The sequence below is a fragment of the Lysobacter oryzae DSM 21044 genome (assembly GCF_059568595.1).
The window spans coordinates 5,001-62,671 of sequence record NZ_JCANTQ010000013.1; the positions used below are offsets into that span (position 1 = coordinate 5,001).

Here is a 57,671-nt window from a genome sequence, read left to right on the forward strand (position 1 = left end):
ACCGCAACAAGGCTGCCAGCGATGCCCTGCGTGCCGAGCAGGCGCTGGCGCTGCAGCCGCTATGCCAGTCCCTGGGCGTCCCGTTGGTCATCAATGACGACTGGGCGCTTGCGGCCGCGGTGGGAGCCGCCGGCGCGCATCTGGGCGAAGACGACGGCGAAATCGCATTGGCCCGGCATGAACTGGGGCCGGATGCGATCGTCGGCGCCTCCTGCTACGACCAGGCGCGACTGGCTCGCCAGGCCGTGTTCGCCGGCGCCAGCTACGTAGCGTTCGGCGCCTTCTTCCCCTCGCCCACCAAGCCCAATGCGCGCCGCGCCGGACCCGCCTTGCTGCAGGAAACCGCGGCCCTGGGCGTACCGCGGGTGGCTATCGGCGGCATCACCCCGGACAATGCGCGACCACTGGTGGCGGCCGGTGCCGACCTGGTCGCCGTGATCAGCGGCGTTTTCGACGCGCCCGATCCCGCTGCAGCCACCCGCGCCTATCTTTCCTGCTTCGAAGAGCCTCGATGAAGAACGACACGTCCCACGCCCTTTTCACCCGCGCGAAGGCGCTCATTCCCGGCGGCGTCAATTCGCCGGTGCGCGCGTTCAAGTCGGTGGGCGGCGAGCCGTTCTTCGCGCATCGCGCGGAAGGCGCCTATCTCTTCGATGTCGACGGCAACCGCTATGTCGACTACGTGGGGTCGTGGGGACCGATGATCGCCGGCCATGCGCACCCGCAGGTGCTGGCAGCGGTCGAGCGCACGATGCGCGACGGCCTCAGTTTCGGCGTGCCCAACGCGCTGGAAGTCACCATGTCCGAAGCGATCACGCAGATCGTGCCGAGCTGCGAAATGGTGCGGATGGTCAACTCGGGCACCGAAGCCACGCTGTCGGCGATCCGCGTGGCGCGCGGAGCGACCGGACGCTCGCGCATCGTCAAGTTCGAAGGCTGCTACCACGGCCACGGCGACAGCTTCCTGGTCAAGGCCGGCAGCGGCGTGATGACGCTGGGCCTGCCCAACTCGCCGGGCGTTCCGGCGGCGCTCGCCGACCTCACCCTGACCCTCCCCTACAACGATTTCGAAGCGGCGACGAAGCTGTTCGAGGAAGCCGGCAGCGACATCGCCGGCCTGATCATCGAGCCCATCGTCGGCAACGCCAACTGCATCCTGCCGCGTGCCGGCTACCTGCAGCACTTGCGCGAGCTTTGCACGCAACACGGCGCGCTGCTGATCTTCGACGAAGTCATGACCGGGTTCCGCGTCGCACTCGGGGGTGCGCAGCAGCTGTACGGCATCACCCCCGACCTGAGCACGTTCGGCAAGATCATCGGCGGCGGCATGCCGGTGGGCGCCTACGGCGGTCGTCGCGACCTGATGGCGCAGGTCGCGCCCAGCGGACCGATCTACCAGGCGGGCACGCTCAGCGGCAATCCGGTGGCCATGGCGGCCGGGCTGGCGACGCTCGACCTGATCCGGACGCCGGGCTTCCACGCCGCGCTCGAACGCGGCACGCACGCGCTGTGCGATGGACTCGAAGCGGCCGCGCGCGAAGCGGGCGTGCCCTTCACCACGACCCGCGCCCCGGGCATGTTCGGCCTGTATTTCCGCGAAGGACCGGTGGAAACGTTCGAGGACGCGAAGGCGTCGGACACGGCGCGCTTCAACCGCTTCTTCCACGCCATGCTCGAGCGCGGCGTCTACCTGGCGCCGTCGGCGTTCGAGGCCGGCTTCATGTCGAGCGCGCACGGAGCGCCGGAGATCGCCCTGACGTTGGCCGCGGCGCGCGAGGCGTTCGCGGCCGTGCGCACCTGATCGCGCGGATGATCGCAAAAAGGCCCGGGAATTCCCGGGCTTTTTCTTGCCTGCATCAGGACTTGGCGAAGTCCGCGATCGCCGCCCGCAATCGCCCCAGCCCTTCCGCCACGTCCGCGTCGCCGATGTTGAGCGCCGGCACGAAGCGCAGCACGTCCGGGCCGGCCTGCAGGGTGAGCAGCCCGTGCTCGACGCAGCGATCGAGGATCTCGCCCGCCTTGCCCGCATGGGCGTCGCGCAACTGGGCGCCGAGCATCAGGCCGCGGCCGCGGATCTGCGAGAACACGTTGAACTCCGCATCGATCGCGGCCAGGCCGTCGCGCAGTGCCTGCGCCTGCCTCGCCACGTTGTCGAGCAACGCCGGCGAAGACAGTTCGCGCAGCGCCGCGCGCGCCACTGCCGCGGCCAGCGGGTTGCCGCCGAACGTCGTGCCGTGCGCACCGAACTGCATCGCCTCGGCGGCCTTGTCGCCGACCAGCATCGCGCCGATCGGGAAGCCGCTGCCCAGCGCCTTGGCCAGGGTGACGATATCGGGCGTGACGCCATAGGCATGCGCGGCGAACAGATGGCCGGTGCGGCCCATGCCGCACTGGATTTCGTCGAGGACGAGCAGCGCCGCGTGGCGGTCGCACAGCGCGCGCAGGCCGTGCAGGAATTCCGGTGTCGCCGGGGTGACGCCGCCCTCGCCCTGCACCGGCTCGACCAACACCGCGCAGACATCGCCTGCCGCCATCGCCGCCTCGGCGCCGGCGAGGTCGTTGAAATCGCCGTAGCGGAAACCCGGCGGCAGCGGTTCGTAGCCCTCGTGGTACTTGGGCTGCGCGGTCGCGGTCACCGCGGCCAGCGTGCGGCCGTGGAAGCTGCCGCGGAAGGTGAGGATCACGCGGCGTTCCGGCGGCCGCCCCTGCGCCGTGGCCCACTTGCGCACCAGCTTGATCGCGCCTTCGTTCGCCTCGGCGCCGGAATTGCAGAAGAACACGCGCTGGGCGAAGCGCGAGGCCTCGACCAGTTCCGCCGCCAGGCGCAGCGGCGGTTCACTGACGAAGACGTTGCTGGTGTGCCAGAGCTTGCCGGCCTGCTCGGTCAGCGCCGCGAGCAGGCCCGGATGCGCGTGGCCGAGCGCGTTGACCGCGATGCCCGCGCCGAAGTCGACGTATTCGCGGCCCTCGCGGTCCCAGATGCGCGACCCCTTGCCGTGATCGAGCACGATCCGGCGCGGACGGTAGACGGGCAGGTAGTAGCGCTCGGACAGCGCGAAGAGTTCGGCGGACGTGCTCATGGGATCGCAGGCGGCGGAAAGCCGTTATTTTGCCGCTTTTTCCGCCGCCCCGCGCTTACCAGACGCCGGTGTTCGGCATCGATGCCCACGGCTCCTGCGGCGGCAGGTGGCCCTGCTGCAGCAGTTCGATCGAGATCAGGTCGGGCGAGCGCACGAAGGCCATGTGGCCGTCGCGCGGCGGACGGTTGATCGTGTAGCCCATCGCCTGCAGGCGCGCGCACGTGGCGTAGATGTCGTCGACGCGGAAGGCGAGGTGGCCGAAGTTGCGGGCGGAGCCGTAGTCCTCGCCGGGGGAGCCATCAGCGGGCGGCCAGTTGTAGGTCAGCTCGATCTCGGCCTCGGGCGTCCCGGGCGCGGCCAGGAAGATCAGCGTGTACTTGCCGTCCGGGTAGTCGTTGCGGCGCTTCTGCACCAGTCCGAGGCCTTCGCAGAAGAAGCGCAGCGAGGCGTCGATGTCGCGGATGCGGACCATGGTGTGGAGGTATTTCATGGCGGAGCCCGGGAACCGGTTCAGTCGAGGAAGAGATCGGGGAACAGCGGCTGCGAAGGATCCACCGCATAGCCGGAAAGATCGGTGATGCCGGCCTCGGCGAGCACTTCGTCATCGATCAGGAAGTGGCCGCTGAAGCCGGCGGCCTCGCGGGTCAGGATCGCATGCGCGGCCTCGCCCATGATCGCGGGGGAACGGCCATTGCCCGCGCCCACCCCGGGAATCATGTTGAGCGCATCGGTGGCGATCAGCGTGCGCGGCCACAGCGCGTTCACCGCCACGCCCTGCGGCCCGAACTCGCCCGCCAGTCCGAGCGTGACGAAGCTCATGCCCATCTTCGCCAGCGTGTAACCGGTGTGCGGCGCCCACCACTTCGGATCGAGCGAGGGTGGCGGGCACAAGGTCAGGATGTGTGGGTTGGGCGCCTGCAGCAGGTGCGGCAGGCATGCCTGCGCGCACAGGAAGCTGCCACGCGCGTTGACCTGCTGCATCAGGTCGAAGCGCTTCATCGGCGTGTCGAGCGTGCCGCGCAGCCAGATCGCGCTGGCGTTGTTGACGAGGATGTCGATGCCGCCGAACGCGTCGAGCGTGGCAGCGACCGCGGCCCTCACCTCGTCTTCCTCGCGGATGTCGCATTTCAGCGCCAGGCCGTGCCCGCCGGCGGCATTCACCGCCTCGGCGGCGGTGTGGATCGTGCCTGGCAGCTTCGGATTGGCCACCGCCGACTTCGCCACGACGGCGATGTTGGCGCGGTCGCGCGCCGCGCGCAGGGCGATCGCCAGGCCGATGCCGCGCGAAGCGCCGGTAATGAACAGCGTCTTGCCTGCGAGCGTGCTCATGGTTTGGGTCCCTGCCCTTCGTTGTCTTCCCACTTCAGGAGTCTGCGGGTGATGAAACGGTATGCGGGCTTGCCGGTGGCGAACCACGCCGCGCGCACCCACGAGTGCCGCTTGAGCACGCGCCGTTCCGTGGGCGTGAGCGCCTGCGGGCAGTAGGTGCGCTTGTGCTTGAGCAGGTGGCGCAGGTCCTCGCGCGCCAGCAGTCGCATCCAGCGCGAGCGCGGCTGCCCGCGCGTGGCCAGCTGGAAGTCGATGATCCCGGGCGAGCCGTCGGCGAGCACCAGCCAGTTCGCCTCCTTCGCCAGATCGTTGTGGGCGAGGCCGCGCCGGTGCAGTTGCTGAAGCAGCCGGTGCGCGTTGCGGAAGTAGGCGGCATCGCCGCGCGGCGGGCGCTGGTACATCGCGGCGCCGTCGAGGTAGCTGCGGTCCAGTCGCCGCCCATCCCAGCGCAGCAGTCGCGGCATCGCCGGCAGGCCATCCACGCGCTGCAGCGCCCGGGCCTCGCGCCGCGCCAGCCACCAGGCGGGCAGGCGTAGCCACAGCGGCACCGCGGCCAGGTCACGGCGTACGAACAGGCCGCGCTCGTCGCGCATGAGTGCGATGCGGCCGAAACTGTCGGCCTTGAGGGCGGCGACTTCGTGCGAAGCGGAAGGCATGCCGCCAGTGTAAGGAATCGTGCGCAGTGCGGGCATGCGGCCGGCAGGACCGATGACGAAGTCGCGGCGCCGGCTGCCATAATCGGCCGATGGAGCCGACCTGGATCGAAGCCGCCAGCGCGTGGATCAGCGCGCACCCCTTCGCTGCGGGGGCGGTTACTTTCCTGATCGCGTTCTGCGATGCGCTGGTGATCCTGGGCTTCTTCGTGCCCGCGTTGCCGCTGCTGTTCGCGGTCGGCGCGATGATCGGCCTGGGCCACGTCAATGGTCCGTACGCGCTGGCCTGCGCGGCGCTCGGCGCGTTCTGCGGCGACGGCCTGAGCTTCTGGATCGGGCGCCGCTGGGGCACGCAGTTGCGCCAGCGCTGGCCGTTCTCGCGCTATCCGCAGTGGCTGGATCGCGGCGAGGCCCTGTTCCGCCGCAAGGGCGTGCAGAGCATCTTCATCGCGCGATTCATCGGTGCGGTGCGTCCGTTCGTGCCGGCAATCGCAGGGATGATGCACATGCCGGTGCGGCGCTACGCGCTGCCCAGCTTCGCCGCCTGCCTGCTGTGGTCGGGGCTGTTCCTTGCGCCGGGCTGGGTGCTGGGCGCCTCGTACGACGCGGTGGCCGCCGTCGCCGACCGGCTTGCGCTGGTGCTGGGCGGGCTGCTCGTCGCGGTCGCGCTGGTATGGGCCTGCGTGCTTTACACGTGGCGCTGGTTCGCCGGCCACGCCGATAACCTGTTGGCGCGTGGATTGAAGTGGACCCGACAGCATCCCCACCTGGGACGCTACGCCGCTGCGCTGATGGATCCCAACCGCCCCGAATCGCCGTCGCTGCTGGTGCTCGCGGTGATGCTGCTGGCGATCAGCTGGGCGTGGTTCACCCTGCTCGCGTCGCTGCTCGCCAGCGGCGGGCCACTCGCGCTCGACCACAGCGTCCACGAGTTCATGTGGAACCTGCGCAACCCGCTCGCCGATCGCCTGATGGCGGCACTGGCCAGCCTGGGCGACGCGCAGGTGCTGGGACCGGCGGCCTTCGTCGCCTTGGCTTACCTGCTTTGGCGCAAGCGCTGGATGGCCGCCGCGCACTGGATCGCCGCGATCGTGTTCGGCCTGGCCTTCACCAGCCTGCTGGAAGCGGCGATCACCATGCCGCGTCCACCCACCGCGCCGGAAGGATTCGGCTTTCCGTCGGTCGCGGTCACGATGACCACGATCGTGTTCGGCTTCTTCGCGGTGCTGATCGCGCGCGAACTGCCTGGCCGCAACCGGGTCTGGCCGTACCTGCTCGCCGGCGTCGTCACCACGGTGATCGCTTTCGCACGCCTGTACCTGGGCGCGCATTGGCCGAGCGACCTGGTCGGCGGCACGTTGTTCGGCATCCTCTGGCTGTTGGTGCTGGGCCTGGCCTATCGCCGCCATGTCGCGCGGTCGTTCTGGATGCGACCGCTGGCGTGGGCGTTCTATTCCGCATTCGCCGCCGCGGCGCTCTGGCACGCGCCACGCCATGCCGACCGCCTGCTGGCCAAGTTCGCCGCCGCGGCGCCGACGACGACGCTGGCTGCGCAGGCATGGTGGCAACGCGACTGGGCCACGCTCCCGGCGCAGCGCAACGAGCGCGACGTGCGCCGGCGCTGGGCGCTCGACGTGCAGGTGGCGGGTCCGCTGCAGCCCGTGCAGCAGGCATTGGTGGGGCGTGGCTGGCACGCGCAGCCGCAGGCGGACTGGGTGGCGACCGTCGGCCTGCTCGACGACGACAAGCCCGCGCGCGAGCAGGTGGTGCTGCCGGCAACGCTCGACGCGCGCCCGGAACAGTTGCTGCTGTTGCATGCCGGCCGCGACGCCGGCGAACAGATCGCGTTGCGCCTGTGGCCGGCGCCGGCCACGCTCAGTGACGGGACGCCGCTGTGGGTAGGCACCGCGCAGACCCTGCGCTACCAGAAGCCGCTGCGCGCGGCCTCGCTGTGGTTGCCGATCGCCGATAACGGCTTCGCGCATGCGCAGGTGCGCGAGGCACTACGCGAATTCGCACCGGTGGAAGCGCCGCACCCGCAAGGCGGCGGCCTGGTGTTGCGCCTGCGCACGCGCTAGCTGCTGCGCCGCGCCAGCAGTCGCGCTCAGACGAGCCCGAGCAGCCGATCCAGGCGTGCGTGCGGGTCGTGCATCTGCAGCAGCTCCTGGCGCTGCGAGTCGTGCAGGGGCAGCAGCTCCGCGAGGCGCCAGCCCACCCAGGCCGCGTCGTCCAGCAGCGCGCGTTCGGCACGGGCGTGTTCCCCGCCCGTTTTCTCGATGATCGAGTCGAGCAGCACCGGAAGCAGCCCGTGCTCGGGCTGCACCGGCTGGTGGGCGTCGGCATCGCACCAGCGCACGTCCGCCACCTGCAGGCCGTTGTCGCGCACGCGCGCGCGCTCGACGTGGAAGCGTCGCGCGCCGCGCACGCGCAGGATGAGCATGCCGTCGTTCCCCTGGCCGAAATCCTCGATCACCGCCTCGGTGCCGAACGCAGCCGCCGAAGCCGGCGCGCCGGCCTCCTCGCCCTTGAGGATCATGCACACGCCGAAGCCGCGGCCGTGGCGGCCGCAGTCGCGGATCAGGTCGAGGTAACGCGCTTCGAACACGCGCAGGCCCAGCGCGGCACCGGGCAGCAGCACCGTGTGCAGCGGAAACAGGGCCAGGGATTCGGTCGGCATGGTGGCAGTCTACTGCGCCCGCCAGGACCGACGCGGAACCGGACGCGACGCCGCTAGGCGTCGCGCAGCGCGGCCAGGAACCGGCGCGGCGCGCCGTCGAAACCACCATTCGACATGAACACCACGTGGTCGCCCGCACGCACGCGTTCGCGCAGCACGGCGATCAGCCTGTCGGCGTCGGGCACGGCCACGCCCTCACCGCGCAGGCCGGCGACGACTTTGCCCGCGTCCCACGCCAATTCGGGGCGGTGCAGGAACACCACCGCATCGGCGATGTCCAGCGACGGCGCCAGTGCGTCGGCGTGCGCGCCCAGGCGCATCGAATTGCTGCGCGGCTCCATCGCCACCACGATCCGGGCGTCGCCGACTTTCGCACGCAGGCCGGCAAGCGTGGTCGCGATTGCGGTGGGATGGTGGGCGAAATCGTCGTAGACGGTCACGCCCTGCGCTTCGCCGACCACTTCGAGGCGGCGCTTGACGCTGCGGAACTCGGCCAGCGCCGGCAGCACCGTTGTCACGTCGACGCCGACGGCGTTGGCCGCGGCGAGCGACGCCAGGGCATTCATGACGTTGTGGCGGCCCAGCAGGGGCCAGCGCACTTCGCCGATGTCCTGGCCGTTGTGGATCACGGCGAAGGCGCTGCCGTCCTCGTTGATCATGCGCGCGGTCCAGTGGAATCCCGCGCGCGCGGCGGCGCCTTCGTCGGCGCGATCGCCGTGCGCCTGCGGCTGTGCCGCCTGCGCGATCAGGCTGGCGTCGAGGCCGAAGGTTTCCACCGGCGTCCAGCAGCCCATCGCCAGCACCTCGGCCAGGTAGCGGTCCTCGCCATTGACGATCAGGCGGCCGCGGCGCGGCACGGTGCGGACCAGGTGGTGGAACTGGCGCTGGATCGCGGCCACGTCCGGGAAGATGTCGGCGTGGTCGTACTCGAGGTTGTTGAGGATCGCGACCAGCGGCTTGTAGTGGACGAACTTGCTGCGCTTGTCGAAGAAGGCGGTGTCGTACTCGTCCGCTTCGACCACGAATTCGCGTCCCTGGCCACGGCGCGCGGACACGCCGAAATCCTCGGCCACGCCGCCGATCAGGAAGCCCGGCGCGCGGCCCGCCGCTTCCAGCAGGTAGGTGAGGATGGTGGTGGTGGTGGTCTTGCCGTGGGTGCCGGCGACGGCGAGCGTGTCGCGGCCGGGCAGCACGTTCTCGGCGAGCCACTGCGCGCCGGAGTTGTAGGTGCGGCCGTCGTCGAGCACCTGCTCCACCGCCGGATTGCCGCGCGATAGCGCATTGCCGACCACGACCTCGTCGCAGTCGGCCGAGATGTTTTCGGCGAGGTAGCCTTGGCGCAGCGCGATGCCGAGCTGCTCGAGCTGGGTGGACATCGGCGGGTAGATGTTCTGGTCGCTGCCTTCGACCTCGTGGCCGAGTTCGCGCGCCAGTGCGGCGACGCCGCCCATGAAGGTGCCGGCGATGCCGAGGATGTGGAGTTTCACGTAACGGCTCCTGATGTGATTCGTTGCCATCCATGGCGCGGCAAGGCCGGCTTCGGATCGCCTTGCCCCGCCGTCCATGGCGGGGCGTTCGCCGACGCGCGAACTGCCGATAGGGCAGTTCGCAAACGCGTCAGCTCACCCCACTTCGTGCGCCGGCACGATCGCCTCGACGATCCGCGCGAACACCTCGTCCAGCGTGCCCACTCCATTGACCACCGTGAGCTGGCCCTGCTGGCGGTAGTAGTCGATCACCGGCGCGGTCTGGTCGTTGTAGACCTGCAGGCGCTTGCGCACGGATTCGGGGCTGTCGTCCTCGCGGCCTTCGGCCTTGGCGCGGCCGGCGATGCGTTCGACCAGCAGTTCGGTCGGAACTTCCAGCTGCACCGCGTAATCCATCGGCTGGCCGATGCGGGTGAGCAGCTTGCCCATCGCGTCGGCCTGGGCGAGGTTGCGCGGGTAGCCGTCGAGGATGAAGCCGCCCTTGGTATCCGGACGCGAGAAGCGGTCCTCGAGCATGCCCAGCAGGATCGCGTCGCTGACGAGTTCGCCACGCGCCATCACTTCCTTGGCCTCCAGGCCGAGCTTGCTGCCGGCGGCCACTTCGGCACGCAGCAGGTCGCCGGTGGAGATGTGCGGCACCTGCAGGTGGTCCTTGAGCCTTGCGGCCTGGGTGCCCTTGCCGGAACCGGGGGCGCCGAGCAATACCAATCGCATCTACATCACTCCTGAAAACGACAGAAACCGTGGGGAGCCCACGAGGGCGGCGCTACACTCCAGCAGCCAGGCCGTCGGGCGTCAAAATCGGGACGGCCAGCTTACCCCATCCCGCCTGGAGCATTGATTCCCATGGCTTCTGGAACCCTGCTGTATGCGCAGTCCGGCGGGGTCACCGCCGTCATCAACGCCACCGCCTCCGCGGTGATCCAGACGGCACGGGCCCGCAAGGTCAAGGTGCTGGCCGCCCGCAACGGCATCCTCGGGGTACTGCGCGAGGAACTGGTCGACACCTCGCGCGAATCCGCGGCCGCCATCCGCGCCCTGGCCCACACCCCCGGCGGCGCGTTCGGCTCGTGCCGGGTCAAGCTGAAGTCGCTGGAGCAGGACCGCGCGCGCTACGAGCGGCTGCTCGCCGTGTTCCAGGCGCACGACGTGCGCTGGTTCCTCTACAACGGCGGCAACGATTCGGCCGATACCGCGCTCAAGGTCTCGCAGTTGGCGGCGGAGTTCGGCTACCCGCTGACCTGCGTGGGCGTGCCCAAGACCGTCGACAACGACCTCGCCGTCACCGACTGCTGCCCCGGCTTCGGCTCGGCGGCCAAGTACACCGCGGTGTCGGTGCGCGAGTGCGCGCTGGACGTGGCGGCGATGGCGGACACGTCGACCAAGGTGTTCGTGTACGAGGCGATGGGCCGCCACGCCGGCTGGCTCGCGGCCGCGGCCGGCCTTGCCGGATCCGGCATGGATGCGGCACCGCACCTGATCCTGTTTCCCGAGCGGCCCTACGACGAAGCGGAATTCTTCGCCAAGGTGAAGGCGACCGTCGAGCGCGTCGGCTACTGCGTCGTCGTCGCCAGCGAGGGCATCCAGACCGCCGACGGGCGCTTCGTCGCCGATGCCGGCGGCGGCAAGGATTCGTTCGGGCATACCCAGTTGGGCGGCGTCGCATCGCACCTGGCCGGACGGGTCAAGGACGTGCTCGGCTACAAGGTGCACTGGACTCTGCCCGATTACCTGCAGCGCTCCGCGCGCCACCTCGCCTCCAAGACCGATCTGGCGCAGGCGCAGGCCGTGGGCAAGGCGGCGGTCGAACTCGCACTGAAGGGCAGCAACGCGGTGATGCCGGTGATCGTGCGCACCGCCGATGCGCCGTACCGCTGGAAGGTCGAAGCCGCACCGCTGGCGAAGATCGCCAACCACGAGAAGAAGATGCCGGCGAACTTCATCCGCAAGGACGGCTACGGCATCACCGAGGCCGCGCGGCGCTACCTCGAACCGCTGATCCGCGGCGAAGCGCCGCCGCCCTACGGACGCGATGGCATCCCCAAGTACGTCGAACTCAAGAATGCGCTGGTGAAGGCGAAACTGCCGGCCTGGCAATAGCCTTCAACTTCAAACCTGTCGCAGCAAGCGCGGCCCGGCTCGTCCCGCATGTCCCGCTGGCGCCGCGCAAGTGGGGCGCCTTGTGCCGTTGGAGGCGCCGATCACCCGCCGCAGGCCTTGCCTTCGAGCTTCAGCTGCGCGGCGTACAGCGGCACGTTGGGCGCACCGCGCTGCGCCTGCTGCTTCGCATCGTGCAGGTAGATGCGGGCGCGCCCCTGTGCGTCGAGTTGCGGCGGCGCCACCTCGACCGGCTTGCGCCATACCCGCACCACCGCCTGTTGCGACGGGCACGCGGCACTGGGCACGCGGACCTCGTCATTGAGCTTCCAGCCCTTCGCGGCGGACGGCTGCACCTTGGCGAAATCGACGAACCGCGCGCGCGCCTGGCAATTCGCGGAGGTTTTCACCGCGGCGAAACGGTACGGCTGGGCCGCGTCGCCGGTGAACATGCCCTCCAGGCGTGCGCAGGCCTCGGGTATGGCGCGAACGGTGTGCACGGCTCCCACCGCCTGCGGCGTGCCGACGCCGCGGGTGATTTCGGGCTTGCTCCCGGCGGCGACTGCGGGGATGGCGACGGCGGCGAGCAGTGCGGGAAGGATGCGCATGTGCGGCTCCTTTCGTGGGGACCGGGGCAGGCTGGCATGCAGGCCCTGAACGCGTTTTGACACGGCGCCGGTGGCGAGCCGACTGGTCGGCGTGATGGTCATCACGCGCGGAGGCCGTGGTTTTCCCGGGAAATGTGCCATAGTCGGGTCGTTGCCCTGCGCGGCGTGATGCCTGACCGTTGCGCGGAGCCACGCTACAACCTGCGGTATTTCCCAGAAATTCCTTAAATGTCCACTCGGGGGAGGGTTCATGCTGGAGCAGTACGGTCTACCTTTGGCGCTGGTCTGCGCTGTCATCGCGATCCTGTACGGGATCGTTTCCGCGCGCTGGATCAGCGCACAACCCGCCGGCAACGAACGCATGCAGCAGATCGCCGGCGCGATCCAGGAAGGCGCGCGCGCCTACCTCAACCGCCAGTACACGACGATCGCGGTCGCCGGCGTGGTGCTGTTCGTGGTGATCGGGTTCTTCCTCAGCTGGCATACGGCGATCGGCTTCCTGATCGGCGCGGTGCTCTCGGGCGCGGCCGGCTACATCGGCATGAACGTGTCGGTGCGCGCCAACGTGCGCACCGCCGAAGCCGCGCGCAGCGGCATCAGCAAGGCGATGGACGTCGCGTTCCGCGGCGGCGCCATCACCGGCATGCTGGTGGTCGGCCTCGGCCTGCTCGGCGTCGCCGGCTACTACATGCTGCTGACCCGGCAACTGGGCGTGGAAGGCGAAGCCGCGCTGCACGCGCTGGTCGGCCTCGCGTTCGGCTCCTCGCTGATCTCGATCTTCGCCCGACTGGGCGGCGGCATCTTCACCAAGGGTGCGGACGTCGGCGCCGACCTGGTCGGCAAGGTCGAAGCGGGCATTCCCGAGGACGACCCGCGTAACCCCGCGGTGATCGCGGACAACGTCGGCGACAACGTCGGCGACTGCGCGGGCATGGCGGCCGACCTGTTCGAGACCTACGCGGTCACGGTCATCGCGACGATGCTGCTCGGCGGCCTGATGATCGCCGAGGCCGGCCACAACGCCGTGCTGTATCCGCTGGTGCTCGGCGGCGTGTCGATCATCGCCTCGATCATCGGCACGTTCTTCGTGAAGGTGAAACAGGGCGGCTCGATCATGGGCGCGCTGTACAAGGGCGTGATCGTGTCGGCGGTGCTGGCGGCGGTCGCGTTCTATCCGATCACCACGCAGCTGATGGCCGATTCGAGCTACGGCGCGATGAACCTGTACTGGTGCGCGCTGATCGGCCTGGTCCTGACCGGCGCGATCGTGTGGATCACCGAGTACTACACCGGCACCCAGTTCAAGCCGGTGCGGCACATCGCGCAGGCCTCGACCACCGGCCACGGCACCAACATCATCGCCGGCCTGGGCGTGTCGATGAAGTCGACCGCGCTGCCGGTGGTGGTGATCTGCGCCGCGATCTGGGGCGCATACGCACTCGGCGGCCTGTACGGCATCGCCATCGCCGCGACCGCGATGCTGTCGATGGCGGGCATGATCGTGGCGCTCGACGCCTACGGCCCGATCACCGACAACGCCGGCGGCATCGCCGAGATGGCGGAACTGCCGCCGGAAGTGCGCAACATCACCGACCCGCTCGACGCCGTCGGCAACACCACCAAGGCGGTGACCAAGGGCTATGCGATCGGTTCGGCCGCGCTGGCGGCACTGGTGCTGTTCGCCGACTACACGCACAACCTCAATACGGTCGGCGCAGCGAAAGCCGCGGCGACCGGCGTCGCCTACGAGGCACTGCGCTTCGACCTCAGCGACCACATGGTGATCATCGGCCTGCTGATCGGCGGCCTGATCCCCTACCTGTTCGGCGCGATGGCGATGGAAGCCGTGGGCCGTGCCGCGGGCGCGGTGGTGGAGGAAGTGCGCCGCCAGTTCCGCGACATCCCGGGGATCATGCAGGGCACGGGCAAGCCGCAGTACGACAAGGCCGTGGACATGCTGACCAAGTCGGCGATCAAGGAAATGATCGTGCCCTCGCTGCTGCCGGTCGCCGTGCCGGTCGTGGTCGGCCTGCTGCTCGGCCCGAAGGCGCTGGGCGGCGTGCTGATCGGCACGATCGTCACCGGCCTGTTCGTCGCGATCTCGATGACCACCGGCGGCGGCGCGTGGGACAACGCCAAGAAGTACATCGAGGACGGCAACTTCGGCGGCAAGGGTTCCGAAGCGCACAAGGCGGCGGTCACCGGCGACACCGTCGGCGATCCCTACAAGGACACCGCGGGCCCGGCGGTGAATCCGCTGATCAAGATCATCAACATCGTCGCGCTGCTGCTGGTGCCGCTGCTGTAACCGGCACTCGCGACCATCCGTACGACGCAACGGCGGCCGCAAGGCCGCCGTTGTTGTTTGGCAGCTCGAAACGGCGCCGACGTCTTTGCGCCGCGGGCCATCGCCGGTCGTGGAAGAACGCTCCTTTCCAGCCAATCCCTTTTCCTTAACAGGCACAAGCGCCTACTGGGCACGTACCAGTCGGCTTCAGATCCTCTGCGGAGGTAGCCATGAGCCTGCAGGGACGCGCAGTGTTGCTGGCCTGCAGCCTGGTGCTGGCACCGGTGCTCGCCAGCTGGGTTGCGGCGGCGGCCCCACCGGCGCCGAGCGCCAATGTGTTGCTGCTGGACATCAAGGGCGGCATCGGTCCGGCGACGCGCGACTACGTGCAGCGCGGCATCGCCGAGGCGCAGGCGCGTCGTGCCGCGGCGGTGATCCTGCGCATCGACACCCCGGGCGGACTGGACGCCGCCACCCGCGACATCAACCAGGCCATCCTCGCCTCGCGCGTGCCGGTGATCGGCTGGGTCGCCCCGGAAGGCGCACGCGCCGCGAGTGCCGGCACCTACATCCTCTACGCCTGCCATGTCGCGGCGATGGCGCCGGCGACTTCGCTGGGCGCCGCGACCCCGATCGCGCTCGGCGCGATGCCGTCGCCCGACACCGCCCCGCAGCCGGAACGCAGCCAGGATGGCCAGCGCGGCAAGGACGGCGACACGCCGGCGCCCGCCAGCACGATGGAACGCAAGGCGCGCAACGACTCGATCGCCTACCTGCGCACGCTCGCCGAATTGCGCGGACGCGACACCGCCTTCGCCGAAGCCGCGGTGCGCGATGCCGCGACCCTGACCGCGAACCAGGCCGTCGCCCAGCACGTCGCCGACTTCATCGCCCGCGACACGACCATGCTGCTGCGCGGCGCCGACGGTCGCCACGTCCGCGTGCTCGGTGGCGAGGCGACCCTGCACGTGGCGAACGCCGCGGTCGCGCCCTTCGCGCCGGACTGGCGCAACCGCCTGCTCGCCGTGATCACCGAACCCACGGTCGCGTACCTGTTGCTGCTGGTGGGCGTGTATGGGCTGATGTTCGAGGGCCTCAACCCTGGCGTGCTGTTCCCGGGCGTGATCGGCGGCGTGTGCCTGCTGCTGGCGCTGTATGCGCTGCAGGTGCTGCCAGTCAATTACGTCGGCGTGGCGCTGATCGTGCTCGGGGTCGGGCTGATGGCGGCGGAGTTCGCGATGCCCAGCTTCGGCTCGCTCGGCATCGGTGGCGTGGTGGCGCTCATCGCCGGCTCGCTGATGCTGTTCGATACCGAGGCGCCGGGTTTTGGCGTCTCCGGGCGGTTGATCGCCGGCGTCGCCGCGACGAGCGCGATCGCCTTCATGGGCGTGGCCTGGCTGGCGATGCGCGCGCGCCGGCAGCCGGTGGTCACCGGCGTCGACGAACTGCTCGGGCAGGCGGCCATCGCGGTCGACGACTTCCACGACGGTCGCGGCCAGGTACGGATCCGCGGCGAACTGTGGCAGGCGCAGTGCGCCGCGCCGGTGCACCGCGGCCAGTCGCTGCACGTGCGGGCGATGACCGGGCTGGTGCTGCAGGTGGCGCCGATCGAACCCTGAGTCCTGACTTCACCGTCCCGCTGGAGGCCGGCCATGAACATCCTGTTTTCGTTCCCGCTGATCCTGTTCGTCCTGCTGCTGTTCTTCGCCGCGGTGAAGATCCTGCGCGAGTACGAACGCGCGGTGGTGTTCCAGCTCGGCCGCTTCTGGAAGGTGAAGGGACCCGGGCTGTTCATCCTGATCCCGGTGGTGCAGCAGATGGTGCGCGTCGACCTGCGCACGATCGTGATGGACGTGCCTTCGCAGGACCTGATCTCGCACGACAACGTGTCGGTCAAGGTCAATGCGGTGGTGTATTTCCGCGTGGTCGATCCGCAGAAGGCGATCATCAACGTCGAGCACTTCTACGAAGCCACCAGCCAGCTTGCCCAGACCACGCTGCGCTCGGTCCTGGGCCAGCACGACCTCGACGAGATGCTGGCCGAACGCGAGAAGCTCAACCACGACATCCGCACCATCCTCGATTCGCAGACCGATGCCTGGGGCATCAAGGTCGCCAACGTCGAGATCAAGCATGTCGACATCAACGAGGTGATGGTGCGCGCGATCGCCCGCCAGGCCGAGGCCGAACGCGTGCGCCGGGCCAAGGTGATCCACGCCGAGGGCGAGCTGCAGGCCGCGGCGAAGCTGGTCGAGGCGGCGCGCCTGCTCGGCGCCGATCCGCGCGCGATCCAGCTGCGTTACCTGCAGACCCTGACCGAAATCGCCGGCGAGAAAAGCTCCACCATCGTGTTTCCCCTGCCGATCGACGTGCTGCAGACGCTGACGGGGCGCGAGCGGGCTCCCTGAGGCTCGCAGCGGACCAGATCCGGAACGGACCCGCCGGCGCGCCGGGCGGGTAAAATGCGCGCCCCGTATTTCTCCCCCGCCCTTCCCCACCCCCACCGCGGCCGCCAGGCCCGGTCAGCACGTCGGAGCACTCCCCATGGGTCTGGACCTCGTCCCCACCGGCAAGAACCCGCCGGACGAAATCAACGTCATCATCGAAATCCCCAAGGACGCCGAGCCGGTCAAGTACGAGGTCGACAAGGCTTCGGGCGCGATCTTCGTCGACCGCATCCTGTCCACGCCGATGCGCTACCCGTGCAACTACGGCTACGTCCCGCACACCCTGTGCGGCGACGGCGACCCGGCCGACGTGCTGGTGATCCTGCCGCTGCCGCTGGTGCCGGGCTCGGTGATCCGCTGCGTGCCGGTCGGCGTGCTGAAGATGACCGACGAGGCCGGCAGCGACGAGAAGCTGATCGCCGTGCCGGTGCCGAAGGTGTTCGGCGGTTACGCGCACGTCACCGACATCGCCCAGGTCTCGCAGCACTGGCTCGACCGCATCGGCCACTTCTTCGAGCACTACAAGGACCTGGAGAAGGGCAAGTGGGTCAAGCTCGACGGCTTCGGCGACGCCGCTGAAGCCAAGGCGATCCTGCTCGACGCGATGAAGCGCTACGAAGACAGCGCGGACAAGCCCAACTTCTGACCGGCGTCGGGAACGGAAAAGGGCCGCGTCGCGCGGCCCTTTCTCTTTGCGAAGGCCGCAGCGCGCGGCCCTTTCTCTTTGCGGAGGCCGCAGCGCGCGGCCCCTTCTCTTTGCGAGGGCCGCAGCGCGCGGAACTTGCACTGCAAGCTCGCTCGTGAGGGCCCTCGTCCTTCGCTCAGGCGTTGTCGCTGAGCTCGCGCTGCGTCGATGGGGCCGCTGCGCCGGTGCGCGCCACGGCGACCTTCACGATCATCGTCTGCAGCGCGCTGTACCAGCTCAGCTCGTTGTTCAATCGCAGTTTTTCCGCCAGCGGCCGGATTTCCGCCACGTAACCGGCGAGCAGGCGGCGGAAGTCTTCGTGCCCTTCGGGCCGGTCGCCGTAGCGGAACCACAGGCCTTGCCAGGCGCGCGTGAATCGCTGGGTCAGCGCGCGCAACGGCTGCACGTTGGGGTGCGGCACGATGTCGGCGAACAGCAGCGCGAAGTGGGAATTGAGTTCCCAGGGATTCATCACCGCCGGCACGTTGACGGTCTCGCAGGGGAACTGCGCGACCTGCGCCGGCACGGGCGCCACCTGGCGCGTCGGCCAGCCCGCCGATGGCGCGTTGTGCGGCCGGCCACGGCCGACCAGTTCCCAGAATCCGCCGCCGCCCACGGTATCGACGACCAGGTGCACGCGCGACAAGGTCGCGTCGTTGAGCACGCTGTGCTGGCGCCAGGTGTCGAAGATCCAGCACTCGCCCGCGGCCATGTTGATGACCTCGCCGCCGCATTCGAAACGCACGGTGGGCTGGGTCACGATCGGCACGTGCACGCGCACGCGCTCGACCCAGTAGTAGCCCTGGTCGGCGTGACGGGTGACCTCGGCCTGGCCCGCCAGGCGCATCAGGCGGCTGCGGCCGACGGTGGCGCCGAGGCTCGCGAACACCTGGCTCAGGTACGGACAGCGGCGCAGATAGTCGGTCGGCTGCATGGTGCCGGCGAACGCCTCGTTGTCCGGATCGCCGTCGACCGCCACCAGCGGCAGCATCGAATTGCCGGGAAACCCCTGCGGATGCGGACGCCAGTGCGACTCCTCGATGGCATTGATCTCGGCCGCCAGCGCGTCGGCGTCGAACAGCAATGGCAACTGGATGAACGGCACCGGCAACTTCATGGACGCACCCCGCGGAAGACCCGGTAATGCTACGCGCCCTCAGCGCTGTCCGGCACGCAGCAGCGACAGCCCGATCAGGCGCGACACCACCACGGCCACGTAGCCGACGCCGCAGAACTGCTCCAGGATCACCAGCACCCGCGCCTGCGCGCCCAGCGGCAACACGTCGCCCAGGCCGACGGCGGACAGATTGGTCACGCTGAGGAACAGCAGCTCCAGCCAGCTGCGCGGCCGTTCCGGTTCGACCGCGCCGGTGAAGCTGCCCGGGTACCAGGCCTGGCAGACGAGGAAGAGGTAGGCGAAGCCCCACGCCAGCAGGGTGAAGGTCGCGCCCGCGGCGAACAGCTCATCGCTGCTCACGCGGTGGTCGCCCATCATGTAGGCGATCAGGCTGCCCGCGGCGTACAGGTACAGCAGCGCTTCCAGCAGCGACGACCACACCAGCAGCTGGTTGTTGCCGGTCGCCACCGACAGCAGCGACAGCACGAACGCGGGCGCCGCGATGGTCCAGGCGATCCAGTTGAGCGCCGGTGTGCGGTTGACCACCCACACGGCGAGTACCAGGAACAACGCGGTGAAAGCGCCGAACACCACGCGGCCCGTGGCCGCGTCGTCCAGCAGCGGGAACAGCAGCAGGCTGAGCAGCTGCGCCGCCAGCAGGAACGCCGACGGGTGGCGCCGGATCAACGCGCGCCAACGCCGGTTGCGATAAGGGAGCGTGTCCATGGCCGGAGTGTGCCGCAGCGGCGCCGCCCCCGCATCCCGCCCCACGCAAAGAACTACGGCCCCTTGCGGGGCCGTAGCGGTGTTGCTCAGCGGATCCGGATGGATCAGAAGCGCTGCTGGTACTTCACGTAGATCGTGCGGCCGATGTCGAAACCGCCGTAGTACGGGAAGTTGCTGCTCGGCTGGGTGAACATCGTCGGGCCGAGGTGGTTGAACGCGTTGTTCGCGCCCACTGCGACCGTGGCTTCCCACGGCAGCTTCGCGGCGACCTGCACGTCATGGAACGTGTTGGAGCCGAGGCGGTTGATCGCGTCATCCACGCCGTTGGCGATGCGGTCCGGATCCGAGCACGGACGGTTCGGCACGCAGCTCTCGTAGATGCCCGAGTAGTAGCGGGCGGTCCAGTTGGCGCTCCAGATGCCGCGGGTCCAGTTCACGCCGAGGTTCGAACGCAGGCGGAACACGCCACCGGTGCCGACCTGGCCGACCATGATGTCGTTGCCGTCCTCGTCCTGCGCCAGGGTGTCGTACTTGCTGGTGTACGAGTTGTCCCAGTTGATCGTGAACTTGCCGAACGAGGTCTCGGGCAGCTTGTAGCCGACATTGAAGTCCCAGCCTTCCGTCTCGAGCTGGCCGAGGTTGGCCAGGCCGAAGAACATGCCGGTGATGTGGCCGTCGGCGGCGCGGGTGATGCCGTCGCAGCGCGATGCACTGCCCAGGACGTAGCAGTCGCTGAGGATGCTGTCGACCGAGTCCGAGATGATCGCGTTGGTCAGCTGGTAGTTGTACCAGTCGAGTTCGATGTCGAGGCCTTCAACCCACTTCGGGCTCCACACCAGGCCCGCGGTCTTGGTCTTCGCGGTTTCCGGGGTGAGGTTCGGATTCGAACCGCTCAGGAACTGGTCCGGCGTCTGGCACGGATAGCCGGTGCAGGGCACCAGGCCCTGGCCGAGCTGGACGTAGCCGAGCGGCACGCCGGCCGCGGTGCACGCCGCGTTGCCGTTGACGCTGTTGTTGGCGCCGACGCCGCACGGGTCGGTGTACGACTCGAAGCTGCCGCCGATGCCGCCATACAGGTCGCTGATCGACGGCGCGCGGAAGCCCTCGGCGTAGGTGCCGCGGAGCAGCACGCCGTCCATCGGACGCCAGCGCAGCGAGAACTTGCTGTTCACGGTGTCGCCGAAGTTCGAGTAGTCCGAATAACGGCTGGCCACGTTGAAGCTCAGTTCCTTGGCGAACGGCAGGTCGGCCAGGACCGGGATTTCAAGTTCCGCGTAGACCTCGTCCAGCGAGTACGCACCCTGCGTGGTGGTCGCCGGCAGGCCGGTGCTCAGGCCGGTCTGCGCGAACGCGTCCGGCACGAAGCGGCCGTCTTCCGAACGGTGCTCGACGCCGACCGCCAGGCCGAGGTCGCCGGCCGGCAGCGCGAACAGCGTGCCCGACAGGTTGGCGCTGTAGGTCTTCGAGTTGGTACGGCCGGTGTCGGTGTACTGCGGGAACAGGAACGCGATCAGGTCCGGGTTGCCCGAGAGCGAACCGGCCTGGGTGTCGCCGTACGGCGCCAGCGGATTCCACGGCACGCATTCGCCATTGCCGTAGTTGGTGCCGTAGGCGATCGGGCTGGCGGCGCTGCCGCACTCGACGCGGCCGGTGGCCGGGTTGAACCACGAAGCACCCAGCGCCTGCTCGGTGGCCAGCAGGCTGGCGTCACCGCGCGCGTTCTTGATGTTCTCGTTGCGGTTGATGTTGGCGCTGACGTCCCAGTCCCAGTAGTTCTCGCCGATCTGGAAGCTGCCTTCGAAGCCGGTGGCGACGCGGAAGGTCTCCAGCTTGCTTTCGGTGCGACGCGGCATTTCCCACAGGCGGCGACGGAAGGTCAGGTTGGTGCCGGGGGTCGGGGTGAAGTAGCTGTTGCCCGAGAGCGGCGTGCCGAACGCAGCCGACTGGTACGGATAGCCGGCGATCTGCTGGTCGGTGGTGCGCTTGTTGTACTGCAGGTCCGCCTTGAAGCGGATGTTGTCGGTGATGTCGATCGAACCGTTCACGAACACCGACTGGCGCTCGACGCCCGTCTGCACGTACATCTGCTCGTTCGAGTTGGCGTACTGCGCCGGGGTGATGCGGGTGTAGTTGGCGCGGTTGCGCGGATCGGTACCCGGGGTCAGCGTCCACCACACGGCGGCCGAGGACGGGCTGCACGGCTGGCAGAACGAGCCGTTCTGGCTCACCGGGCTCCAGCCCGAGAACGGATAGTCGTCCGCGTAGCCTTCACCGACGTTGCCGTAGGCGCTGAACGGACGATCCTTCGCGAACACCGGCTCTTCCTTCGCGTATTCGAAGGAGACGGTGAGGCTGGAACGCTCGCCCACGTTGCCCATGGTCAGGTCGAAGGACTTCTTGTCGCCGTCGCCCTGGCTGTACTGGCCGAGGTAGGCGTTGGCTTCGATGCCGTCGAAGTTGCTGCGGGTGATCACGTTGACCACGCCGGCGATGGCGTCGGAGCCGTACAGCGAGGAGCCGCCGTCCTTCAGCACTTCGATGCGCTCGATCGCCGAGACCGGGATCTGGCTCAGGTCCTGCAGACCGCTGGTCGAGATGCCCAGGCGCTTGCCGTTGACCAGCACCAGGGTGCGCTGCGCGCCGAGGTTGCGGATGTCGATGTAGTAACCACCGACGTCCTCGCCGGAGGCCAGGGCCTGCGAGCGCGAGATCGCCGGCGAGCCGGCCGAGGTCAGGTTCTGCAGGATGTCGGCGACCGAGGTGAAGCCCTGCTGCTGGATCTGCTGGCGGGTCACCTGGATGACCGGCTGTGCGGTCTCGACGTCGGACTGGCGAATGCGCGAGCCCGTGACCTCGATGCGATCGAGGGTGGTCGCGTTCTCGGCCGGGGCCGCTTCCTGCGCGCCGGCGAAGGCCGGGGCCAGGGCGAGCGCGATGCTGACGGGCAAAAGGCCGCGCTGCATCGCGGTGTGGCGATGGGTCATCTGTTCTCTCTCCGGATGATCGTTGGTGTTGCGATCGTTATTGGTGCGTTAGCCGCTCGTTAAGAGCGCCATCGCACGTTACGTTCCGGTCCGCGGCGAAGCTTTGCGGCGCGCGATGGGTGTTTTTGCCGGATCAGGCGGAGAGCGCGAACCACGCACCCGGTCGCAGGCCGCGGCCCCGGGCAAAAAAAAGCGCGCGCGGAAGTACCGCGCGCGCTGTTGCAACCGGACCGGAGCGGCTCAGGTACCGGTGCGCAGCTGCGCTTCGCGGACCAGTGGTGCATTGGCTGCGTCCGGCACCTGCGCACGCGCACCCTGGCGATAGCGCGACGCCGGCACGCCGAAACGGGCGCGGAACGCGCGCGCGAAGCTGCAGCAGTTGTCGAAGCCACACGCCGCGGCGACCTCGCCGATCATCATCGAGGTGCGCTCCAGCAATTCCGCGGCGCGCTCGATGCGCAGGCGCGCCGCGGCGGCCTGCGGGCTTTCGTCGTAGAGCGACAGGAACGTCTTGGAGAAGTACCAGCTGGAGAAGCTGGTGAGCTCGGCGAGCTCGCTGATGCGGACGATGCGGTCGCTGTTGCCTTCCAGGTACAGGCGCGCGCGTTGCAGGCGGCCGAACACCTGGCGCTTGCGGGTGCGCGAACGACCCGGGCAGCGCGGCACGCGCGCGGCGAGGTCGCGCTGCACGCCGATCAGGTGCAGCAGCAGGGGACGCAGCTGGCCGATGTCGGCCATGGGCATGCGCGCGACGGTGTCGCGCCACAGGCGCAGGGCGATGCGCAGGTCGTGCGCGTCCAGGCGACCGCGCCCGGCGTACAAGGTGCCGTCGGAGACGCGCCCCAGGGTGCGCAGCACATCGGCGCCCAGGCTCAGTCCGATGCACAGGCCATGGCGGTCGCTCTGCACCAGCGGCCGCGAGTCCCGCTCGAGCGCGATCCACTCGCCAGGCTGCAACTGGAAGCGGCCCTCGCGCGCCTCGACCCAGGAACTGCCACGGACCTGGACCCAGATCGAGAAGCCGCCGTTCTCCAGCTGGACGCTGCCCAGCCTGGCCACGCCGATGCATCCGGCCTGGGCCGGGTCGCCCATGTCCGGCTGCAGGATCTGCCCACGGTCGGCCCACTGCATCGCTTGCGTTGCTTCCACCGGTCCACCTCGCTTGTGCCAGAACTGGCTGGAGGATTTGCCCGATGGCCGCGCCGGCATCAGGAAAATTGGCGGAGAGTTGTGCGAAATCTGGCCGAAACGATTTCCGAAGGACTTACGAAGACACCTTTTCCCGAAGGATCAACCAGTTGCGCTATTGCGACCCGATGGGCTCGGACGCGACGGTCAGGGGCATGAAGCCGATGTCGCCGCCGTCCCAAAGTGAAAGCGTGACGTAGATCGCATCGCTGCGTGGCGCCAGGCTGAAGCCACTGGGCCCGCTGCGGCGGCTGCGGTCCACGCACAGCAGGATCTTGTCGTCGCCCAACCGGCGCAGCGCGGAGGCGCAATCGGGTTGGCGCTCGAGGTAGTAGATGTGGCCGTCGGCCGCGACCGACCAGGCGCGGTAGCGGCCGACTTCGGGCACCCGGGGGTCGATCTGGCGGATGCTGGCAGCCGACAGGGCGAGGTCGGCTTCCCACAGGCCGGGCCGCCCGGGGCGGGTGAACAGCACGCGCTTGCCGGCCGGGTCGACGCGCGCCACGGCGACGTCGGCGATGGCGGCGAGCCGCCGCCACGGACGGGTGCGGCGGTAGTACAGCATGAGCTGCAGGCGGCCCTCGTCGACCCCGGCCAGCATCAGCAGGCGGGCGTCGTCGTCCGGCAGGTACAGGGCCTGCACGACGTCTGCCAAGGGACTGGCCAGGCGCACGACCTGGCCGCTGGCCGGCGTGACCTCGTACAGGCCGAACCCGGATTCGCCATCGCCGACCACCAGCAGGCGGCGGCTGTCCCGCGACCAGTCCGGTGGGTGCCAGGATTCCGGCCGCAGCGAATCGACCAGGCGCAGCGATTCCGGGCGGCGCAGGTCGGCCCACCACAGCCCGAAATCGCCCGAGCGGTCCGAGGTGAACACGATCTGGCGGTCGTCCGGGGCGATCACCGGCAGGCGGTCGCGGCCGGAAGACGGGAACAGGCGGTCGAGCGTGGGTGGCCCGCTCAGCGCCACGCGGTGGATGCCGAAGTAGCTGCGCGATTCGGTGAAGGCGATCGCTGGGGTGCGCGCCGCGATGGTCGGCTCGATCGCGTCCTGCATGCCCATGTCCTGGACCAGCCCGCTGTCGAGGTCGAGCTGGACCAGCCGGCTCGCGCTGCCGCTCCAGCGGCTGAGCACGATGCTGCGCCCGTCGGGCATCCAGTCCCAGCCGCGGATGTCCGCGTGGATGCGGGTCAGCCGCTGCGCGGTGCCGCCGGTGCTCGGGATGCGGTACAGGTCGCCGACCGGCGAATTGCGCACGAACACGATCCAGCGGCCGTCCGGCGAGTAGCGCGGCGCGAAGTCGATGTCGGATGCGGTCGCGCCGTAATCGAGCAGGCGCCACTCGCCGCTCGCCAGGTCGAGCAGGCGCAGGCCGACGCCACCGGTCGGCGTGCCACGGCTTCCAAACACCAGGCCGCGTCCGTCGAACGTCCAGTCGAAGCTGGGCGGATTACGCGGATCGCAGGTGCCCACGCTGCGCTCAGTGCCGCCGTTGGAGGGCAACACCATCACCTTGCAGTCGTCGCCGGGCACGACACGCAGGAAGGCGATCTCACGTCCGTTCGGCGACCAGGCCGGCGCGCTGTCGGCGGCCAGGCCTTCGGGATGGCTCAACTGGCGCGGCGCGCTGGGATCGGTGGTCTGCACCATGATCGCGGTGCTGCGCTTGCCCGCGGGCGTGGCCACGTACGCCACCAGCGCGGCATCGGGAGAGAGACTGGGGCTGCTTTCGATCCCCGGCACCGAGGTGATCAGCCGGTAACCGGCCGAACTGCCAGGACGCGACGCGGACGGCAGTCGCTGTGTCGCGGGCGCGCCGGGTTCGTCGCGCCGCAGCGACCACAGCAGGACCAGCGCGAACAACAAGCCCACCATCGCCACCGCGCCCGCGATCGCCCGCCAGTCGCCACGGATGTGGACCGGGGCGGGCGCATACCGCGGCCGCGCCGAGGCGGTCGCGGCCGCCGGCGTCGCGGATGTGACTGCTTCGGCGGCGGACGGCGAGGGCGTGTCCGGCCGCGCCTGCTCCAGCCATTCCACCGGCGCGAGCAGGCGGTAGCCGTACTTGGCGATGGTCTCGATGTAGCGCGGATTGCCGCGCTCGTCGTCGAACGCCTTGCGCAACTGGGTGATGGCCTGCGTCACCACGTCGTCGGTCGGCATCGTGCCGGCCCACACCTGCGCCATCAGTGCATCACGGCTGACCACCCGATCGCCGTGTTCGATCAACGCCGCCAGCACCGCGATCGCCTTGGGCGTCACCCGGCGCGGACGGCGCGCGGACGGCGAGCGGATCTCGCGCAGCGGCATGTCCACCGTGCAGTCGCCCACGCGCAGTCGGGCGGACAGCAGCGATGGGGAGGGCAACGGAGGGGTCGACATGAATCCCGGAATGATGCGGAGGCGACTGCGCGGGTGCCAGTGCGGTCAATGGAACCGACCGATCCGGCAAACGGGGTTGCCGATGCCGGAAAGGCTTCGACACCCGGCCCATTCTAAGGTTCACCGGTTACCCGCCCGTGCGCGCGCGGGTATCGACCTGACGCCGGTCCCGCCGGCCGTCATCTCCCCCTCGGCAAGTCCTTTGCGCCGGAATCGGTCCTCCGGCGCATTTTTTTCCGTCGCCGCGCGAATCAGGCCTTGCGGTAGACCTCGGCGCCCTGGGCGAGGAACTCCTTCGACTTCTCGGCCATGCCCTCCTCCAGCGCCGCCGCTTCGTCGACGCCGTGTTCGGCCGCGTAGTCGCGCACGTCCTGGGTGATCTTCATCGAGCAGAAGTGCGGACCGCACATCGAGCAGAAGTGCGCGACCTTGTGCGCATCCTTGGGCAGGGTCTCGTCGTGGTATTCGCGGGCGCGTTCCGGGTCCAGGCCGAGGTTGAACTGGTCCTCCCAGCGGAATTCGAAGCGCGCCTTGCTCAGCGCGTTGTCGCGCGCCTGCGCGCCGGGATGGCCCTTGGCCAGGTCCGCCGCGTGCGCGGCGATCTTGTACGCCATCAGGCCCTCGCGCACGTCGTGCTTGTTGGGCAGGCCCAGGTGTTCCTTCGGGGTGACGTAGCAGAGCATCGCCGTGCCGAACCAGCCGATCATCGCCGCGCCGATCGCGCTGGTGATGTGGTCGTAGCCCGGCGCGATGTCGGTGGTCAGCGGGCCGAGCGTGTAGAACGGCGCCTCGCCGCATTCGCGCAGCTGCTTGTCCATGTTCTCCTTGATCAGCTGCATCGGCACGTGGCCGGGGCCTTCGATCATGGTCTGGACGTCGTGCTTCCACGCGACCTGGGTGAGTTCGCCCAGGGTTTCCAGTTCGCCGAACTGCGCCGCGTCGTTGGCATCGGCGATCGAGCCGGGACGCAGGCCATCGCCGAGCGAGAAGGCCACGTCGTAGGCCTTCATGATTTCGCAGATTTCCTCGAAGTGGGTGTAGAGGAAATTCTCCTTGTGGTGGGCCAGGCACCACTTGGCCAGGATCGAGCCGCCGCGCGAGACGATGCCGGTCACGCGCTTGGCGGTCAGCGGCACGTAGCGCAGCAGCACGCCGGCGTGGATGGTGAAGTAGTCCACGCCCTGCTCGGCCTGCTCGACCAGGGTGTCGCGGAAGATCTCCCAGGTGAGTTCTTCGGCGCGGCCATCGACTTTTTCCAAGGCCTGGTAGATCGGCACGGTGCCGATCGGCACCGGCGAATTGCGGATGATCCACTCGCGGGTTTCGTGGATGTGCTTGCCGGTCGACAGGTCCATCACCGTGTCGGCGCCCCAGCGGATCGCCCACACCAGCTTCTCGACTTCCTCGGCGATACCCGACGACACCGCGGAGTTGCCGATGTTGGCGTTGACCTTGGTCAGGAAGTTGCGGCCGATGATCATCGGCTCGCTCTCGGGATGGTTGATGTTGTTGGGGATGATGGCGCGGCCGCGCGCCACTTCATCGCGCACGAACTCGGGCGTGATCAGCCGCTGGATGCTGGCGCCGAAGGCTTCGCCCGGATGCTGGCGCAACAGGTGCGCTTCGCGGATCGCCTCGATGCGCTGGTTCTCGCGGATGGCGATGAATTCCATTTCCGGGGTGACGATGCCTTTCTTCGCGTAGTGCATCTGCGAGACGTTGGCGCCGGCGAGCGCACGGCGCGGCTGCGGGCGCGAGCGGAAACGCACCGCGTCGAGCCTGGGATCGTTCTCGCGGGCGCGGCCGAACTCCGAGGACAGGCCGGCGAGGAGTTCGGTGTCGCCGCGCTCGGCGATCCACTGCGCGCGCAGCGGGGCGAGGCCGCTGGCCAGGTCGATGCGCGCGGCCGGGTCGGTATACGGACCGGAGCAGTCGTAGACCGCGAACGGCGCGTTGTCCTCGCCACCGAACATGGTCGGGGTCTTCGTCAGCTCGATCTCGCGCATCGGCACGCGGATGTCGGGACGCGAGCCCGCGACATGGATCTTGTGCGAGCCGGGAATCGGGCGGGTGACGTCGGCCGAAAGCTGTTCGGCCTGCTGCAGGAGTTCGGAGGGGACCGCGTTCATTCTGTTCGTCCGGTTTCGGTGCGTGGGAACCACGATCGCGAAGGCAAACCCGGTGGCCTGTCCTCCGCGCGCGCTGCGGCGCGTTGGATGCTATGGCGGCGGATTGATCATCGCGGCGCGACGAAGCGGCGGCGCACGGACCGCGGGACGGGTCCGGCGAAGCTTCCCTACGGCGGTCTCAACCGCATCAGGTTCGAAGGGTGTGTCTCAACCGGCCACCGCCGGTACCCCCGCTTCGGGTGGTATTAGACCACAGCCCCCTCACCTACCCTGCGGCACAAACGGGGTCCCCCGGCCCCAAAGGCGTTTATAGCTATGGACGATATCGTCGTCGCTCGATTGAACCGGCCGCCCGGCCGCCGCCAGCGGCTGGCCAACGGCTTGCTGGCCCGCCTGGGCACCCGCCTCCGGGTCGCGCCGCAGCCGTACCGCTGGGGCTACGGCAACGTCGAGTCGCGAATGAACGTGTTCCACCTCGCGAGCCAGACCTGCGCCTACGGCGTGCCCGGCGACCTGGTCGAGATCGGCTGCGCGATCGGCGAGTCCTCCGTGGTGATCCAGTCCGTGCTGTCGGCCGGCGCCGACCGGAGCAAGCGCTTCCACGTCTACGACAGTTTCGAAGGGCTGCCCGCGCCCGCCGACGCCGATGCCGGGGACGGCATCTACCACAAGGGCGACATGCTCGCGCCGCTCGAGCGCTTCGAGGAGACGTTCGTGCATGCGGGCCTGGCGGCGCGCCCGGTCGTGCACCCGGGCTGGTTCGAGGACACCATCCCGTCGCAACTGCCGGGCCGCATCAGCTTCGCCATGATCGATTGCGACCTGTACACCTCGACCGTGCACGTGCTGCCGCACGTGTACGAACGGATGTCGCCTGGCGCGATCGCGATGTTCGGCGTGTATTACGACCCCGAGGTGTTCCCGCGCGAGGGCATCCGCGCCACCTACGCATCGCCGGGCGTGAAGCGCGCGACCGACGAGTTCTTCGCCGACAAGCCCGAGCGCGTCTCGGTGCTGTACGCGAACGAGTACTCCAACGGCTACTTCCGCAAGTATTGAGGCGCGGCCGCGTTGCGTACCGGCCCGGGCGGCGGAGAGCGCTCGATGCGCCTGGGAAGCCCTGCGATGAAGCCCATGGGTTGACCTGGCCGCGAGCCGCGCGGCGATCCAGGGAGCCTGCCGCGAAAGCGGGGTCTTTGGTTTCGGGGGCCGGGATTTACCGCGGAATCGCGTTGGCCGGCACGCCACGCCACGTGGCGACCGCAACGGCGCGCGCGGTGGGACTGCGCTGCCCGATTCCAGCGCGCGGTGCGCATGCGGCGCGCCATTGACCGGCGCGGCCGGGTCCTGCCGTTGCTTTCAGCAGAAAGTTCATTTGACAGCACGCGAATCCGACCGCTATCACTGGCCCATGCACGACGCCTTCGCCCTCGCCGCCAAGAATCGCCGCCTCGCGGCGCGTATCGGCGCCTGCGCGATGGCGATGGCCACCACCAACCGCACTACCACCACTACCGGTACCCGGTGGCGGATGCGGTTGGGCGTCGTGGACTGAGAATCCATCACCCCGCCCCGCATCCGGACCGGATGCGGGGCAACCCCTCCGGCCGTTGCGGGGCTTACCAGGAGCCCTTGCATGTCAGTCTCGCCACCCCCCGCACCCGCGGCTCTTGACGGACGCATGTCCGGTCAGCCGCGCGCCGCCGCGCCCGCCCTCGTCTGCCACGCGCACAAGTTCGGCGGCAGCAGCCTGGCCAGCGCCGAGCGCTTCCGCCATGTCGCCGCGTTGCTGGGCGAGCAGCCGGCGTCGCGCATCGTCGTGGTCTCGGCGATGCACGGCGTCACCGACGCGCTGACCGCACTCGCGAACGCGGCGCTGGGCAAGCAGGCCTGGGAGGACGGGTTCCGCGCCCTGCGCGCACGCCACCTGGACACTGCGGGCGAACTGGATGCGGCCGGCGCGCACGCCCTCACCGACTGGCTGGAGGGCGAGTTCCGCGCCTTGCATGACGCGCTGTCGGCGCCGTCGCGCAAGCCGGAATGGTTCGCCGCGATCCAGGGCGCCGGCGAGGTGTGGTCCTCGCGCCTGCTGCACGCGGCGCTGGGCGTGGCGGCGCGGGAATGGGCCGTGCTCGACGCCCGCGACGTGCTCGAAGTGCATGCGGGCGAACTGGGCGTGGGCGTCGACTGGGCGGGCAGCCGCGGCAGGCTCGCCGCCTGGCGCACGGCGCATCCGCAGCCCAGCATCATCGTCACCGGCTTCATCGCCCGCGATCCCAGCGGCGGCGTCACGACGCTGGGCCGCAACGGCAGCGACTACTCGGCGGCGATCTTCGCGGTGTTGTTCGACGCCAGCGAACTGACCATCTGGACCGACGTCGACGGCGTGCTCAGCGCCGACCCGCGCCTGGTCCCGGACGCGGTGTGCCTGGATTCGATGTCGTACGCCGAGGCCTGCGAGCTCGCCTATTTCGGCGCGAAGGTGCTGCATCCGCAGACCATGGCGCCGGCAATGCAGGCCGGGCTGCCGATCCGCATCCGCAACACGCTCAATCCCGATGCGCCCGGCACGTTGATCAGCGCGCAGTCCGCGCCGGCCGCGTCGCCGGTCAAGGGCCTGAGCCTGGTGTCGGACATGGCGATGCTCGAGCTCACCGGTGCCGGGCTGATTGGCGTGCCCGGCACCGCCGAGCGCATGTTCGCCGCGCTGCACACCGCCTGCGTGTCGGTGACGATGATCTCGCAGGGCTCGTCCGAGCATTCGATCTGCTGCGTGCTGCGCGCCGACCAGTCCGAGCGCGGACGCATGGCGGTGCAGGCCGCGTTCCGCGACGCGATCGCCGATGGCCAGGTCGAAGGCGTGCGCATCACGCCGGGGGTTTCGGTGCTGGCCGCGGTGGGCGACGGCATGGTCGGCACGCCCGGCGTGTCCGCGCGCCTGTTCAACGGACTCGCGCAGGCACGGGTCAACATCCGCGCGATCGCGCAGGGCGCGAGCGAGCGCAACATCTCCGTCGCCATTGCCGCCGAGGATGCTACGCGCGGACTGCGCGCCGCGCATTCGGCGTTCTGGCTGTCGCCGCAGACGCTCTCGTTGGGGATCATCGGGCCGGGCAACGTCGGCCGCGCCCTGCTCGCGCAGCTGGCGCGGGCGGCTTCGCGTTACGGCGGGATTGCGAGCACGCCCTTCGCAAGCGCCGGCCTCGACCTGCGCCTGCGCGCGATCGCCAACAGCCGGCGCATGCACCTGGCCCCGCGCAAGCTCGATCCGGCCGAGGCGGTGGAAGCGCTCGAGCTCGGCCAGCCGCTGGACTTCGACCAGTTCGCCGCGCACGTGCGTGCCGAACACCTGCCGCACGCGATGATCGTCGACTGCAGCGGCAGCGACGACGTCGCCGCGCGTTACGCCGGCTGGCTCGCGGCCGGCATCCACGTGGTCACGCCGAACAAGCAGGCCGGCGCCGGGCCGCTCGAGCGCTATCGCGCGATCCGCGCCGCGACCCGCCACGGCGGCCACTTCCGCTACGAAGCCACGGTCGGCGCCGGCCTGCCGGTGATCCAGACCCTGCGCAACCAGCTCGACACCGGCGATGAACTCACCGAGGTCGAAGGCGTGTTCTCCGGCACGCTGGCGTGGCTGTTCAACCGCTTCGACGGCAGCGTGCCGTTCTCGCAGCTGGTGCAGGAAGCGCGCGAACTCGGCTACACCGAGCCCGATCCGCGCGACGACCTCGGCGGCGTCGACGTCGCGCGCAAGCTGGTGATCCTGGCGCGCGAAGCCGGACGCGAGCTGTCGCTGGAGGACGTCGAGATCGAGAGCCTGGTGCCGCCAGCCCTGCGCGCCGTGAGCCGCGAGGAATTCCTGGCGCGGCTGCCGGAGATGGACGCGCCGCTGCTGGCGCGGCTGCAGGCGGCGCGCAGCGAGGGCCGCGCGTTGCGCTATCTCGCGCGCCTGGATCGCGACGGCCGCGCGCGCGTCGGCCTGGTCTCGCCCGACCCCAGCCACGCCAGCCTGCACAGCCAGCTCACCGACAACCTCATCCAGTTCCGCACCCGCCGCTATGCGTGCAACCCGCTGGTGGTGCAGGGACCCGGCGCGGGACCCGACGTGACGGCGGCGGGCGTGTTCGGCGATATCCTCGCCATCGCGCAGGCGCAGGGGGCCCGTCCATGAGCGTCGTCGCGCCTTCCCTTTCCCGCGATGCCGCTTCCATGACTGCCGCACAAGCCACCGCCTTCGCCCCCGCCAGCGTCGGCAACATCGGCGTCGGTTTCGACCTGCTCGGCCACAGCATCGCCGGGCCCGGCGATCGCGCGCACGTCGTGCGCATCGACGAGCCGGTGGTGCGCATCGCCGCGATCGAGGGCGACGTGGAAGGCGCGGCGCAATTGCCGCTGGAAGCAGAACTCAACACCGCCGGACGCGCCCTGATCGCGCTGCGCGAAGCGCGCGGGATCGCGCACGGCTTCGAGCTGCGCCTGCACAAGGGCATTCCGCTCGGCTCGGGCCTGGGCGGCTCGGCGGCCTCGTGCGTGGCGGCGCTGGTCGCGGCCAGCGCGATCCTCGACGCACCGCTGACGCGCGATGAGCTGTATCCGCTCGCGCTGATCGGCGAAGCCGTGGCCAGCGGCAGCACGCACGGCGACAACGTCGCGCCGATGCTGTTCGGCGGCGTGGTGCTGGCGACGGCGACGCGCGCGATTCCGTTGACCGCGCCGGAGCTGTTCTGCGCCGCGGTGCATCCGCATTTCGTGCTGGAAACGCGGCATGCGCGCGCGGCCCTGGCCGCACCGTATGCGATCGGTGACTTCGTCCGCCAGAGCGAACACCTGGCGCTGTTCCTCACCGGCCTGGCGCGCGGCGACCGCGGCCTGATCGCCGAGGGCCTGCGCGATGTGCTGGTGGAGCCGCGCCGCGCCGCGCTCATTCCCGGCTTCGCCGACGTGAAGGCGGCCGCGCTGGCGCACGGCGCGCTGGGCGCAAGCATTTCCGGTGCGGGACCGACGGTGTTCGGCTGGTTCGGCAATCGCGACGAAGCCTCCTGGGCCGCGCACGCGATGCAGGTCGCGTTCACCGGCGCCGGACTGGACAGCGATGCCTACGTGTCGCCGGTGAACGGCCCGCGCGCCGAGCTGGTGGCATGAGGTTCGTCAGCACGCGCGGCGGCGCCGATCCGACGCCGCTGGACACCGCGCTCGCCGCCGGCCTGGCGCCCGATGGCGGCCTGTACGTGCCGCAAGTAGTGCCGGCCCTGGTCATCGATCGCGCCGGTGCGACGCTGGCGCAGACCGCGCAAGCAGTGCTGGCGCCCTATTTCACGGAATCGCGGCTGCGCGACGCGTTGCCGAAGATCTGCGGCACCGCCTTCGATTTCCCGGCGCCGCTGCGGCCGCTGCGCGCGCACAACGACCATCTGCTCGAGCTGTTCCACGGCCCGACCGCGGCGTTCAAGGATTACGCCGCGCGTTTCCTGGCCGAATGCCTGTCGCGCCTGCGCGACCCGGCGTCGCCGCCGATGACCATCCTCGTCGCCACCTCCGGCGATACCGGCGCCGCGGTGGGCGCGGCGTTCCATCGGCGCCCTGGCTTCAACGTCGTGATCCTGTACCCCGAGGGCCGGGTGTCGCCGCGGCAGGCGCACGGGCTGGAATGCTTCGGCGACAACGTGCGCACGTTCCGCGTCGCCGGCACATTCGACGACTGCCAGCGGATGGTGAAGCAGGCGCTTGGCGACGAGTCGCTGCGCGCGCGGGTGGCGCTGAGCTCGGCCAACAGCATCAGCCTGGGACGCCTGCTGCCGCAGACCGCGTACTACGCGCATGCCGCGCTCGAATTCCAGGCCCGGCACGCTACGCGCCTGAACTTCATCGTCCCCACCGGCAACCTCGGCAACGCGCTGGCGTGCTGGCTGGCGCGGCGCATGGGCCTGCCGATCGGCGAGATCGTCCTGGCGAACAACGCCAACGACGTGCTGCCACGCTATTTCGCCGGCGCGGACTACGCGCCGCAGCCGAGCGTGGCCACGCTCGCCAATGCCATGGACGTGGGCGCGCCGAGCAACTTCGAGCGCCTGCGCTGGTGGCACCGCGACGACGCCGAACTGCGCGCGGCGCTGCGCGCCTTCCGCGTCGACGACGCCGCGATCCGCGAGACGATCCGGCAAGCGCCGGTGGCGCATGGCGTGGTGCCCTGTCCGCACACGGCGGTGGGCCTGCGCGTGCTCGAGCAGTTGCGCGAGGCCGGCGATGCACGACCCTGGGCCGTGGTCGCGACCGCGCATCCGGCCAAGTTCGACAGCATCGTCGAGCCGCTGGTTGGGCATGCCGTGGCGCCACCGCCGTCGCTGTCGGCGTGGCTGGCACGTCCGGCACGGGGTCGGCCGATGGCCGTGGATTACGCCGCGCTGCACGCGGAACTGCTGGCCTGAAACCAGCGCGCCGCTGCGGTGTGCAGCGGCGCAATCGTCGGCAGCGTGGAATAGGAGCGGCGGGCCACCCGAAAGTCCGGGAGGGGGAGAGAGCCTCCGGATGGCCCGCCGCGAAACCGTCAGGCCATGCCTGTTGCCGGCGCCGCCAGCGATGCGTCGGGTTCGTGCACAGCACGCGGTTCATCGCGGCGCACCCGGAACCACGCCGCGTACAGCGCGGGCAGGAACAGCAGCGTCAGCACCGTCGCCACGATCAGGCCGCCCATGATCGCCACCGCCATCGGGCCGAAGAAGGCGCTGCGCGTGAGCGGGATCATCGCCAGCACCGCGGCGAGCGCGGTCAGCACGATCGGGCGGAAGCGGCGCACCGTCGCCTCGACGATGGCCTGCCAGCGATCCAGGCCGGCGGCGATGTCGTGCTCGATCTGGTCGACCAGGATCACCGAGTTGCGCATGATCATGCCGGCCAGGGCGATCGTGCCAAGCATCGCGACGAAGCCGAACGGCACCCGGAACACCAGCAGGAACAGGGTCACGCCGATCAGCCCCAGCGGCGCGGTCAGCAGCACCAGCATCGTGCGCGCGAAGCTGCGCAGCTGCAGCATCAGCAGCGTCACCACCACCAGCAGGAACAGCGGCATGCCGGCGTTGATCGAGTTCTGCCCGCGCGCCGAATCCTCGACGGTGCCGCCGGTCTGCAGCAGGTAGCCCGCGGGCAACTGCGCGCGGATGTCCTCCAGTGTCGGCAGTATCTGCGCCACCACGGTCGGCGCGGTGAGCTTGTTGCGGATGTCGGCGCGCACAGTCACGGTCGGCAGGCGGTCGCGGTGCCAGATCACGCCGTCCTCGAACGCGTATTCGAGCTTGGCGATCTGCGCCAGCGGTACCGGGCCGTTCGCGGTCGGCACCGCGAGGCTGCCGAGCAGGTCCAGGCGCGCGCGCTCGTCGTCGGGGCCACGCATCAGCATCTCGACCAGTTCGTTGCCCTCGCGGTAGGTGCTCACGTGCAGGCCGGACAGCGAACCGGACAGGAACTTAGCCACCTCGGCCGAACTCACCCCGAGCGCACGCGCGCGATCCTGGTCGATCACCAGCTTGACCACCTTGCTCGGCTCGTCCCAGTCGAGGTTGACGTTGGCGACGTTCGGGTTTTCGCGCACCTTGGCTTCGACCTGCTTGGCCAGTGCACGCACCCGGTCGATGTGTTCGCCGGACACGCGGAACTGCACCGGATAGCCGACCGGCGGGCCATTCTCCAGGCGGGTGACGCGCAGCTGCAGTTCGGGAAATTGCGGCGCGACGTCCTTGATCAGCCAGTCGCGCAGTTCCTCGCGCGCCTCGATGTCCTGCGCCCGCACCACGAACTGCGCGAAGTTCGCCTGCGGCAGTTGCTGGTCCAGCGGCAGATAGAAGCGCGGGGAACCGGTACCGACGTAAGCGACGAAATTGTCGATGCCGGCGTGCTGCTTGAGCAGGCCTTCCAGCTTCTTCGCCTGCACCTCGGTCGACCGCAGCGACACGCCCTCGGCCAGTTCCATGTCGACCATCAGTTCGACGCGGGTCGAATCGGGGAAGAACTGCTGCGGCACGAAGCGGAACAGCAGCACCGAGGCGACGAACGCGGCGGCGGTGAGGCCGATCACCAGCCAGCGCCGGCGCAGGCTCGCTTCGAGCAGGGTGCGGAAGGTGACATAGAACTTCGACGCGTACGGGTCGTGCGCATGGTCGTGGTGCACCGGCGGCGCGAGCACGCCGGCGAAGGCCGGCCAGCGGTCGGCGGCGCGCGCGCGCAGTGCGTTCCAGCGCGCGCCCGGCGAACCGGCCTTGGGCGGCTGCGGCTTGTGCAGGTCGGGCAGCATCCTGTCGCCGAGGTAGGGAATGAACAACACCGCCGCGACCCACGACACCAGCAGCGCGATCGTCACCACCTGGAACAGCGAGCGCGTGTATTCGCCGGTGCTCGACGCCGCCGTTGCGATCGGCAGGAAGCCGGCCGCGGTGACCAGCGTGCCGGTGAGCATCGGGAACGCGGTGGTCTCGTAGGCGAAGCTCGCCGCCTTGAGGCGCGAGAAGCCCTGCTCCATCTTGATGGCCATCATCTCCACCGCGATGATCGCGTCGTCGACGAGCAGGCCCAGCGCCAGCACCAGCGCGCCGAGCGAGATCTTGTGCAGGCCGATGCCGAAGTAGTGCATCACGGCGAAGGTCATCGCCAGTACCAGCGGAATGCTGACCGCCACCACCATGCCGGTGCGGAAGCCGAGCGAGAAAAAGCTCACCAGCAGCACGATCGCCACGGCCTCGGCCAGCACGCGGACGAATTCGCCGACGGACTCGTGCACGGCGGCGGGCTGGTCGGACACCTTGCGCAGCTCCATGCCGGCGGGCAGGGAGTCCTGCAGGCGCTTGAATTCGCCTTCCAAGGTCTTGCCGAGCTTGAGGATGTCGCCGCCGTCCTTCATCGCGACAGCTATTCCGATGGCGTTCTCGCCCATGAAGCGCATCTTTGGCGCGGCCGGGTCGCTGAAGCCGCGCGTGACCGTGGCCACGTCGGCGAGGCGGATCGTGCGGCCGCCGGCGCGGATCGGGAAGTCGCGGATTTCCTCGACCGACTTGAAGCCACCGGTGATGCGCAACTGCACGCGCTCGGTCGGCGTCTCGAAGAAGCCCGCCGGAACCACCGCGTTCTGCTGCTCGAGTGCGCCCTTCACCGCCTCCAGCGGGATGCCCAGCGTGGCCAGCTTGGTGTTGCTGACCTCGATCCAGATCTTCTCGTCCTGCAGGCCGACCAGCTCGATCTTGCCGACGTCGGGCGCGCGCTGCAGCTCCAGTTCGACGCGCTCGGCGTAATCCTTGAGCACGGCGTAGTCGAAGCCCTTGCCGGTCAGCGCGTAGATGTTGCCGAAGGTGTCGCCGAATTCGTCGTTGAAGAACGGGCCGATCACGCCTTCAGGCAACGTCTGGCGGATGTCGCTGACCTTCTTGCGCGCCTGGTACCAGACGTCCGGAATCTCCTTCGACTTCAGCGAGTCGCGGGCGATGAACATCACCATCGATTCGCCCGGCCGCGAGTACGAGCGCACGAACTCGTACTTGCCGGTCTGCATCAGCTGTTTTTCGATGCGTTCGGTGACTTCGCGCGAGACCTCGTCGGCGGTCGCGCCCGGCCACAGCGTCTGCACGACCATCACCTTGAAGGTGAAGGGCGGGTCTTCCGACTGGCCGAGGTGGCGGTACGACCAGGCGCCGATCAGCGCCAGCAGCAGCATCGCGTAGACGACGAGGGTGCGGTTGTGCAGTGCCCACTCGGAAAGGTTGAAACGACGCATCGGTCAGCGCTCCGGGGCAATCAGCGGGTGGTCGCGACGGCGCGCGCGGCATCGCGCGCGGTCACCGCCACCGGACGGTTGTCGCGATCGACCGGCGCGACCGCCTGGCCTTCGCGCAGCAGGTGGCCGCCGGCGGTGACGATCCAGGCGTCGGGTCGCAGTCCGGCCAGCACTGGCGCCGTGGTCTCGCCGAACGCGCCCAGTTGCACCGGCGTCAGCCGCAGCCTGCTGGTGGCCGGATCGACCACCCACACCGCGGTCGCGTTGTTCGCGCCGCGCTGGATCGCCGACAACGGCACGCTCAGCGCGGCGCGGACCCCGGTTTCCTGCACGTAGACGCGCGCACTCTGGCCGAGGTCGACGGCCTTGGCGGCATCGCCGGTGAGGTTCACCCGTGCGGCGTAGGTGCGCGCCTGCGGATCGGCGGCGGGGGAGATTTCGCGGATCGTGCCGGGCAGGCGCCGGTCCGGTGCGCTCCACAGTTCCACCGCGACCGGCTGGCCGACGGCGAATGCACGGATGCGCGCTTCCGGCAGCGCGATGGCGACCTCGCGGCCGCCGTCGGCGGCGATCGTGAAGACGGTCTGGCCGGCGCCGACGACCTGGCCGGCCTCCGCCGCGCGGCTGGCGATCATGCCGTCGTGCGGCGCGCGCAGTTGCGTATAGGCGGCCTGGTTGCGGGCGACGTCGAGGTTGGCGCGCGCGGCGTTGACCTGCCCCTGCGCCGCGGTGGCGGCGGCGTTCTGTGCATCCAGGGTGGAGCGGCTGACCAGCTGCTGCTGGCCGAGCTTGGCGAAGCGGGCCTGGTCGGCCCGGGCGCGGGCGAGCTCGGCCTCGGCGGCGGTCAGCTGGGCCTGGGCGGCGCGGGCCTGGGCCGCCAGGTCGCCTGCATCGAGCACGGCGAGCAGGTCGCCCCTGCGCACGTGGGCGCCGACATCGACCTCGCGCCGCACCAGCTTGCCGCCGACGCGGAAGGACAGCGGGCTTTCCTCGCGCGCGCGGACCTCGCCGGCATAGGCGGTGACAGCGGCTTCGGCGCCGCCATTGGGGTGCGCGACGAGGACCGGGCGGGGAGCCTCGACCGTGCCGGCCTCGCTGTTGCAGCCTGCCAGGACGGCCGAGGCTGCTAGCAGCAGGGCCAGCGGCAGGCCGCCGGATGTCGCGTTCTGAAGGAATTTGGTACTCATGGCGACGCCTCGGACCGGGGGAAGGATTAATGAACCGGCCGGTACTGTATATTTATCGAACTGGCCAGTCTAGTATCCAATCCCATGAAATCCGCTTCTTCCCGCACCCCCGCCCCGAAGCCCGCCAGCCCGGGCCGCCCCAAGGACCTGGGCAAGCGCGCCGCGATCCTCGATGCCGCCAAGCGCATGTTCACGGCGCACGGCTTCGAGCGCGTTTCGATGGACCAGATCGCGGCCGAGGCCGGGGTGTCCAAGCTCACCGTCTACAGCCACTTCGGCGACAAGGAGACGCTGTTTTCGGCGGCGATCAGCGCCAAGTGCGAGGAGCAGCTGGCGCAGGGCTTGTTCGCGGTGGACCCGAACTCGTCGCTGCGCGAGCAGCTACTGGGCATCGGTCGCGCCTTCCTCGCCCTGATCAACAGCGAGGAGGCCCTGGCCATCCACCGCGTGGTGACCACGCAGCCGCCCCCGGCCAAGCTGGGCCAGCTGTTCTGGGACGCGGGGCCGCGCCGGGTGCAGGAGGCGTTCGAATCGTTCCTGCGCGACGAGATCGCCGCCGGCGCGCTAGACATCCCCGAGGTGCACCGCGCCGCGTCGCAGTTCCTGTGCATGCTCAAGGGCGAGGCGCACATGCTCCTGCTGTGCGGCTGCATCGACTGCATCGACGAGGCCGAGGCCGAGGCGCACGTGCAGGCCACGGTCGACATGTTCCTGCGGGCCTACCAGACCGCGCCGGCACGCCGGCGCTGAGCCGCGGCCCGGTACTTAGTCTTGGTTACTTCTGGCACTAAGGCGGAAAACGCCCGCACGGCGATCCTTTCCGCTACGCGGGCAGTTCCGCGGCGGCCGGCAAGTCCAGTCGTTAGAATTGGCGCCCCCGCCCACCCCCCTACAGATACCCCGATGAGCACGATCGATTTCGCCAAGGCCCGTGAACTGATGGTCGAACAGCAGGTTCGACCCTGGGACGTGCTCGATCCGCGCGTGCTCGACGTGCTCGCCACCGTGCCGCGCGAGGCGTTCGTTCCCGCCGCGCACCGCGCCCTGGCCTACACCGACATCGCCCTGCCACTGGGTCACGGCGAATCGATGATGAAGCCGGTCGTCGAAGGCCGCACCCTGCAGGCGCTGGAGCTTTCGCCCGGCGACGACGTGCTGGAAATCGGCACCGGCAGCGGCTTCCTCGCCGCCTGCCTCGGGCGCCTGGCGCGCGAGGTGGTGAGCCTGGAACGCCACGCCGACCTGGCCGACACCGCGCGCGCCAACCTGGCGGCGCAGCGCGCCGGCAACGTCAACGTGATCACCGCCGATGCGTTCTCGTGGGACAACAGCCGTCGCTTTGCCGCGATCTGCGTCACCGGTGCCGTGACGGCGATCCCCACGCGCTTCATCGAATGGCTGCAGCCCGACGGCCGCATGTTCGTCGTCCGCGGCCGCTCGCCGGCGATGGAAGCGGTGTTGCTGCGCAACCAATCGGGCGCGCCGCGCATCGAATCCCTGTTCGAGACCGACCTCCCCTACCTCGCCGGCGCTGCGCCGGCGCCCACGTTCGAGTTGTAACGAGCCGTTTTGAAACGAGCCGTTTAAAAAAGGACCTTGCATGAGCCGTCACCCGCTTGTTCTCGCCCTAGCCTTCGCCCTGCTGCCCGCCGCGGCCCACGCCGAAGACCTGATGCAGACCTACGAACTGGCGCGCTCAGGCGACCCGCAGTTCTCCGCCGCCGAATCCAGCCGCCTCGTCACCCGCGAGGGCTCGGTGCAGGCGCGCGCGGCGCTGCTGCCGCAACTCAACGGCGAGGCTTCGGTGAACCGCGGGCTCGCCGACGGCACCGAGGACGGCACCAACTCGCGCAGCGTCGGCTTGACCGCGCGGCAAATGGTGTACGACCACGCCAACTTCACCCGCCTGCGCAGCGCCAACGCGCTCAGCCAGGCCGCGGACTACCAGCTCGACTCGGCTAGCGACACGTTGATCACGCGCACCTCCGCGGCCTACTTCAACGTGCTGGTGCAGCTGGAAACGCTCGCCGCCGCGGAAGCCGCCGAGACCGCGCTGAAGAAACAGTTCGACTTCGCCTCCAAGCGCCTCGACGTCGGCCTCGCCCCGATCACCGACGTGCACGAGGCGCGCGCGCAGTACGACAGCGCCCGCGCCAGCACCATCCTCGCGCGCAACGCGGTGGAAGACGCCTACCAGGCGCTGCGCGAACTCACCGGCCAGCCGGTCACGAACCTCAAGGGCCTGCCGGACGACTTCAAGCCCGCGCTGCCGGAAACCGGCGGCGCCGACGAGTGGGTCGCCATGGCGGTGGCCAACAACCCGGCGCTCAAGGCCCGCGAGCTCCAGCTCAAGTCGGCCGAGGCCGACGTCGGCACCGCGCGCGCGGGCCACTACCCGACCCTGTACCTGAGCGGCAATTACGGCGACACCACCACTTGGGGCCGCGAGAACGGCAGCAGCTTCGACTTCAGCGACGGTCGCGGTTCGGTGGGCCTGACCCTGTCGGTGCCGATCTTCTCCGGTGGCGCCACGCAGTCGGGCGTGCGCCAGGCGCTGGCACGACGCGACATCGCGAGCGATGACCTGGAGCAGAGCAAGCGCGCGCTCGACCGCAATACCCGCAACGCCTACCAGACCGTGGTCGCCGGCATCAGCGAAGTGGAAGCCCGCCGCCTGGCGCTGGTCTCGGCACGCGCCGCCTACGACGCCTCGCAGGTCGGCCTGGAAGTCGGTACCCGCACCGTGCTGGACGTGCTGACCAACCAGCGCAACCTGTTCACGGCGCAGCAGGCCTTCGCCCAGGCGAAGTACAACTTCCTGCAGAACCGCCTGCTCTTGGAACAGGCCGCCGGCACGCTCGATGCCGACGACGTGCAGGACATCAACCGCCTGCTCACGGTCGATACCGAAGCGAGCCTGCAGACGCCGGTGCAGTAAGGTCCGTCGCAACGCACCCTGCAAGGGCGGCCTCGGGCCGCCCTTGTTGTTTCCGGCGGATCGATCCGTCAGGCGCGCACGGATTCGAGGAAGCGCTCGGCCTGCGCATCCGAGCGCAGCACTACCGCCCGCTGCCCGGGGCGCAACGCGCGCAGGCGGCGCAGCAACGCCGGTCGCCGCCGCTCCGGATAGGTCCAGATCCACCACAGGAAATCGAGCGTCAGGCGTTCGTGGCAACCCGGCGCCATGTCCGCGCGCGCCCGCGCCGGATGCCATAGGCGCCGCCGCAGCACGCGCCACAGGCACAGCAGGCGCGGGAAATCGAGGAACACCACGGTGTCGCAGGCGTCGATCCGGCGCTCCAGGGTGCCGCCGAAATTGCCGTCGAGGATCCAGCGTTCCCCGGATACCAGCCGCGCGATCTCCGCGTCCCACGCCGTGCGTTCGGGTTCCACCCACCCCGCTCGCCAGTAGACGCGGTCGAGGTGCACCACCGGCAGGCCAGTGCGCTGGCCGAGCCGCACCGCGAACGTGGACTTGCCCGCGCCACCCGGGCCGACGACGAGCACTCGCTGCACGCTAGGCACTTCCGCGCAGCACCGGTTCCAGCAGGGCCATCGTCCGCGCCAGGGCGCCGCGGCCGGTCTCCACCAGCGCGCGTCCCGCCTCCACCATGCGCGAGCGCGCGTCACGATCGGCCAGCAGCGACGCGATGGCGTGTTCGACGGCGTCGGCATCGGCACCGATCTTCAATGCGCCGGCGTGTTCGAGCCGGTGGGCGATCTCGGCGAAGTTGTGCAGGTGCGGGCCGGTGACGATCGCCGTGCCGGTGGCGGCGGGCTCGAGCAGGTTGTGCCCGCCCACAGCCTGCAGGCTGCCGCCGACGAAGGCGACGTCGGCGCAGGCGTAGAAGTTCACCAGTTCGCCCAGCGTGTCGATGACGAACACCGCATCCTCGCCTTGCGGCCAGCGCGCGCGCGAGCGTGTGGATACCTGCCAGCCGGCGCTGCGCGCGTGTTCGGCCACGGCACGGAAGCGTTCGGGATGGCGTGGCGCCCACAGCAGCAGCAGGTCGGGAAACGCGCCGCGCAGCCGCCGGTGGATGGCGATGACGTCCGCTTCCTCGTCCTCGTGGGTGCTGGCGGCGATCCACACCGGACGGCCCTCGACCTGCGCGTGGAAGTCCGCGACGAACGCCGCCACCGTGTCGGGCACGCTGACGTCGTACTTGAGGTTGCCGGTTTCCAGGGCCTGGCCTTCGCGCGCGCCCAGGCGCACGAAGCGGCGCGCATCGGCATGCGACTGCGCGGCCACCGCGCGCACCGTGCGCAGGGCGCGGCCGACCAGCGGCGCGAGCACCTGGTAGCCGCGCAGCGATCGCGCCGACAGGCGGGCATTGAGGATGTAACTGGGCACGCCGTGGTCGCGGCAGCCGAACAGCAGGTTCGGCCACAGTTCGGTTTCCATGATCAGCGCGGCGATCGGCTGGTAATGGGCGAGGAAGCGCCCCACCGCACCGGGCAGGTCGTAGGGCAGGTAGACGTGCTCGACCTCGTCCTTCCACAGCGCGCGCACGCGCTCGGAACCGGTCGGCGTGATGGTGGTGACGAGCAGGCGCAGGTCGGGGCGGCCACGGCGCAGCGCCTGCACCAGCGGCACCGCGGCATTGACCTCGCCGACCGACACCGCGTGCACCCACAGCGTGCGCGCATGCGGCGGATCCTTGTACCGCGCGTAGCGCTCGGACCAGCGCTGCAGGTAGGCGGCCTGGCGGAAGCCGCGCCAGATCAGGTGGTAGACGGTGATCGGCACCAGCAGGTACAGCACCGCCGAATACAGGACGCGCAACAGGCGCTCGATGAGGTCTGGCTTCGTCACTGGCGGCATCGGCGAAGGATAACGAAGTTGTCCGGCATTGCCGTCGCCGGCATCACGCACCGCCCGATGGCGGCAGGGCTAGTTAAAATCGCCGCATGTCCGACGACGCCATGCCGCTGCACGCGGCCAGTCCCACCGATCCGGGTCCGCCTCCGCGTGGCGTGCAGCACTGGCCGATGTGGCTGGGCTACTTCGCCATGTGGCTGGCAGCGCGCCTGCCCTGGCCGTTGCAGCGGGCCCTGGGCCGCATCGTGGGCGGGCTGGCGCGGCTGCTCATTCCCGCACGCCGCCGCGCCGCGCGCATCAACATCGCCCTGTGCTTCCCGGAACTGGACGCCGCCGCGCGCGAAGCGCTGCTGCGCGCGCATTTCCGCGACGTTGGCATCGGCCTGTTCGAATTCGCCCGTGCGTGGTGGGGTTCGGCCGAACCGATGCGCCGCAGCGTGCGCATCGAGGGCCTGGAGCACGTGCAGGCGCTGCAGGCGCAGAAGCGTGGCGTGCTGTTCGTGTCCGGCCACTTCATGACCCTGGAGCTGTGCGGGCGGCTGATGTGCGACCACATCCCGCTCGCCGGGATGTACCGGCGCCTGCGCAGTCCGGTGCTGGAATGGGCGGTGAAGCGCGGCCGCCTGCGCTACGCCTGCGCGATGTACAGCAACGACGAGATCCGCCCGGCCATGCGTCACCTCAAGCAGGGTGGCTTCCTCTGGTACGCGCCGGACCAGGACATGCGCGGCAAGGACACGGTGTTCGCGCCGTTCTTCGGCGTGCCCGCGGCGACGATCACCGCCACCCACCAGTTCGCGCGCCTGAGCGGTTGCGCGGTGGTGCCGTTCTTCCATCGCCGCGAAGGGGCCGATTACGTGCTGCGGGTGGCGCCGCCGCTGGCCGACTTCCCGTCCAGCGACGCGACCGCCGACAGCGCGCGGGTGAATGCCAGCATCGAGGCGATGGTGCGCGAGGCCCCAAGCCAGTACCTGTGGATCCACCGCCGCTTCAAGCGGCGACCACCGGGGCTGATGTCGCCGTACAAGGCCGCACGCGACTGAGCGCGGCGCGCGCACGTCGCAAGGCGCGGCAACCCGTCGCCAGCGCAGCGCACCGGTGCGTTCCATGCTGTCAGTGCTGCGCATCCCGCGACAGCAGGCTGCCCGCGTACAGCGCCGCCAGCAGCAGGGTCAGCCCACCCCAGAAAGTCGAGTAGAACGCCAGGTGCGTGTTGAACGGGAACACCGTCACCGCGAGCGCGAGCATGGCCGGGCGCGCGTCGTCGCGCGCCGGTTCGTCGGCGAAGCGCCAGGCGCGCCAGGCGAGCGCCACGCCGGCCAGCCACAGCAGCAGGCCGATGAATCCGGTTTCGCTGAGGATTTCCAGCACGACCTGGTGCGCATGCAGTGCCGGCCCGCTGCCCCAGGCCGGTGGCTGCGCGGGCTCGGGGTCGCACGCGGGGAACGCATCGCGGAAGCCGCGCGCGCCCACGCCGTTGACCGGATGCTCGCGCACCATGCACAGCGCGGCGCGCCAGATCCGGCCGCGTCCCGACAGCGCATTGTCGACGCCGCTCTCGTCGGCGTTCAGCGCATGCATGGTGCGATCGATGCGTTCGCGCACCTGCGGCACGGTCGCGGTCATCACCGCCATCGCCAGCGCGCCGAAGGCGAACACGCCCAGCAGCTTCTTCCAGCCCAGCAGGCGCCAACCCGATACGACCAGCACCAGCGCGTAGGTGATCCAGGACGCGCGCGAACCCGCCAGCAGCATCACCACGCCCACGGCCGCGGCGGCCACGAGCCAGCCGAAGGTGTGGAAGCGCCGTCCCGCGGCATACAGCGCAAACGGCGACAGGCTCGCCAGCACCGGTCCCAGCTTGAGGTTGCACGGGCCGAGCACGCCGCTGAGGCGGTCGACCGCTTCGGCTTGCGCCGCCGTGCACATCGGATGGTGGCTGATGACCTGCTTGAGCGCGTCGATGCCGAAGAACAGCGGGCTGGTGCCCGTCGCGGCCTGCAGCAGTGCATCCAGCGTCCAGATGCCGACGATCACCGCGAGCCCGGTGAACGTGATGCGGCGCCCGCGCGGGTTGGCGACCGCGGACGCGGCCAGCCACAGGAACGGCAGGTAGCGCAGGTCCTCGGCGGTCTGCGCGAAGGCATGCGCGCGATCGATCGCGTCGAATGCGGACAGCAGCTCCGGCACCCAGTAGGCGCAGAACAGGACGCTGGTCAGGGCCCAGGCGTGGTTGCTGAGCAACTGCGCGCCGCCGCGGAAGCGCGACAGCAGCAGCCTGACGATGGCCGCCAGCGCGCCCAGCACCAGCACCGCTTCGGCATAGCCGGGTGCGGGCCACAAGGCGACGTAGGTGAGGATCCATGCCGGCGCCCAACGCCAGCCCGCGTCGCCGCCGGGGGCGGAAACGCGGGCAGCCGGCCCGCCCGGGCGAGGGTCAACCACAGAGTTCGGCGTAGACGGCAAGCGTGGCCTCCTGCATCGCGCGCAGCGTGTGCGGAATGGTAGCCGGAGGCGCCGGCGGGTGCGCCAGCAGTTCGCACGCCGCGCGCGCGAGGGCATCGGCGTCGAACGGCGGCACGCCGCCGCCGGGTTGCAGTTGCGCGAGCAGCTCGCCCACGCCACCGTGCGCCCAGCCCAGGACCGGGCGCCCGACCGCCAGGGCTTCGATCACCGTGCGCCCGAAGGATTCGGGCTTGCGCGACAGCTGCAGCACCAGGTCGCTGGCGGCATAGGCGCGCGCGATCTGGTCGGTGGGCGGAGTGAAGGCGATGGCGTCGGCGACGCCGAGCGTCGCGGCTTCGCGTTCGAGTTCGGCGATGTACGCCTCGCGCCCGGTTTCACGCGCACCGGGCAACCACAGCCGCGCCGCGCTGCCCTGCGCGCGCAGGTTCGCCAGCAGCTTCAGCGCATCGGCGTGGCCTTTCAGGCGGGTGCCGCGCCCGGGCAGCAACAGCAGCGGCCCGTCCGCCGCGAGCGCGGGATCCTGCGCGGCCGCCCAGGCACGCGCGGCGGCGTCGGGATGCGGCGCGCGCGGGAACATCGCCGGATCGATGCCGCGCGGGATCAGCCGCAGCTTCGCCGCATCGGTGCCCGGATAGTGCTGCAGCACGTAGTCGCGCACGCTTGCGGACACGCAGATCACGCGTTCGCCGCGCGTCATCACCGCGCTGTAGCGCGAGGGCGAGTTCAGCCCGTGCACGGTCGTGACGAAGCGCGGCGCGTTCTCCTGCATGCCGCGCAGGGCCAGCACCGCCAGCCACGCCGGCAGGCGCGAGCGTGCATGCACGAGGTCGACGCGTTCGCGCGCGAGCAGCGCGCGCAGGGCGCGCACGTGGCGCAGGGTCAGCAAGGACTTGCGGCCGATGTCGAGCGCGATGTGCTCCGCGCCCAACGCCTGCAGCCTGGGCACCAGGCGGCCGCCGGCGGATACGACGAGGGCGCGATGGCCGGCCTGGACCAGCGCGTCGGCGATCTCCAGGGTGGAGCGCTCGACCCCGCCGGATTCCAGCGCGGGCAGGAGTTGGACGACCGTCAGCCGTCGCATCGGCCGGGCGGAACGCTGGGGATGCAAGCCATTCCGCGCGACACGGACATGCCGCGGCTTACCGCTCGGGTTCGTCGGCGAGGACGAAGTGCGCGCCGCAGTACGGGCACTGGCATTCGCGCTCCGCTTCGATCGGCAGGTACACGCGCGGATGCGAGTTCCACAGCGCCATCGACGGCAGCGGGCAACTCAACGGCAGATCGGCGCGGGTGACGACGTAGCGCTTCTCGGCGTTGGCCTGGGTGGGATGGAGGGGGGCTGCGGTCATGGCGGCACTTCGTGAAGCGTGGGCCCGCATTGTAGGGCGGGCTCCAGCCCGCCACTAGCGCAGCGACTGCCGTGGTACGCGGGGCGGGCTCAAGCCCGCCATTGCGCAACCATGCCCACGAAACGCAGGGCGGGCTGGAGCCCGCCCTACGGCAGGTCGAAGAACAGCACTTCGCTCGCCTGCGTCGCCGCCAGCCGCAGTGCGTCGGTTTCGTCGGCGAGGCCAATCGCATCGCCAACGCCCAGGGACCTCCCCGCCACGTCGATCGTGCCGCGCGTCACCTGCAGCCAGTAGCGCCGCTGCCGATCCAGCGGGCGCTCGAGCAACGCCCCGGCTTCCAGCCGGGCGACGTACAGGCGCGCGTCCTGGCGGATCGCGATGCTGCCTTCGGCGCCGTCCGGCGAGGCCAGCAGCAGCCAGCGGCCGTCGGCCTCGTGGCCCACCGCCGCGCGCTGCGCATAGGCGGGCTGGGCGTTGAGGCGGTCGGGCTGGATCCAGATCTGCAGGAAGTGCACCGGCTCGGCATCGCTGGCGTTGTATTCGCTGTGCTCGATGCCGTGGCCGGCGCTCATCCATTGCAGCTCGCCCGCGCGGATCACCCCGCCACCGCCGTTGTCGTCGCGATGCGCCAGCGCGCCCTCGAGCACGTAGCTGAGGATTTCCATGTTGGCGTGGCGGTGCGGCGCGAAGCCCGCGCCGGGCGCGACGCGGTCCTCGTTGATCACGCGCAGCGGGCCGAAGCCCATCCACGCGGGGTCGTAGTAGCGCGCGAACGAAAACGTATGCCAGCTCTGCAGCCAGTCGGCACCGCCGTGTCCACGCGCGCTGGCGGGGCGATCGATGATCATCGCGGATTACTTCTTCGCCGCTTCCGGCTTGGGCACCATCGCCTCGGTGGTGATGCGGATGGTGATCTCGTCGCTGACGTTGGGCACGAACTTGGCGACGTTGAATTCACTGCGCTTGATCGTGGTGCTGGCGTCGAAGCCGATCGCCGCGCGCTTGCCCAGCGGATGCTCGCCGCTCTTGTTGAGGGTGACGTCCAGCACCACCGGCCTGGTCACGCCGTGCACGGTGAGGTCGCCACTGACGCGCAGCTTGTTCTCGCCCGCCGCTTCGGTCCTGGTGCTGGTGAAGGTGATCGTCGGGTACTTCTCGGCGTCGAAGAAATCGCCGCTGCGCAGGTGTTCGTCGAGATCCGCCACGCCGGTGTCGAGCCCGGACAGCGGGATCGTCACCTTGACCGAGGACTTGGCGACGTTGGCGGCGTCGTACACGATCACGCCGTCGACTTGGTTGAAGCTTGCGGTCGGGTGCGAGAAGCCGAAGTGGTTCCAGCCGGCGACGACGTTGGTGTGGTTGGGATCGATCTTGTATGTGGTGGCGCCACTGGCGCCACCGGGGGCAGCGAAGACGGTGCCGGCGAGCAGCAGCGCCGCGGCGAGGGTCAAGGGCTTGAACATGGGTGCAGGCTCCGTGGGTACGTGGGCATGGATGCAGGAGACAGAGGCGCACGGGGCGCCGGAGGATTCGCGGGACGGTCAGACGATGCGCGCGGCCTCGTCGAAGGCCAGGCGCGGCGAGCGCGCAAACAGCTTGGCGGGATCGCCGTAGCCGAGGTTAACCAGGAAGTTGGATTTCCAGCTGGTGCCGGCGAAGAACGCCGCGTCGACCTTGGCGTTGTCGAAGCCGGACATCGGCCCGCAATCCAGGCCCAGCGCGCGCGCGGCCAGCAGCAGGTAGGCGCCCTGCAGGCTGCCGTTGCGCAGGCAGATGGTCTCGATCGCGGTCTCCGGCTTGGTGTCGAACCAGCTCTTCGCGTCGGTGTGCGGGAACAGGTACGGCATCTTCTCGAAGAAGGCCATGTCGTAGGCGACGATGGCGGTGACCGGCGCCGCCATCGTCTTCTTGTAGTTGCCCTCGTCCAGCGCCGGGCCGAGCTTGGCCTTGGCCCCGGCCGACTTCACGAACACGAAGCGCGCCGGGCAGGAATTGGCGGTGGTGGGACCCCACTTCAGCAGGTCGTAGAGCTGGTGCAGCAATGCATCGTCGACCTCGCCCCCGATCTCGTTGTGGGTGCGCGCGGTGCGGAACAACTGGTCCAGTGCGTCGGCCGGCAAGGCGGAATGCATCAATCGATCTCCAGGAATACGGGCGCGGCCATCGGCCGAGGCGGCAAAGTGTAGAGTCTGGCGCGTGATTCGACAGGCGATGGCCCCGGAACGGACTTACTCCCAGATGCAACAAAGCACGTCGCCACCGCGCCATGACACCTGGACCCTCAGCGACGGCCATGCCGGCAACGTGCGACAGGCGCAGGCGCTCGCGGCGGCGATGGGCATCGTGCCATCGCGCGTGTGGAACCTGCTGGCGCGCGCGCCATGGCGGTGGTGTTCGCCGCGCCGGCTGCCGGGCGCGCGGCGGGCCTTCGGCGACGACTTCGCGCAGTCACTGGCGGAAGCGCCGTCGCTGGCGATCGGTTGCGGGCGCCAGGGCGCCCTGGCCACGCGACTGTTGCGGGAATACGGCGCGCGCAGCGTGCAGATCCTCGATCCGCGTCTCGCCCCGCGGCATTGGGACCTGGTGATCGCACCGCGCCACGACGGCCTGCACGGCGACAACGTGATCAGCATGCTGGGCAGCCTGCATCCCGTCGACGACCTGTGGCTGGCCGCGGCGCGCCAGCAGTTCGCCGCCTTCGCGCAGCTGCCGCAACCGCGCACCGCGGTGCTCGTCGGCGGCGCCAGCGCGCATGCGCGCTTCGATGCCGAAGCGCTGGCGGGATGGCTCGACGCGCTCGCCACGCGCATCGGCCGCGAGGGCGGCAGCGTGCTGGCAACGGCATCGCGGCGCACGCCCGCAGCCGCGCTTGCCATCCTGCGCGCGAAGCTGGCAGCGCTGCCCGGCGTGGTGTGGTGCGGCGAGCACGATGGCGCCAATCCTTACGCCGGGCTGCTGGGGTGGGCCGACCGCATCGTCTGCACGGCGGATTCGGTGAACATGCTGTCCGAGGCCGCGGCCACCAACGTGCCCGTGTTCGCCTGCGGCATCGAGGCGCTGCACGGGCGCCCGCGCACCTTCGTCGACAGCCTGGTGGCCCTCGGGCGCGTGCACGCGTTCGATGCGGAGCTGGCGCCGTTCGCCGTGATGCCGTTGCGCGAGACCGCGCGCGTGGCCGCGGAAGTGCGCCAGCGCCTGCGGCTCTAGCGCGCGTCAGGCGGGCGCGGCGAAATCCAGCGCCTGCTGGCGCGTCGCGGCGCGGATCGCACTGCGCGCCGCCTCGATCTCCGCATCCAGCGGGAGCCGGCGCTGGCGCCGGTCCAGCGTACAGTCGAGGCCGCGCGCGAGCAGGGTCGAGTGCGCATCGCGCAGCGCGTGAGCCTCCGCGCCGAGCAGGCCGGCATCGTGCATCGCGTCGATCAGTCCCGGCGTGTTGCGCGGACCCAGCAACTCGCGCCGCGCATGCGCATGCATGAGCACCAGCGCCTGCAACAGGAATTCCAGGTCGACCAGGCCAGCTTCGCCCTGCTTCAGGTCGAAGCCCGCGGCATCGCTGCGATCCAGCTCGGCGCGCATGCGCCGTCGCATCGACAGCACATCCTCGCGTACCTGCGCTGCATCGCGCGTGCGCGCCAGCGTCGCGGCGCGCACGGCTTCGAAGTCGGCGTGCAGCCCGGCGTCGCCGGCCACGAAGCGGGCGCGCACCAGGGCCTGGTGTTCCCACGTCCAGGCGCGCTCGCGCTGGTAGTCGCCGAAGCTGGCGAGCGTGGACACCAGCAGGCCCTTGGCCCCGTCCGGACGCAGGCGCACATCCACTTCGTACAGGCGTCCGGCGGCGGTGACCGCGCCCAGCAGCGCGACCACCTTCTGCGCCAGGCGAGCGAACCAGCGCGAGGCATCGAGCGGACGATCACCGTCCGAATGCGCGTCCGCCGGCGCGTCGTACAGGAACACCAGGTCGAGGTCGGAGCCGAACCCGAGCTCTTCGCCGCCCAGGCTGCCGTAGCCGAGCACCGCGAAGCGCGCACCAGCGATGGTGCCGTGCGCACTGGCGACCTCGTGCTGCGCCAGCGCCAGGATCCGCGCGACCACGCCATCGGCGAGCCAGGCAAGCTGCTGCGCACTCATCGCCGCGGGCTGGCGGCGATCGCGCACGGCCATCGCGATGCGGAAGCTCAGCGCCTGGCGCACTTCATTGAGTTCCTGCAGCACGGACTCGGCGTCATCGCCGGCGACCGTCGCGCAGGCGGCGAGCAGCGCATCGCGTTCGGGCAGGCTGCCCGCCACGCGTGCATCGAGCAGTTCGTCGAGCAGTAGCGGGTACGCGGCCAGGCGTTCGGCCAGCAACGCGCTGCGCGACACCACGTCCACCAGGCGCTGCAGCGCCGCGGGCTGCTCGTCGAGCAGCGCGAGGTAGGCGCTGCGGCGCAGGATGTTGTGCAGCAGCGCGAGCAGGCGGCGCAACGCCAGCATCGGCTGCTGCGAACCCGCGGCCGCCTGGAGCAGCGCCGGCAGCACGCGGTCGAGCCGCGCCCGCGTCGCGTCCGACAATCCTTTCACCCCGGGGCTGCGGGCCAGGTCGCGCAGCAGGCCGTCGGCCTGTTCCGCCTCGTCGAAGCCGGCGTCCTGCAACGCCCGCGAATCGCCCGCGTCCGGCAGCGCGCCCCAGTACGTAGCCAGCGCATCCGGGGCCTGGGCCTTGCGGCGCGGCGCGAGCAGCGCTTCGAATTCGGTCGTCACCCGCGCGCGCTGCGCGTCCAGCGCAACGCGCAGCGCGCCCCAGCCGCCGAAGCCGAGCGCCGCGGCGATGCGTGCGCGATCCTCGTCGCGCTCGGGCAAGGCATGGGTCTGCGCGTCGGCGAGCATCTGCAGGCGGTTCTCGAGCCTGCGCAGGAAGCGGTATGCCTCCGCGAGCGCCACGCCCGCCTCGGCGGTCATGTGGCCCGCATCGACCAGGGCCTGCATCGCCGGCAGCAGCCGGCGCTCGCGCAGCTGTGGCTCGCGGCCGCCGCGGATCAGCTGCAGGGCCTGGACCAGGAACTCGATCTCGCGGATGCCGCCGGGGCCGCGCTTGATGTCGTCGGCCAGTTCCTTGCGCGCGACCTCGGCGCTGATCGCCGCCTTCATCGCACGCAGGCCATCGAGCGCGCCGTAGTCGAGGTAGCGCCGGTACACGAACGGCCGCAGCGTTTCCAGGAAGCGCTCGCCCGCGGCCAGGTCGCCCGCGACCGGCCGGGCCTTCTGCCAGGCGTAGCGTTCCCAGTCGCGGCCTTCGTGCTGGAAGTACTGCTCCATCGCCGCGAACGACCAGGCGACCCGGCCGACATTGCCGTACGGGCGCAGGCGCAGGTCGACGCGGTGGCTGAAGCCGTCGGCGGTGACCTCGTCGAGCAGCTTCGCCAGTTGCTGGCCCAGGCGCGCGTAGTAGGTCTCGGCGGCGAGCGGGCGCGGTCCGTCGGACTCGCCTTCGCAGTCGTACGCGTAGACCAGGTCGACGTCGGAACTGAAGTTCAGCTCGCCGCCGCCGAGCTTGCCCAGGCCGTACGCGACCAGGCGCTGCGGGCGCCCGTCGCGATCGCGGATCACGCCGTGGCGCTGGGCGAACTCGGCTTCCAGCGCCGCCAGCGCGGACTGCAGGCAGGTTTCGGCGAGCGCGGTCGCCCCGGCCAGCGTGGCGCCGATGTCGTCCTCGCCCGAAACATCGCGCCAGATCAGCCGCGTCGATTCCGCGGTGCGGTAGCGGCGCAGCAGCGCGGGCCAGCCGCCACGATTCTCGACCGTGAGCCCGGGCGCCGGCAGCGGCGAGGTATCGGCGAGCAGCCGGGGCAACAACGCGGGCTGGCGCAGCAGCGTGTCGATCGCGAACTCGCTGGCGACCGCCACGCGCCGCACCTGCGCGCAGGCCGCCGCGTCGTCCAGCGCCGCGGCGCAACCAGGCAGGCTGCGCAGCCGGTGCACGGCGCGATCGGCGATGGCGGCAAGCGTGGGATCGTTCATCGCCGCGATTCTGGCACGCGACAAAAAAAGCGGCCGCTCGAAGGCGGCCGCAGGAGAGACCACTGACTTGGATCAGTACTGCACGGCCCTGGCGGCATTGACGCGACCGGCGCCGTAGATGTCGTCGGTGCCGGGCTTGCCCAGGTCGTCCGACGACGCGCGCAGGATGCGCTCCACTTCCGACGGCGCCAGCTCGCCTCCGTGCTTGCCGATGATCAGCGCGGCGACACCGGAGACATGCGGGGTCGCCATGCTGGTGCCGGCGGCCCAGAAGTACAGGTTGCCTGCCGACGTATAGCCGCCCGGCGCGAACACCAGGTCGAACACGTAGCAGGCGCGCGTCAGACCGGCCACCGTGCAGTTGGCCATGCCCGGTGCGGTGCCGAACAGCGGCGTGTCGCCGCCGGGACCGGCGAACGAGATCGCCGACTGGCCGTAGCTGGAGTAGCTGGCCAGGTAATCCAGGTTGCTGTTGGGATTGATCGCCCAGCCGGCCGGCGTGGTGGCCGAGATCGACAGCGTGTTCGGCAGCTCCGCCGGGAACGCGCGCAGGTTGGCGACGTAGCAGCCGTCCGTGTCGCAGATCTTGACGCCGGAATCGTGGTCGAGGTCGCGCCCGTCGTTGCCGGCGGCAACGATGGTGATCGCGTTCTGGTCGCGCGCGTATTGCACGGCGCGCTTGGTCGCGTTGATTAGTTCGGCGACGTCGTTGGCGCCCGGGCCGTTGACCGGCAGGCCGCCACTCACACCCAGGCTCATGTTGATCACGTCGGCGCCGTGGTCGGCCGCGTAGACGATGCCCTGGATGATGCCGCCGAAGCTGCCGCTGCCGCTCACGCCGGAGAGCACTTTCACGGCCAGGATCTTGGCCTGCGGCGCCACGCCGATGGTGCCGAAGGCGTTGTCGGGCGCGGCGATGATGCCGGCTACGTGGGTGCCGTGGTTGAAGCCGCCGGGGATGTTGTGGCAGACGCCCTCGCCGCTCACGAACGAGGTGGACTCGGCCAGCAGGAGGTTGGGCGCGATGTCGGCGTGCTGGCAGACCACGCCCGAGTCCAGCACGGCCACGACCGCACCGTCGCCGCGGTAACCGGCGTTCCAGGCGCCCGCCACGTCGATGGCCGCGCTGCCCCACTGCAGGTTGAAGCGGGTGTCGTCATCGCCCGAGGTGGGCGGGTTGGCGAAGTCTTCTTCCAGCGACGCCTGGGCTTCGGGAACGTCGAACTTGATCGTGTAGTCGGACACCACCGAACGGATGCCCTGCACCTTCGCGGCGCGCGAGGCGAAGGTGCTCTGGTTCGACTCGACGATGGCCACGCCGATCTGCGGCAGGCGCGCGGTGATGGTGCCGCCGGCCGCTTCAACCTTGCGTGCCAGCTGGGTGTCGAACCCCTGCGACTTGGCGGTGACGACGAAGGTGGCCGCATTCGCGGCAGCCGCACAGCCAAGCGTACCGAGAGCCAAGGCGATGGCCCGGGAAAGATTGCGCATGTTGGATTCCCTCAAAGAAGTGGACGAGAGGCGCTTGGCGTCGCGACCCCGGCGACGTTCCCCACACCCCTTCCACTGGCACGCGGAAAGCCATGCCAGTCGGCCAGGCCAAGGTGAACGCATCGGACTCCCCGGAACCCGCAACCCCATCGGCACGCTGACGGCACGGGGGTTAAGCCGGCGCGATTGCGCGGGCTCGGCATCGCGCGCGGCGCGAGCGGCCGGCGCGGAGATCGGGAAGCGGAAATAAAAAAGCCCGCTAGCGGTCGTAACCGGTAGCGGGCCTTGCTCCCTCCCCCACGTCGGGATGCGAGCCGATCGTGAAGGAACCGTTATTCCCTTTGCACGCTGCAGTGCAAAACGATACTGACCAGTTCATCAAGCATGGGCATGCCCCCCGGTTTCGGCGGCTTCAGGTCCGGGTGCGCACTGCGATTGGCGACCGGCGAGCCAATCGCGGCGTCGTTGCGACACGCAGGGGCCGCGTTGCACGGACTTGAGCCCGCCCACCCCGCGTGCTGTCATGCGGCGTCGCCTGCGGAACCGGTCCCGATGCACCTGTTCGAACGCGATGCATTGTTGGGATCACTGGAGCTGCTGCTGCGCGCGGCGGCGGACGGCGCCGGGCGCGTGGTGTTTGTCGGTGGCGAAGCCGGGATCGGCAAGAGCAGCCTCGCGCACGCGCTGCGCGACCGGCGCGGCGCGGCCGCCGTGTGGTGGGGCGCGTGCGACGCGCTGCAGACGCCGCATCCGCTGGCGCCGCTGCACGACATTGCACGGGCCAACGCTGTCCGCTTCAAGCCGCTGCTGGCCGAAGACGCCGGACGCGCGCAGTTGTTCGAGGCCGTGCTGGCCGAGCTGCAGGCCTCCGCGGTGCCGATCCTGTTCGTGGTCGAGGATGCGCACTGGGCCGACGAGGCGACGCTGGACCTGCTCAAGTTCCTGGGCCGGCGGCTGGAACATCTGCGCTGCCTGTTGCTGGTCACCTATCGCGACGACGAAGTCACCGCGCGGCATCCGTTGCGGCGACTGATGGGTGAGTTGCCCGCGGCACGCGTCACCCGGATGCCCGTGCCGCGCCTGTCCGCCGCGGCGGTCGAGGAGATGGCACGGGGCGCACTGCGCTCGCCGGAAGGATTGCATGCGCTGACGCAGGGCAATCCGTTCTTCATCAGCGAACTGCTCCAGCACGGCATCGACGGCGTGCCGCAGGGCGTGCAGGACCTGGTACTGGCGCGGTTCGCGCGGCTCGGCCCGACGGCCCAGCAGGTGCTGCAGCTGGCCTCGATCGTGCCCAGGCGCATCGATGACTGGTTGATGCACGCAGTGCTGGCGCCACCGCTGGCGGCGCTCGAGGAATGCCTCGACGCCGGGCTGCTGGTCGCGGACGGCAACCGCGAGGCGATGGCCTTCCGCCACGAACTGGCGCGGGTGGCGATCGAGCGTTCGCTTTCCCCGCAACGCGCGCGCGACCTGCACGCGCAGGTCCTGGCCGCGCTGGATTGCGCCGATCCCGCGCGCGTGTCGCTGGCGTGGCGCGTCCACCACGCCGACCGCGGCGGCGACGCCGCCGCCGTGCTGCGCCTGGCGCCGCGAGCCGCGCACGAGGCGCAGCGGCGCGGCGCGCACCTGGAAGCAGCCGCGCACCTGCGCACGGCGCTCGCCTACGCCGCGCAGCAGCCTGATCCGGTGCGCGCCGCGCTCCTGGACCGGCTGTCCTACGAGAGCTACCTGACCGACCATATCGAGGACGCGCTCGCCGCGCGCCATGCCGCACGCGCACTGTGGCGCGGCATGGAGGACCGGCTGAAGGAAGGCGACGCGATCCGCTGGTTGTCGCGCCTGTCCTGGTTCAACGGCCAGACCAGCGTCGCGGAAGCCTATGGCGACGAGGCCATTGCCGTGCTCGCGGCGCTGCCGCCGGGGCGCGAACTCGCGATGGCCTACAGCAACCGCGCGCAATTGCACATGCTGCAGGGCGAATGCGCCGAGGCCATCGCCCTGGGCACGCGCGCGCTGGAGTTGGCCAGGGCGCTGGGCGATCCGCAGATCGAGGCCCACGCGCTCAACAACATCGGTACCGCGCGGCTCGATGCCGGGGACGATGCCTGCGACGATGCCGGTCACGCCGAACTTGAGCAGAGCCTGGCGCTGTCCCTCGCCGGCGGCTTCGAGGAACATGCCGCGCGCGCCTACGTGAACCTCTCGTTCGACGCGGTCACGCTGATGCGCATTCCGCTGGCACTGGACTGGTTCGAGCGCGGCATCGCCTACTGCGACACGCGCGACCTCGATGCGTGGACCCGCTACATGACCGCGTACCAGGCGGTTGCGTGGTTCGCGCTGGGCCAATGGCAACGCGCCTCCGAACAGGCCGCGCAGATCCTGGCCGCGCCCGAGCTGGCGCCGATCAACCGCATCGTGGCCCTCACGGTACTCGGCCATGTGCGCGCGCGGCGCGGCGATCCCGATGCAGCGCCGTTGCTCGACGAAGCCCTGCAGCTCGCGTTGCCGACGCGTTCGTTGTTGCGGATCGGCCCGGTGATCGCCGCGCAGCTGGAAGCCGCGCGCCTGCGCGACGACCGCGCGGCCTGTCTCGAAGCGATCCGGCCACTGGCGTCGCTGGACCAGCGCACGCGCTACCGCAGCTGGGTGATGGCGGAAATCGCCTACCAGCTCCGGCTCGCCGGCATCGCCTGGGAACCTGCCGACGATTGCCCGCGGC

Annotated in this window: 45 protein-coding genes and 1 riboswitch (2 of these 46 cut by a window edge); of the genes, 19 read left to right on the top strand and 26 right to left on the bottom strand. The window is 70.0% G+C overall.

Going from position 1 to position 57,671, the window contains the following annotated elements; translation table 11 throughout:
• Together thiE and hemL are read left to right on the top strand one after the other, a co-directional pair.
• A protein-coding gene (gene thiE, locus BP05_RS12255; RefSeq protein WP_496363844.1) for a thiamine phosphate synthase crosses the window boundary here: on the top strand, positions 1–515 show its 3' portion. 118 nt of this gene lie to the left of the window's left edge; 515 of the gene's 633 nt are visible here — the last part of the coding sequence; the start codon falls outside the window, past its left edge; it ends in the stop codon at positions 513–515.
• Complete coding sequence (hemL, locus tag BP05_RS12260; protein ID WP_496363846.1) at positions 512–1,801, top strand: glutamate-1-semialdehyde 2,1-aminomutase; 1,290 nt, start codon at positions 512–514, stop codon at positions 1,799–1,801. Before thiE ends, hemL begins: the two co-directional genes overlap by 4 nt.
• 55 nt (positions 1,802–1,856) lie before the next feature.
• Here hemL and BP05_RS12265 read toward each other — a convergent pair whose 3' ends face one another.
• From BP05_RS12265 to BP05_RS12280, 4 genes are read right to left on the bottom strand one after another with little or no spacing between them, the layout of a single operon-like run.
• Positions 1,857–3,080, bottom strand: a complete 1,224-nt coding sequence (locus BP05_RS12265; RefSeq protein WP_496363848.1) for an acetylornithine/succinyldiaminopimelate transaminase — start codon at positions 3,078–3,080, stop codon at positions 1,857–1,859.
• Between the two features lie 55 nt (positions 3,081–3,135).
• Positions 3,136–3,570, bottom strand: coding sequence for a VOC family protein (locus BP05_RS12270; RefSeq protein ID WP_496363850.1), 435 nt, complete (start codon positions 3,568–3,570; stop codon positions 3,136–3,138).
• Between the two features lie 20 nt (positions 3,571–3,590).
• Positions 3,591–4,409 carry an SDR family oxidoreductase gene (locus BP05_RS12275; RefSeq protein ID WP_496363852.1) on the bottom strand — a complete coding sequence of 273 codons (819 nt, stop codon included), beginning with the start codon at positions 4,407–4,409 and terminating at the stop codon, positions 3,591–3,593.
• Positions 4,406–5,065 carry a protein kinase family protein gene (locus tag BP05_RS12280; protein ID WP_496363854.1) on the bottom strand — a complete coding sequence of 220 codons (660 nt, stop codon included), beginning with the start codon at positions 5,063–5,065 and terminating at the stop codon, positions 4,406–4,408. The genes BP05_RS12275 and BP05_RS12280 overlap by 4 nt, the downstream gene beginning before the upstream one ends.
• 89 nt (positions 5,066–5,154) lie before the next feature.
• Between BP05_RS12280 and BP05_RS12285 the strand changes: the two genes are divergently transcribed.
• On the top strand, positions 5,155–7,140 hold the full coding sequence (locus BP05_RS12285) for a bifunctional DedA family/phosphatase PAP2 family protein (RefSeq protein WP_496363856.1): 1,986 nt from the start codon (positions 5,155–5,157) through the stop codon (positions 7,138–7,140).
• Between the two features lie 26 nt (positions 7,141–7,166).
• Here the strand turns inward: BP05_RS12285 and BP05_RS12290 are convergent, their stop codons facing one another.
• From BP05_RS12290 to BP05_RS12300, 3 genes are read right to left on the bottom strand one after another with little or no spacing between them, the layout of a single operon-like run.
• Positions 7,167–7,739, bottom strand: coding sequence for an LON peptidase substrate-binding domain-containing protein (locus BP05_RS12290; protein ID WP_496363858.1), 573 nt, complete (start codon positions 7,737–7,739; stop codon positions 7,167–7,169).
• A gap of 53 nt (positions 7,740–7,792) precedes the next feature.
• Positions 7,793–9,304 carry a Mur ligase family protein gene (locus BP05_RS12295; protein WP_496363860.1) on the bottom strand — a complete coding sequence of 504 codons (1,512 nt, stop codon included), beginning with the start codon at positions 9,302–9,304 and terminating at the stop codon, positions 7,793–7,795.
• 57 nt (positions 9,305–9,361) lie between these two features.
• Positions 9,362–9,940, bottom strand: coding sequence for an adenylate kinase (locus tag BP05_RS12300; RefSeq protein ID WP_496363862.1), 579 nt, complete (start codon positions 9,938–9,940; stop codon positions 9,362–9,364).
• A gap of 132 nt (positions 9,941–10,072) precedes the next feature.
• On the opposite strand from BP05_RS12300, the gene BP05_RS12305 reads away from it, so the two are divergent.
• Positions 10,073–11,326 (top strand): 6-phosphofructokinase, encoded by a 1,254-nt coding sequence (locus tag BP05_RS12305; RefSeq protein WP_496363864.1) that lies wholly within the window; start codon positions 10,073–10,075, stop codon positions 11,324–11,326.
• A gap of 101 nt (positions 11,327–11,427) precedes the next feature.
• Here BP05_RS12305 and BP05_RS12310 read toward each other — a convergent pair whose 3' ends face one another.
• A complete protein-coding gene (locus BP05_RS12310) occupies positions 11,428–11,931 on the bottom strand; it encodes a hypothetical protein (RefSeq protein ID WP_496363866.1) in 504 nt (167 codons plus the stop codon).
• Positions 11,932–12,181: 250 nt separating this feature from the next.
• Between BP05_RS12310 and BP05_RS12315 the strand changes: the two genes are divergently transcribed.
• The 4 genes from BP05_RS12315 (at position 12,182) to ppa (ending at position 17,311) form a co-directional block, all read left to right on the top strand.
• A complete protein-coding gene (locus BP05_RS12315) occupies positions 12,182–14,239 on the top strand; it encodes a sodium-translocating pyrophosphatase (protein ID WP_496363868.1) in 2,058 nt (685 codons plus the stop codon).
• 209 nt (positions 14,240–14,448) lie between these two features.
• Positions 14,449–15,837, top strand: a complete 1,389-nt coding sequence (locus BP05_RS12320) for an NfeD family protein (protein WP_496363870.1) — start codon at positions 14,449–14,451, stop codon at positions 15,835–15,837.
• Positions 15,838–15,870: 33 nt separating this feature from the next.
• Complete coding sequence (locus BP05_RS12325) at positions 15,871–16,626, top strand: slipin family protein (RefSeq protein ID WP_496363872.1); 756 nt, start codon at positions 15,871–15,873, stop codon at positions 16,624–16,626.
• Between the two features lie 136 nt (positions 16,627–16,762).
• On the top strand, positions 16,763–17,311 hold the full coding sequence (ppa, locus tag BP05_RS12330; RefSeq protein WP_496363874.1) for an inorganic diphosphatase: 549 nt from the start codon (positions 16,763–16,765) through the stop codon (positions 17,309–17,311).
• A gap of 175 nt (positions 17,312–17,486) precedes the next feature.
• On the opposite strand, the gene BP05_RS12335 is transcribed toward ppa, so the two are convergent.
• From BP05_RS12335 to thiC, 6 genes are all read right to left on the bottom strand, one after another.
• On the bottom strand, positions 17,487–18,467 hold the full coding sequence (locus BP05_RS12335; RefSeq protein ID WP_496363876.1) for an aspartyl/asparaginyl beta-hydroxylase domain-containing protein: 981 nt from the start codon (positions 18,465–18,467) through the stop codon (positions 17,487–17,489).
• A 39-nt stretch (positions 18,468–18,506) separates the two neighbouring features.
• Positions 18,507–19,193 (bottom strand): ion channel, encoded by a 687-nt coding sequence (locus BP05_RS12340; protein WP_496363878.1) that lies wholly within the window; start codon positions 19,191–19,193, stop codon positions 18,507–18,509.
• A gap of 104 nt (positions 19,194–19,297) precedes the next feature.
• Positions 19,298–22,177 carry a TonB-dependent receptor plug domain-containing protein gene (locus BP05_RS12345; protein ID WP_496363880.1) on the bottom strand — a complete coding sequence of 960 codons (2,880 nt, stop codon included), beginning with the start codon at positions 22,175–22,177 and terminating at the stop codon, positions 19,298–19,300.
• Positions 22,178–22,417: 240 nt separating this feature from the next.
• Positions 22,418–23,308: a helix-turn-helix domain-containing protein gene (locus tag BP05_RS12350; protein WP_496364440.1), complete on the bottom strand. Its 891-nt coding sequence runs from the start codon at positions 23,306–23,308 to the stop codon at positions 22,418–22,420.
• A gap of 172 nt (positions 23,309–23,480) precedes the next feature.
• Positions 23,481–25,748: a winged helix-turn-helix domain-containing protein gene (locus BP05_RS12355; RefSeq protein WP_496363882.1), complete on the bottom strand. Its 2,268-nt coding sequence runs from the start codon at positions 25,746–25,748 to the stop codon at positions 23,481–23,483.
• A 251-nt stretch (positions 25,749–25,999) separates the two neighbouring features.
• Positions 26,000–27,877 (bottom strand): phosphomethylpyrimidine synthase ThiC, encoded by a 1,878-nt coding sequence (thiC, locus tag BP05_RS12360; RefSeq protein ID WP_496363884.1) that lies wholly within the window; start codon positions 27,875–27,877, stop codon positions 26,000–26,002.
• Between the two features lie 146 nt (positions 27,878–28,023).
• A riboswitch (TPP riboswitch) is annotated at positions 28,024–28,119 on the bottom strand.
• A 73-nt stretch (positions 28,120–28,192) separates the two neighbouring features.
• Here thiC and BP05_RS12365 point away from each other — a divergent pair.
• The 5 genes from BP05_RS12365 (at position 28,193) to thrC (ending at position 34,305) form a co-directional block, all read left to right on the top strand.
• Positions 28,193–28,936, top strand: a complete 744-nt coding sequence (locus BP05_RS12365) for a TylF/MycF/NovP-related O-methyltransferase (protein ID WP_496363886.1) — start codon at positions 28,193–28,195, stop codon at positions 28,934–28,936.
• A gap of 316 nt (positions 28,937–29,252) precedes the next feature.
• A complete protein-coding gene (locus tag BP05_RS12370; RefSeq protein WP_496363888.1) occupies positions 29,253–29,432 on the top strand; it encodes a hypothetical protein in 180 nt (59 codons plus the stop codon).
• 81 nt (positions 29,433–29,513) lie between these two features.
• Positions 29,514–32,051: a bifunctional aspartate kinase/homoserine dehydrogenase I gene (gene thrA, locus BP05_RS12375; protein ID WP_496363890.1), complete on the top strand. Its 2,538-nt coding sequence runs from the start codon at positions 29,514–29,516 to the stop codon at positions 32,049–32,051.
• A gap of 38 nt (positions 32,052–32,089) precedes the next feature.
• Positions 32,090–33,022 carry a homoserine kinase gene (locus tag BP05_RS12380; RefSeq protein ID WP_496363892.1) on the top strand — a complete coding sequence of 311 codons (933 nt, stop codon included), beginning with the start codon at positions 32,090–32,092 and terminating at the stop codon, positions 33,020–33,022.
• Complete coding sequence (gene thrC / locus BP05_RS12385) at positions 33,019–34,305, top strand: threonine synthase (protein ID WP_496363894.1); 1,287 nt, start codon at positions 33,019–33,021, stop codon at positions 34,303–34,305. Before BP05_RS12380 ends, thrC begins: the two co-directional genes overlap by 4 nt.
• A 119-nt stretch (positions 34,306–34,424) precedes the next feature.
• Here thrC and BP05_RS12390 read toward each other — a convergent pair whose 3' ends face one another.
• Both BP05_RS12390 and BP05_RS12395 read right to left on the bottom strand, forming a co-directional pair.
• Positions 34,425–37,634 carry an efflux RND transporter permease subunit gene (locus BP05_RS12390; RefSeq protein WP_496363896.1) on the bottom strand — a complete coding sequence of 1,070 codons (3,210 nt, stop codon included), beginning with the start codon at positions 37,632–37,634 and terminating at the stop codon, positions 34,425–34,427.
• Between the two features lie 20 nt (positions 37,635–37,654).
• The gene (locus BP05_RS12395) at positions 37,655–38,821 is read right to left on the bottom strand and encodes an efflux RND transporter periplasmic adaptor subunit (RefSeq protein ID WP_496363898.1); all 1,167 of its coding nucleotides are present in this window, start codon (positions 38,819–38,821) and stop codon (positions 37,655–37,657) included.
• A gap of 84 nt (positions 38,822–38,905) precedes the next feature.
• On the opposite strand from BP05_RS12395, the gene BP05_RS12400 reads away from it, so the two are divergent.
• The 3 genes from BP05_RS12400 to BP05_RS12410 all read left to right on the top strand — a co-directional run bounded on the left by BP05_RS12400 (position 38,906) and on the right by BP05_RS12410 (position 41,759).
• Positions 38,906–39,571: a TetR/AcrR family transcriptional regulator gene (locus BP05_RS12400; protein ID WP_496363900.1), complete on the top strand. Its 666-nt coding sequence runs from the start codon at positions 38,906–38,908 to the stop codon at positions 39,569–39,571.
• A 153-nt stretch (positions 39,572–39,724) separates the two neighbouring features.
• On the top strand, positions 39,725–40,381 hold the full coding sequence (locus BP05_RS12405) for a protein-L-isoaspartate O-methyltransferase family protein (RefSeq protein WP_496363902.1): 657 nt from the start codon (positions 39,725–39,727) through the stop codon (positions 40,379–40,381).
• 40 nt (positions 40,382–40,421) lie between these two features.
• The gene (locus BP05_RS12410; protein ID WP_496363904.1) at positions 40,422–41,759 is read left to right on the top strand and encodes a TolC family outer membrane protein; all 1,338 of its coding nucleotides are present in this window, start codon (positions 40,422–40,424) and stop codon (positions 41,757–41,759) included.
• A 68-nt stretch (positions 41,760–41,827) separates the two neighbouring features.
• On the opposite strand, the gene BP05_RS12415 is transcribed toward BP05_RS12410, so the two are convergent.
• Entirely contained in the window at positions 41,828–42,337 is a 510-nt protein-coding gene (locus BP05_RS12415; protein WP_496363906.1) for an isopentenyl transferase family protein, read from the bottom strand.
• Between the two features lies 1 nt (position 42,338).
• On the bottom strand, positions 42,339–43,646 hold the full coding sequence (gene waaA / locus BP05_RS12420) for a lipid IV(A) 3-deoxy-D-manno-octulosonic acid transferase (RefSeq protein WP_496363908.1): 1,308 nt from the start codon (positions 43,644–43,646) through the stop codon (positions 42,339–42,341).
• A gap of 101 nt (positions 43,647–43,747) precedes the next feature.
• Here waaA and lpxL point away from each other — a divergent pair, with 101 nt between their 5' ends.
• The gene (lpxL, locus tag BP05_RS12425) at positions 43,748–44,686 is read left to right on the top strand and encodes an LpxL/LpxP family Kdo(2)-lipid IV(A) lauroyl/palmitoleoyl acyltransferase (RefSeq protein WP_496364442.1); all 939 of its coding nucleotides are present in this window, start codon (positions 43,748–43,750) and stop codon (positions 44,684–44,686) included.
• A 70-nt stretch (positions 44,687–44,756) separates the two neighbouring features.
• Here lpxL and BP05_RS12430 read toward each other — a convergent pair whose 3' ends face one another.
• The 6 genes from BP05_RS12430 to BP05_RS12455 form a co-directional block, all read right to left on the bottom strand.
• Positions 44,757–46,088 carry an O-antigen ligase family protein gene (locus tag BP05_RS12430; RefSeq protein WP_496363910.1) on the bottom strand — a complete coding sequence of 444 codons (1,332 nt, stop codon included), beginning with the start codon at positions 46,086–46,088 and terminating at the stop codon, positions 44,757–44,759.
• The gene (locus tag BP05_RS12435; RefSeq protein WP_496363912.1) at positions 46,081–47,190 is read right to left on the bottom strand and encodes a glycosyltransferase family 4 protein; all 1,110 of its coding nucleotides are present in this window, start codon (positions 47,188–47,190) and stop codon (positions 46,081–46,083) included. Before BP05_RS12435 ends, BP05_RS12430 begins: the two co-directional genes overlap by 8 nt.
• A 58-nt stretch (positions 47,191–47,248) precedes the next feature.
• The gene (locus BP05_RS12440) at positions 47,249–47,458 is read right to left on the bottom strand and encodes a zinc-finger domain-containing protein (protein ID WP_460711170.1); all 210 of its coding nucleotides are present in this window, start codon (positions 47,456–47,458) and stop codon (positions 47,249–47,251) included.
• A 146-nt stretch (positions 47,459–47,604) separates the two neighbouring features.
• Positions 47,605–48,306 (bottom strand): pirin family protein, encoded by a 702-nt coding sequence (locus BP05_RS12445; RefSeq protein WP_496363914.1) that lies wholly within the window; start codon positions 48,304–48,306, stop codon positions 47,605–47,607.
• A gap of 6 nt (positions 48,307–48,312) precedes the next feature.
• Entirely contained in the window at positions 48,313–48,921 is a 609-nt protein-coding gene (locus BP05_RS12450; RefSeq protein WP_496363916.1) for a YceI family protein, read from the bottom strand.
• A 78-nt stretch (positions 48,922–48,999) separates the two neighbouring features.
• Positions 49,000–49,590 (bottom strand): malonic semialdehyde reductase, encoded by a 591-nt coding sequence (locus BP05_RS12455; protein WP_496363918.1) that lies wholly within the window; start codon positions 49,588–49,590, stop codon positions 49,000–49,002.
• A 106-nt stretch (positions 49,591–49,696) separates the two neighbouring features.
• On the opposite strand from BP05_RS12455, the gene BP05_RS12460 reads away from it, so the two are divergent.
• Positions 49,697–50,665 carry a mitochondrial fission ELM1 family protein gene (locus BP05_RS12460; protein ID WP_496363920.1) on the top strand — a complete coding sequence of 323 codons (969 nt, stop codon included), beginning with the start codon at positions 49,697–49,699 and terminating at the stop codon, positions 50,663–50,665.
• 6 nt (positions 50,666–50,671) lie between these two features.
• Here BP05_RS12460 and glnE read toward each other — a convergent pair whose 3' ends face one another.
• Positions 50,672–53,455 (bottom strand): bifunctional [glutamate--ammonia ligase]-adenylyl-L-tyrosine phosphorylase/[glutamate--ammonia-ligase] adenylyltransferase, encoded by a 2,784-nt coding sequence (glnE, locus tag BP05_RS12465; RefSeq protein ID WP_496363922.1) that lies wholly within the window; start codon positions 53,453–53,455, stop codon positions 50,672–50,674.
• Positions 53,456–53,527: 72 nt separating this feature from the next.
• Positions 53,528–54,946: a S8 family peptidase gene (locus BP05_RS12470; RefSeq protein ID WP_496363924.1), complete on the bottom strand. Its 1,419-nt coding sequence runs from the start codon at positions 54,944–54,946 to the stop codon at positions 53,528–53,530.
• A gap of 552 nt (positions 54,947–55,498) precedes the next feature.
• Here BP05_RS12470 and BP05_RS12475 point away from each other — a divergent pair.
• Positions 55,499–57,671 carry the 5' portion of an ATP-binding protein gene (locus tag BP05_RS12475; protein ID WP_496363926.1) on the top strand. Its footprint extends 443 nt past the window's final position, so the window shows 2,173 of its 2,616 coding nt (coding positions 1–2,173); it begins with the start codon at positions 55,499–55,501; its stop codon lies off the right edge, out of view.

Bases quoted from the DNA above. Each gene is read 5' to 3' on its own strand.
- BP05_RS12460 (WP_496363920.1), top strand. From the start codon at position 49,697: ATGCAACAAAGCACGTCGCCACCGCGCCATGACACCTGGACCCTCAGC.
- BP05_RS12335 (WP_496363876.1), bottom strand. From the start codon at position 18,467: ATGAAGTTGCCGGTGCCGTTCATCCAGTTGCCATTGCTGTTCGACGCC.
- BP05_RS12450 (WP_496363916.1), bottom strand. From the start codon at position 48,921: ATGTTCAAGCCCTTGACCCTCGCCGCGGCGCTGCTGCTCGCCGGCACC.
- BP05_RS12365 (WP_496363886.1), top strand. From the start codon at position 28,193: ATGGACGATATCGTCGTCGCTCGATTGAACCGGCCGCCCGGCCGCCGC.
- BP05_RS12275 (WP_496363852.1), bottom strand. From the start codon at position 4,409: ATGAGCACGCTCGCAGGCAAGACGCTGTTCATTACCGGCGCTTCGCGC.
- BP05_RS12295 (WP_496363860.1), bottom strand. From the start codon at position 9,304: ATGGACGGCGGGGCAAGGCGATCCGAAGCCGGCCTTGCCGCGCCATGG.
- BP05_RS12305 (WP_496363864.1), top strand. From the start codon at position 10,073: ATGGCTTCTGGAACCCTGCTGTATGCGCAGTCCGGCGGGGTCACCGCC.
- BP05_RS12380 (WP_496363892.1), top strand. From the start codon at position 32,090: ATGACTGCCGCACAAGCCACCGCCTTCGCCCCCGCCAGCGTCGGCAAC.
- BP05_RS12280 (WP_496363854.1), bottom strand. From the start codon at position 5,065: ATGCCTTCCGCTTCGCACGAAGTCGCCGCCCTCAAGGCCGACAGTTTC.
- BP05_RS12310 (WP_496363866.1), bottom strand. From the start codon at position 11,931: ATGCGCATCCTTCCCGCACTGCTCGCCGCCGTCGCCATCCCCGCAGTC.
- BP05_RS12390 (WP_496363896.1), bottom strand. From the start codon at position 37,634: ATGCGTCGTTTCAACCTTTCCGAGTGGGCACTGCACAACCGCACCCTC.
- BP05_RS12400 (WP_496363900.1), top strand. From the start codon at position 38,906: ATGAAATCCGCTTCTTCCCGCACCCCCGCCCCGAAGCCCGCCAGCCCG.
- BP05_RS12320 (WP_496363870.1), top strand. From the start codon at position 14,449: ATGAGCCTGCAGGGACGCGCAGTGTTGCTGGCCTGCAGCCTGGTGCTG.
- ppa (WP_496363874.1), top strand. From the start codon at position 16,763: ATGGGTCTGGACCTCGTCCCCACCGGCAAGAACCCGCCGGACGAAATC.
- waaA (WP_496363908.1), bottom strand. From the start codon at position 43,646: ATGCCGCCAGTGACGAAGCCAGACCTCATCGAGCGCCTGTTGCGCGTC.
- lpxL (WP_496364442.1), top strand. From the start codon at position 43,748: ATGCCGCTGCACGCGGCCAGTCCCACCGATCCGGGTCCGCCTCCGCGT.
- BP05_RS12345 (WP_496363880.1), bottom strand. From the start codon at position 22,177: ATGACCCATCGCCACACCGCGATGCAGCGCGGCCTTTTGCCCGTCAGC.
- BP05_RS12300 (WP_496363862.1), bottom strand. From the start codon at position 9,940: ATGCGATTGGTATTGCTCGGCGCCCCCGGTTCCGGCAAGGGCACCCAG.
- thiC (WP_496363884.1), bottom strand. From the start codon at position 27,877: ATGAACGCGGTCCCCTCCGAACTCCTGCAGCAGGCCGAACAGCTTTCG.
- BP05_RS12350 (WP_496364440.1), bottom strand. From the start codon at position 23,308: ATGCAGTGGGCCGACCGTGGGCAGATCCTGCAGCCGGACATGGGCGAC.
- BP05_RS12325 (WP_496363872.1), top strand. From the start codon at position 15,871: ATGAACATCCTGTTTTCGTTCCCGCTGATCCTGTTCGTCCTGCTGCTG.
- thrC (WP_496363894.1), top strand. From the start codon at position 33,019: ATGAGGTTCGTCAGCACGCGCGGCGGCGCCGATCCGACGCCGCTGGAC.
- BP05_RS12470 (WP_496363924.1), bottom strand. From the start codon at position 54,946: ATGCGCAATCTTTCCCGGGCCATCGCCTTGGCTCTCGGTACGCTTGGC.
- BP05_RS12410 (WP_496363904.1), top strand. From the start codon at position 40,422: ATGAGCCGTCACCCGCTTGTTCTCGCCCTAGCCTTCGCCCTGCTGCCC.
- BP05_RS12435 (WP_496363912.1), bottom strand. From the start codon at position 47,190: ATGCGACGGCTGACGGTCGTCCAACTCCTGCCCGCGCTGGAATCCGGC.
- glnE (WP_496363922.1), bottom strand. From the start codon at position 53,455: ATGAACGATCCCACGCTTGCCGCCATCGCCGATCGCGCCGTGCACCGG.
- BP05_RS12265 (WP_496363848.1), bottom strand. From the start codon at position 3,080: ATGAGCACGTCCGCCGAACTCTTCGCGCTGTCCGAGCGCTACTACCTG.
- BP05_RS12405 (WP_496363902.1), top strand. From the start codon at position 39,725: ATGAGCACGATCGATTTCGCCAAGGCCCGTGAACTGATGGTCGAACAG.
- BP05_RS12445 (WP_496363914.1), bottom strand. From the start codon at position 48,306: ATGATCATCGATCGCCCCGCCAGCGCGCGTGGACACGGCGGTGCCGAC.
- BP05_RS12340 (WP_496363878.1), bottom strand. From the start codon at position 19,193: ATGGACACGCTCCCTTATCGCAACCGGCGTTGGCGCGCGTTGATCCGG.
- BP05_RS12290 (WP_496363858.1), bottom strand. From the start codon at position 7,739: ATGCCGACCGAATCCCTGGCCCTGTTTCCGCTGCACACGGTGCTGCTG.
- hemL (WP_496363846.1), top strand. From the start codon at position 512: ATGAAGAACGACACGTCCCACGCCCTTTTCACCCGCGCGAAGGCGCTC.
- BP05_RS12355 (WP_496363882.1), bottom strand. From the start codon at position 25,748: ATGTCGACCCCTCCGTTGCCCTCCCCATCGCTGCTGTCCGCCCGACTG.
- BP05_RS12440 (WP_460711170.1), bottom strand. From the start codon at position 47,458: ATGACCGCAGCCCCCCTCCATCCCACCCAGGCCAACGCCGAGAAGCGC.
- BP05_RS12315 (WP_496363868.1), top strand. From the start codon at position 12,182: ATGCTGGAGCAGTACGGTCTACCTTTGGCGCTGGTCTGCGCTGTCATC.
- BP05_RS12285 (WP_496363856.1), top strand. From the start codon at position 5,155: ATGGAGCCGACCTGGATCGAAGCCGCCAGCGCGTGGATCAGCGCGCAC.
- BP05_RS12395 (WP_496363898.1), bottom strand. From the start codon at position 38,821: ATGAGTACCAAATTCCTTCAGAACGCGACATCCGGCGGCCTGCCGCTG.
- BP05_RS12270 (WP_496363850.1), bottom strand. From the start codon at position 3,570: ATGAAATACCTCCACACCATGGTCCGCATCCGCGACATCGACGCCTCG.
- BP05_RS12455 (WP_496363918.1), bottom strand. From the start codon at position 49,590: ATGCATTCCGCCTTGCCGGCCGACGCACTGGACCAGTTGTTCCGCACC.
- thrA (WP_496363890.1), top strand. From the start codon at position 29,514: ATGTCAGTCTCGCCACCCCCCGCACCCGCGGCTCTTGACGGACGCATG.